Source organism: Streptomyces sp. CRN 30 (assembly GCF_034105845.1).
In genome coordinates this window covers 1-57,506 of record NZ_JAVRHI010000266.1, presented here as the reverse complement: position 1 = coordinate 57,506, position 57,506 = coordinate 1, and the positions used below count along the sequence as shown (strand labels likewise).

Annotated in this window: 48 protein-coding genes and 1 pseudogene (1 of these 49 running past the window's edge); 29 read left to right on the top strand and 20 right to left on the bottom strand. The window is 72.5% G+C overall.

Annotated features, from left to right (window positions below; translation table 11 throughout):
* The 3 genes in view from UW392_RS28405 to UW392_RS28395 are tightly spaced (at most 52 nt apart) and all read right to left on the bottom strand, a layout consistent with a single transcriptional unit that may run on beyond the window.
* A protein-coding gene (locus UW392_RS28405) for a tetratricopeptide repeat protein (RefSeq protein ID WP_320777978.1) crosses the window boundary here: on the bottom strand, positions 1-615 show its beginning. 2,304 nt of this gene lie to the left of the window's left edge; 615 of the gene's 2,919 nt are visible here — the first part of the coding sequence; its start codon is at positions 613-615; its stop codon lies beyond the left edge, outside the window.
* 52 nt (positions 616-667) lie between these two features.
* Entirely contained in the window at positions 668-1,831 is a 1,164-nt protein-coding gene (locus tag UW392_RS28400; protein WP_320777977.1) for a hypothetical protein, read from the bottom strand.
* 52 nt (positions 1,832-1,883) lie between these two features.
* The gene (locus UW392_RS28395; RefSeq protein ID WP_320777976.1) at positions 1,884-2,645 is read right to left on the bottom strand and encodes a hypothetical protein; all 762 of its coding nucleotides are present in this window, start codon (positions 2,643-2,645) and stop codon (positions 1,884-1,886) included.
* 443 nt (positions 2,646-3,088) lie between these two features.
* Between UW392_RS28395 and UW392_RS28390 the strand changes: the two genes are divergently transcribed.
* The 8 genes from UW392_RS28390 (at position 3,089) to UW392_RS28355 (ending at position 10,390) form a co-directional block, all read left to right on the top strand.
* Complete coding sequence (locus UW392_RS28390) at positions 3,089-5,947, top strand: Na+/H+ antiporter subunit A (RefSeq protein ID WP_320777975.1); 2,859 nt, start codon at positions 3,089-3,091, stop codon at positions 5,945-5,947.
* Complete coding sequence (locus tag UW392_RS28385; protein ID WP_320777974.1) at positions 5,944-6,384, top strand: Na(+)/H(+) antiporter subunit C; 441 nt, start codon at positions 5,944-5,946, stop codon at positions 6,382-6,384. Before UW392_RS28390 ends, UW392_RS28385 begins: the two co-directional genes overlap by 4 nt.
* Complete coding sequence (locus UW392_RS28380) at positions 6,381-7,913, top strand: Na+/H+ antiporter subunit D (protein WP_320777973.1); 1,533 nt, start codon at positions 6,381-6,383, stop codon at positions 7,911-7,913. The genes UW392_RS28385 and UW392_RS28380 overlap by 4 nt, the downstream gene beginning before the upstream one ends.
* Positions 7,910-8,524 carry a Na+/H+ antiporter subunit E gene (locus tag UW392_RS28375; RefSeq protein ID WP_320777972.1) on the top strand — a complete coding sequence of 205 codons (615 nt, stop codon included), beginning with the start codon at positions 7,910-7,912 and terminating at the stop codon, positions 8,522-8,524. The genes UW392_RS28380 and UW392_RS28375 overlap by 4 nt, the downstream gene beginning before the upstream one ends.
* Positions 8,521-8,787: a monovalent cation/H+ antiporter complex subunit F gene (locus UW392_RS28370; RefSeq protein WP_320777971.1), complete on the top strand. Its 267-nt coding sequence runs from the start codon at positions 8,521-8,523 to the stop codon at positions 8,785-8,787. The genes UW392_RS28375 and UW392_RS28370 overlap by 4 nt, the downstream gene beginning before the upstream one ends.
* Positions 8,784-9,194 (top strand): monovalent cation/H(+) antiporter subunit G, encoded by a 411-nt coding sequence (gene mnhG, locus UW392_RS28365; RefSeq protein ID WP_320777970.1) that lies wholly within the window; start codon positions 8,784-8,786, stop codon positions 9,192-9,194. Before UW392_RS28370 ends, mnhG begins: the two co-directional genes overlap by 4 nt.
* Before the next feature lie 561 nt (positions 9,195-9,755).
* Positions 9,756-10,013 (top strand): hypothetical protein, encoded by a 258-nt coding sequence (locus UW392_RS28360; protein ID WP_320777969.1) that lies wholly within the window; start codon positions 9,756-9,758, stop codon positions 10,011-10,013.
* A complete protein-coding gene (locus UW392_RS28355) occupies positions 10,010-10,390 on the top strand; it encodes a hypothetical protein (RefSeq protein ID WP_320777968.1) in 381 nt (126 codons plus the stop codon). Before UW392_RS28360 ends, UW392_RS28355 begins: the two co-directional genes overlap by 4 nt.
* A 261-nt stretch (positions 10,391-10,651) precedes the next feature.
* Here UW392_RS28355 and UW392_RS28350 read toward each other — a convergent pair whose 3' ends face one another.
* The 5 genes from UW392_RS28350 to UW392_RS28330 form a co-directional block, all read right to left on the bottom strand.
* Complete coding sequence (locus tag UW392_RS28350; protein ID WP_320777967.1) at positions 10,652-10,912, bottom strand: hypothetical protein; 261 nt, start codon at positions 10,910-10,912, stop codon at positions 10,652-10,654.
* A 325-nt stretch (positions 10,913-11,237) separates the two neighbouring features.
* Positions 11,238-11,618, bottom strand: coding sequence for an STAS domain-containing protein (locus UW392_RS28345; RefSeq protein ID WP_320777966.1), 381 nt, complete (start codon positions 11,616-11,618; stop codon positions 11,238-11,240).
* Between the two features lie 10 nt (positions 11,619-11,628).
* Positions 11,629-13,128, bottom strand: coding sequence for a GAF domain-containing SpoIIE family protein phosphatase (locus tag UW392_RS28340; RefSeq protein ID WP_320777965.1), 1,500 nt, complete (start codon positions 13,126-13,128; stop codon positions 11,629-11,631).
* A 133-nt stretch (positions 13,129-13,261) separates the two neighbouring features.
* The gene (locus tag UW392_RS28335) at positions 13,262-13,576 is read right to left on the bottom strand and encodes an STAS domain-containing protein (protein WP_320777964.1); all 315 of its coding nucleotides are present in this window, start codon (positions 13,574-13,576) and stop codon (positions 13,262-13,264) included.
* Positions 13,576-17,841 carry a SpoIIE family protein phosphatase gene (locus UW392_RS28330; protein WP_320777963.1) on the bottom strand — a complete coding sequence of 1,422 codons (4,266 nt, stop codon included), beginning with the start codon at positions 17,839-17,841 and terminating at the stop codon, positions 13,576-13,578. The genes UW392_RS28335 and UW392_RS28330 overlap by 1 nt, the downstream gene beginning before the upstream one ends.
* 428 nt (positions 17,842-18,269) lie before the next feature.
* On the opposite strand from UW392_RS28330, the gene UW392_RS28325 reads away from it, so the two are divergent.
* The 3 genes from UW392_RS28325 (at position 18,270) to UW392_RS28315 (ending at position 19,456) form a co-directional block, all read left to right on the top strand.
* On the top strand, positions 18,270-18,632 hold the full coding sequence (locus UW392_RS28325) for an STAS domain-containing protein (RefSeq protein ID WP_320777962.1): 363 nt from the start codon (positions 18,270-18,272) through the stop codon (positions 18,630-18,632).
* Positions 18,633-19,044: 412 nt separating this feature from the next.
* Entirely contained in the window at positions 19,045-19,224 is a 180-nt protein-coding gene (locus tag UW392_RS28320) for a hypothetical protein (RefSeq protein ID WP_320777961.1), read from the top strand.
* Positions 19,178-19,456, top strand: coding sequence for a hypothetical protein (locus UW392_RS28315; RefSeq protein ID WP_320777960.1), 279 nt, complete (start codon positions 19,178-19,180; stop codon positions 19,454-19,456). Before UW392_RS28320 ends, UW392_RS28315 begins: the two co-directional genes overlap by 47 nt.
* Positions 19,457-19,610: 154 nt before the next feature.
* Here the strand turns inward: UW392_RS28315 and wrbA are convergent, their stop codons facing one another.
* On the bottom strand, positions 19,611-20,216 hold the full coding sequence (gene wrbA / locus UW392_RS28310) for an NAD(P)H:quinone oxidoreductase (RefSeq protein ID WP_320777959.1): 606 nt from the start codon (positions 20,214-20,216) through the stop codon (positions 19,611-19,613).
* A gap of 233 nt (positions 20,217-20,449) precedes the next feature.
* Between wrbA and UW392_RS28305 the strand changes: the two genes are divergently transcribed.
* The 6 genes from UW392_RS28305 (at position 20,450) to UW392_RS28280 (ending at position 24,294) form a co-directional block, all read left to right on the top strand.
* Positions 20,450-20,851 carry a helix-turn-helix transcriptional regulator gene (locus tag UW392_RS28305; protein ID WP_320777958.1) on the top strand — a complete coding sequence of 134 codons (402 nt, stop codon included), beginning with the start codon at positions 20,450-20,452 and terminating at the stop codon, positions 20,849-20,851.
* A gap of 7 nt (positions 20,852-20,858) precedes the next feature.
* Positions 20,859-21,074, top strand: a complete 216-nt coding sequence (locus UW392_RS67070) for a TOBE domain-containing protein (RefSeq protein WP_414496709.1) — start codon at positions 20,859-20,861, stop codon at positions 21,072-21,074.
* A gap of 206 nt (positions 21,075-21,280) precedes the next feature.
* Positions 21,281-21,670 (top strand): cell division protein SepF, encoded by a 390-nt coding sequence (locus UW392_RS28295; RefSeq protein ID WP_320777956.1) that lies wholly within the window; start codon positions 21,281-21,283, stop codon positions 21,668-21,670.
* Between the two features lie 262 nt (positions 21,671-21,932).
* The gene (locus UW392_RS28290) at positions 21,933-23,180 is read left to right on the top strand and encodes an ATP-binding protein (protein ID WP_320777955.1); all 1,248 of its coding nucleotides are present in this window, start codon (positions 21,933-21,935) and stop codon (positions 23,178-23,180) included.
* Between the two features lie 107 nt (positions 23,181-23,287).
* Complete coding sequence (locus UW392_RS28285) at positions 23,288-23,686, top strand: nucleotide pyrophosphohydrolase (RefSeq protein ID WP_320777954.1); 399 nt, start codon at positions 23,288-23,290, stop codon at positions 23,684-23,686.
* Between the two features lie 137 nt (positions 23,687-23,823).
* The gene (locus tag UW392_RS28280) at positions 23,824-24,294 is read left to right on the top strand and encodes a DUF6099 family protein (protein ID WP_320777953.1); all 471 of its coding nucleotides are present in this window, start codon (positions 23,824-23,826) and stop codon (positions 24,292-24,294) included.
* A gap of 220 nt (positions 24,295-24,514) precedes the next feature.
* On the opposite strand, the gene UW392_RS28275 is transcribed toward UW392_RS28280, so the two are convergent.
* Entirely contained in the window at positions 24,515-25,390 is an 876-nt protein-coding gene (locus UW392_RS28275) for a PhzF family phenazine biosynthesis protein (protein WP_320777952.1), read from the bottom strand.
* Between the two features lie 145 nt (positions 25,391-25,535).
* Positions 25,536-25,793 carry a hypothetical protein gene (locus UW392_RS28270; RefSeq protein ID WP_320777984.1) on the bottom strand — a complete coding sequence of 86 codons (258 nt, stop codon included), beginning with the start codon at positions 25,791-25,793 and terminating at the stop codon, positions 25,536-25,538.
* Positions 25,794-26,034: 241 nt separating this feature from the next.
* On the opposite strand from UW392_RS28270, the gene UW392_RS28265 reads away from it, so the two are divergent.
* From UW392_RS28265 to argF, 5 genes are all read left to right on the top strand, one after another.
* Entirely contained in the window at positions 26,035-26,958 is a 924-nt protein-coding gene (locus UW392_RS28265; RefSeq protein WP_320777951.1) for an LLM class F420-dependent oxidoreductase, read from the top strand.
* Between the two features lie 236 nt (positions 26,959-27,194).
* Positions 27,195-28,703 carry a 3' terminal RNA ribose 2'-O-methyltransferase Hen1 gene (locus UW392_RS28260; protein WP_320777950.1) on the top strand — a complete coding sequence of 503 codons (1,509 nt, stop codon included), beginning with the start codon at positions 27,195-27,197 and terminating at the stop codon, positions 28,701-28,703.
* Positions 28,700-31,315, top strand: a complete 2,616-nt coding sequence (locus UW392_RS28255; RefSeq protein WP_320777949.1) for a polynucleotide kinase-phosphatase — start codon at positions 28,700-28,702, stop codon at positions 31,313-31,315. The genes UW392_RS28260 and UW392_RS28255 overlap by 4 nt, the downstream gene beginning before the upstream one ends.
* Before the next feature lie 113 nt (positions 31,316-31,428).
* Complete coding sequence (locus tag UW392_RS28250) at positions 31,429-32,655, top strand: arginine deiminase (protein WP_320777948.1); 1,227 nt, start codon at positions 31,429-31,431, stop codon at positions 32,653-32,655.
* Between the two features lie 116 nt (positions 32,656-32,771).
* Positions 32,772-33,782, top strand: coding sequence for an ornithine carbamoyltransferase (gene argF, locus UW392_RS28245; RefSeq protein ID WP_320777947.1), 1,011 nt, complete (start codon positions 32,772-32,774; stop codon positions 33,780-33,782).
* Here the strand turns inward: argF and UW392_RS28240 are convergent.
* A complete protein-coding gene (locus UW392_RS28240; RefSeq protein WP_320777946.1) occupies positions 33,779-34,255 on the bottom strand; it encodes an ATP-binding protein in 477 nt (158 codons plus the stop codon). The genes argF and UW392_RS28240 overlap by 4 nt on opposite strands.
* A gap of 310 nt (positions 34,256-34,565) precedes the next feature.
* Here UW392_RS28240 and UW392_RS28235 point away from each other — a divergent pair, with 310 nt between their 5' ends.
* Positions 34,566-35,393, top strand: a complete 828-nt coding sequence (locus tag UW392_RS28235; protein ID WP_320777945.1) for an enoyl-CoA hydratase family protein — start codon at positions 34,566-34,568, stop codon at positions 35,391-35,393.
* On the top strand, positions 35,390-37,690 hold the full coding sequence (locus tag UW392_RS28230) for a bifunctional salicylyl-CoA 5-hydroxylase/oxidoreductase (RefSeq protein ID WP_320777944.1): 2,301 nt from the start codon (positions 35,390-35,392) through the stop codon (positions 37,688-37,690). Before UW392_RS28235 ends, UW392_RS28230 begins: the two co-directional genes overlap by 4 nt.
* 34 nt (positions 37,691-37,724) lie before the next feature.
* Here the strand turns inward: UW392_RS28230 and UW392_RS28225 are convergent, their stop codons facing one another.
* A complete protein-coding gene (locus UW392_RS28225) occupies positions 37,725-38,546 on the bottom strand; it encodes a PaaX family transcriptional regulator C-terminal domain-containing protein (protein WP_320777943.1) in 822 nt (273 codons plus the stop codon).
* Between the two features lie 66 nt (positions 38,547-38,612).
* Positions 38,613-40,220: an AMP-binding protein gene (locus UW392_RS28220; RefSeq protein ID WP_320777942.1), complete on the bottom strand. Its 1,608-nt coding sequence runs from the start codon at positions 40,218-40,220 to the stop codon at positions 38,613-38,615.
* Between the two features lie 148 nt (positions 40,221-40,368).
* Between UW392_RS28220 and UW392_RS28215 the strand changes: the two genes are divergently transcribed.
* The gene (locus tag UW392_RS28215) at positions 40,369-41,490 is read left to right on the top strand and encodes an acyl-CoA dehydrogenase family protein (RefSeq protein WP_320777941.1); all 1,122 of its coding nucleotides are present in this window, start codon (positions 40,369-40,371) and stop codon (positions 41,488-41,490) included.
* Positions 41,490-41,921: a RidA family protein gene (locus UW392_RS28210; protein ID WP_320777940.1), complete on the top strand. Its 432-nt coding sequence runs from the start codon at positions 41,490-41,492 to the stop codon at positions 41,919-41,921. The genes UW392_RS28215 and UW392_RS28210 overlap by 1 nt, the downstream gene beginning before the upstream one ends.
* Positions 41,922-41,938: 17 nt before the next feature.
* Here UW392_RS28210 and UW392_RS28205 read toward each other — a convergent pair whose 3' ends face one another.
* Both UW392_RS28205 and UW392_RS28200 read right to left on the bottom strand, forming a co-directional pair.
* Positions 41,939-42,154, bottom strand: a complete 216-nt coding sequence (locus UW392_RS28205) for a DUF5999 family protein (protein ID WP_320777939.1) — start codon at positions 42,152-42,154, stop codon at positions 41,939-41,941.
* 218 nt (positions 42,155-42,372) lie between these two features.
* Positions 42,373-43,047, bottom strand: coding sequence for a hypothetical protein (locus UW392_RS28200; RefSeq protein WP_320777938.1), 675 nt, complete (start codon positions 43,045-43,047; stop codon positions 42,373-42,375).
* Between the two features lie 160 nt (positions 43,048-43,207).
* Here UW392_RS28200 and UW392_RS28195 point away from each other — a divergent pair, with 160 nt between their 5' ends.
* Positions 43,208-44,263: a methyltransferase gene (locus UW392_RS28195; RefSeq protein WP_320777937.1), complete on the top strand. Its 1,056-nt coding sequence runs from the start codon at positions 43,208-43,210 to the stop codon at positions 44,261-44,263.
* Between the two features lie 4 nt (positions 44,264-44,267).
* Here the strand turns inward: UW392_RS28195 and UW392_RS28190 are convergent, their stop codons facing one another.
* The gene (locus UW392_RS28190) at positions 44,268-45,548 is read right to left on the bottom strand and encodes a cytochrome P450 (RefSeq protein ID WP_320777936.1); all 1,281 of its coding nucleotides are present in this window, start codon (positions 45,546-45,548) and stop codon (positions 44,268-44,270) included.
* Between the two features lie 134 nt (positions 45,549-45,682).
* A complete protein-coding gene (locus tag UW392_RS28185) occupies positions 45,683-46,519 on the bottom strand; it encodes a sigma factor (protein WP_320777935.1) in 837 nt (278 codons plus the stop codon).
* A 28-nt stretch (positions 46,520-46,547) separates the two neighbouring features.
* Between UW392_RS28185 and UW392_RS28180 the strand changes: the two are divergent.
* Positions 46,548-46,840 (top strand): annotated as a pseudogene (locus UW392_RS28180) (hypothetical protein); the annotation flags it as partial.
* Positions 46,841-46,990: 150 nt separating this feature from the next.
* Here UW392_RS28180 and UW392_RS28175 read toward each other — a convergent pair.
* Together UW392_RS28175 and UW392_RS28170 are read right to left on the bottom strand one after the other, a co-directional pair.
* The gene (locus UW392_RS28175; protein WP_320777934.1) at positions 46,991-49,240 is read right to left on the bottom strand and encodes a UvrD-helicase domain-containing protein; all 2,250 of its coding nucleotides are present in this window, start codon (positions 49,238-49,240) and stop codon (positions 46,991-46,993) included.
* Entirely contained in the window at positions 49,237-56,307 is a 7,071-nt protein-coding gene (locus UW392_RS28170) for a DEAD/DEAH box helicase (protein ID WP_320777933.1), read from the bottom strand. Before UW392_RS28170 ends, UW392_RS28175 begins: the two co-directional genes overlap by 4 nt.
* A 260-nt stretch (positions 56,308-56,567) precedes the next feature.
* On the opposite strand from UW392_RS28170, the gene UW392_RS28165 reads away from it, so the two are divergent.
* A partial coding sequence (locus UW392_RS28165) for a beta family protein (protein WP_320777932.1) occupies positions 56,568-57,506 on the top strand: 939 nt, incomplete at its 3' end.

Below are 57,506 nucleotides of genomic sequence, written 5' to 3'. Positions count from 1 at the left end.
CTGCAGTAACGCCGCGCTGAACGACTTCTTCTCCTCCGGTGTCGTGGACGCGATCGCGCCCGGACGGGCCGCGAAGAGAACGAACTGTTCCCGCCCGTGTCGATGCGCACCGCGTGGCAGTGTCTCGTGCGGCAGAGAACTCGGGGCCCGAAGATCCGAGGACGCAGTGGCGCATGCGTCCACACACGCTATGGTCCGCTGTGTATGTGGGAAGAAACTGGTCCGGAGAACCTTGAGCAGGTCATCGAAATCGATGTTCTGCTTGTCTGTTGCCGAGGCGTCGGCGTAAAAGAGGCGACGTCCGTAGTCCTGGTCAACCACCCCGTGTCCGCTCCAGTGGAACCACAGCAGTGAACAAGTGGAGTGGGCCACCGTGGTCATCAGGACGCGCCTGACTTCTTCACGGTGAGCTTTGTGCACGTGACCGGGGAACTCCGTGGTCGACGTCCCCGCGGTGACGAACGCGTGGATGTTCTCCGCGGGTACGCCCCTGGAACGCAGCCACCAGGCCAACTCGCGTACTTCTGCTACGGGTCCGTCGAGCGCCCACGAGTCTCCTGCAGCATACGTCTCGACACCTACGAGTACGGCGATGGTGTCGTTGGGTGAATGCATGCGGGTTACTCCGGATGCGTAAGGCCGAGCACTGTCGATGTGGCTCCGGCAGTCATGATCGGAACGCCGCGATCGCATCCCATACGCTTTGATTCGTCCAGTACGCGCTGTGTGCCTGGGGGAATGGCTGTCCGTTGTCGACCGGTACGTCAGTCACCGCGTTCGGGAAGAGCGGCTCCCCGATGAAGCTCAGGAAATCGCGGGGGTCGTATATGTTCAGCCAGGCAGGGAAATGGGCGGGCACGGTGGCCGGCGGCTCCAGACTGGTCAGAGCGCCTATCTCGTAGAGGTAGGGGGACTGGGAGCCGACCGTGATGAGTCGAGTCACCTGGGGAAGAGGAGCCATCGCGAGGAGATCGAAGCTCGCGATGCCGCCGAGGCTGTGGGTCAGCAGGGTGACGTGATCCGCACGAGTACTGAGGACGGCGCGGCGGATGGCCGATCGGATACCCGCCCCTCTCGCCTGGTACCGCAGGATGTCTCCTGCCGCGGGTGTCATGGCGTCGGTGACCGGACCTCGTCTGCGAGTCAGGCGGTGGGTGAGGGCCCGCTTGGCCATTCCGGCGAACTGCCGGGTCACCCAGTCGCCCACTCCGCGTCCGTAGCCGTCGAGCTCGCTGGTGATGAGGCGTACCAGCCTGTCCCTGGCCGCCCCGTCCATGGTCGGCTCGTTCGGTTCGAGACCGCTCTGGGCGTGCGCCACGAGGGCACGGGCGATGGCCTGTCGATGGGCCAGGGGATCGGAGGGTGCGGTCTCCGCCGCCTCGGCGAACTCGGGAGAGGAACGCAGACTCTCCAGAGCCTGGTGGAACAGGTCCTCCAGATATTGTTCGGCCAAAAGGTCGCATAAATCCGGTGAAGGACGGAAATCGCGGATCTGCTCGATCAGTGCCCCGGTCGGGTCCCGTCCCGGCGGCGACTCGTTCCCCTCCCCGGTGTGCTGGGCCAGCAGGCGCAATTCGTACCACGGGTCCACGTAGAGGACTGACCACAATGCCAGTTCTCGGTCTCTCTGCTTCGGTGCGTCCGTGACGGTGCAGCCAGGAACGGACGCGCCGGTGCCGAGAGCGGCTCCCTCGCTGTCCCCCCAGAAGCAACCCAGTAACGAGGAGGAGTCGTGGATGCTCTCCAGTCCACGTCTGATGCGACGGACCGTATGCGCGTAGGCGGTTCCTCTTACCCCGGTGCCGTGGACGAATACCGTTGCCTGGCTCATATCGCCTCTTGCTATCGATGACGTTCTGCGGCAGGGCGAAGCTGTTTTCCCGTCAGGACCAGAGTATGAGTCTTCCTCTCGCGGTGATGCCTATGAAGAAAGAAACGGTGAGCCGGCGTCCTCCCGAGCTCGGTCGAACGACGTGGTAGTTCCTCGGATCGAACAGGACTGCATCACCTGCCGTCGGTGACACCACAACCCTCTGTGCCCCGGCCGTGATGGAGTTCTTCCTGTAACCGAAACGCTCGCGATGGTTCTCGTCCGAAGGCTGCCACCGGCGGCGCCAGATCCAGGTTTCTCCTCCTGCGGACGGCATCGACAGGAAGAGGTTGAAAGCGAGTTGGACTATGGGGCGGTCATCGAAGACATGCGCATCGAACTCGCGCGATATGTCATCCCAGTGGGTGAGCGTTCCCTCGTTGATCTCTCGTACGATTCCCCAGAAGAGCTCGCGTCCATGGGAACGTGCTGACTCCGCCGTGTCGGTCCATGACTGAGCGAGTTGTTCGACGCAGTATGCTCGTGTGGCGCCTATCGGGGATTCACGGGAGTGCTCGGTGGCTTCTTGCGCGTCGGGCCAGTACTTCTCGCCCACGGAGCCCGCTTCGTTGTACTCGTTGAGCACCGGACCCAGACGGAAAGCCGGTATGGGATAACGCTCCTCGCTGTAACGGCTGAGGTTGACGGTGCGGAACTCCTGACTGCTCACCATGCGCGGCGCATCGGACAGGAATCCGCGAATCACCACGGCTCCGGCCAGTCCACATGCAAGATCGAGCAGTAGGGTGCGGGTCAGCCGGTCCTCGACCCTCACGGTGAAACGCGAGTCAACTCCTGAGGCTGCAGTGAACTCTGTCTTCCCGTTCATCGATTCGCCCCCTCATCTTCCCGAGGTAACTGTAGGAGAAACGGCCTCCGTGCACGAGAGTGAAGTCTTCTTCCGCACCGCCTCAGGAGGCGCGACCAACGCAATGGTGTCCTGGTGTGCCGGAATTCTTTCGCCGGAGAGCGACAGGTTGTTGGCCGTGGTGCTCGTTGTCGGAGATCGCTCAGGCTGACGTCCGCAGCCGGGGTGGGTGGACCCGTCTTCCGGCAGCTCGGGCGCCCCGGGCCCGCCCATCGCGATGACGTCCCGTCAGGATTGGCCGCCCCGACACGGGGCACTCAAGATCGTTGACCGGCGTGCGGCCCTGCAGAGTGTGCGGGGCGGGCCGGTCGGATGTCGGCGGGCCGGGGATCTACGAAGGAGTTGGTGCGGTGCTGCTCGTGCTGGCCGCCCATGCGGGGGTCGCGGTGGCCATCCCGTGGTGGCAGCGGAGGCTCGGCCGTGCCGTGTGGGCCCTGGCGGCCGTGGTGCCCCTGGCGACGGTGGTCTGGGCGGCGACGCGGGCACCGCGGGTTATGGACGGCGGGGAGTACCGCACGTCCTTCTCGTGGGTCCCGTCCCTCGGGCTGGCGGTCGACCTGCGGCTCGACGCCCTCTCCCTGCTGATGCTGTGGATCGTCGGCGCGGTCGGGGTGCTGGTCCTCCTCTACTGCCGGTACTACGTCGAGCGGAACGCCGGCCGGCAGGCCGCGCTGCTGCTGGCCTTCGCCGGGGCGATGGTGGGGCTGGTCCTCGCCGACAACCTGTTCGTCCTGTACGTCTTCTGGGAACTGACGACGGTCGCGTCCTTCCTCCTGATCGCGGGCAGCGGGGAGACCGCGGAGAAGCGGCGCGCCGCCCGGCAGGCACTGCTGGTGAACGCGGTCGCCGGGCTGGCCATGCTGCTCGGCTTCATCGTGCTCGGGCAGGCGGCCGGCACGTACCGGATCTCGGAGATCCTCGCCGACCCGCCGCGGGGCGGCGCGCTGCCCGTCGCGGTGGTGCTCGTGCTGATCGGGGCGTTCGCCAAGTCCGCGCAGATGCCGCTGCACGGCTGGCTGCCCGCTGCGATGGCGGCCCCCACGCCGGTCAGCGCCTACCTGCACGCGGCCGCGATGGTCAAGGCCGGCGTCTACCTGGTCGCCCGCCTGGCGCCCGCCCTCGCCGAGGTGGCGCCCTGGCGGCCGATGGTGCTCGCGGTGGGGCTGACCACGATGGTGCTGGCCGCGTGGCGGGCGCTGCGCGCGACCGACCTCAAACTCCTGCTCGCCTACGGCACCGTCAGCGAGCTGGGCCTGCTCATCACCCTGCTGGGGGCCGGCACCCGGACCGCCGCGATCGCCGGGACGGCGATGCTGCTCGCGCACGCGGCGTTCAAGGCGGCGCTCTTCCTGTCCGTGGGCGTCATCGACCACAGCACGGGGACGCGGGACCTCCGCGAACTGTCGGGCCTGGGGCGCCGCATGCCCGCGTTGTGGGCCTTCACCACGCTCGCGGCCGCCTCGATGGCCGGTCTGCCCCCGTTCGTCGGGTTCCTCGGCAAGGAGGCCTACTTCGAGGCGTTCCTGCACGGCACCGAGCTTCCCGTCCACGGACCGCTGACGGCGGTGCTGTGGCTCGGCGCCGCGCTGACCGTGGCCTACGCCGCACGCTTCCTGCACGGGGCCTTCGGGGGACGTCCCGGCGGGGCGGTGGAGCGGGCCGAGCGCCCGGCGCCCGGGTTCGTCGCGCCGGTGGCGGTGCTGGCGGTCGCCGGTCTGGTCCTGGGCGCGGTCTACCCGGTCACCGCGGCGATCACGACCGCCTACGCCGACGTGTACCCGCCGGGGGCGCACGAGCCGTACAAGGTCTCCCTGTGGCACGGCTTCACGCCCGTGCTCGGCATGTCGGCGCTGTCCCTCGCCCTCGGCGTCGGCGTCCACCTGCTGGTGTGGCGGCGCGGCACCCGGTCCGTGCCGCGCCTGCCGGACGTGCAGCGGGTCTTCGACCGCGCCGTGTCCGCCCTGGACCGGTTCGCCGTGGCCGTGACCCGGCGCACGCAGGCCGGCTCGCTCCCGCTCTACCTGACGGTGCTGCTGACGACCGTGGTGCTGGTGCCCGGCACGGCGCTGGTCCTCGACATGCCCTCCCTGGGCTCCCCGGACCTGTGGTGGTCCCCCTACGAGCCCTTCCTGGCCGTGGTGGTGCTGGCGGCGGCCGTCGCCGTGGTCCGCGCCCGGCACCGGCTGACCGGCATACTGCTGAGCGGCGCCGTCGGCTACGCGGTGGCCGGGGTGTTCCTGGCGCGGGGCGCGCCGGACCTGGCGCTCACGCAGTTCCTCGTGGAGACCATGACGCTGGTCGTGGTGGCCCTGGTGCTGCGCCGGATGCCGGCCCGGCTGAGCCCCGGCCGGACGACCACGGCCCGGGCACGCTCGCTGCGGATCGTGGCGGCCTGCGCGGTCGGCGTCCTCGTCACCTGCTTCGCGCTGGCCGCGTCCGCCGCCCGGTCGACCGAGCCGCTGGCCGGGGAGTACACCGAGCGCACGCCCGAGACGGGGGCGTACAACATCGTCAACGCGATCGTGGTCGAGTTCCGCGCGCTCGACACGATGGGCGAGATCTCCGTGCTGATGGTGGCGGCGGTCGGCGTCGTCAGCCTGGTCCGGGTGGGCGGCCGCGGCCGGGACGAGGCCCCGGACGGCGAGACGGGCGACGCCTCCCCCACGGTGCACTGGGACGAGCCGGTACGGACCTGGCTGCCCGGCGCGGGGGAGCGGCCCGGCGGTGAGCGCTCGGTCCTGCTGGAGGTCGCCACCCGGCTGCTGTTCCCCTCGATCCTGGTGTTCTCCCTGTTCCTGCTGTTCTCCGGGCACTACACCCCCGGTGGCGGGTTCTCCGGCGGCCTGGTGGCCGGGCAGGCGTTCGTGCTGCGGTACCTGGTGGGCGGCCGCGCCGATCTCGGGACCGCCGTACGGGTCCCGGCGGGCGCGGTCGCGGGTGCGGGGCTGCTCCTCGCCGCGGTCGTGGCGCTGTCCCCGCTCGCCCTCGGCGGCGCACCGCTGGAGAGCGCGGTGGTGACGCTCCACCCGCCGGTGCTGGGCACGGTGAAGCTCGCCACCAGCCTGTTCTTCGACATCGGCGTCTACCTGCTCGTCGTCGGCGTCACCCTCAAGCTGCTGTCGGCGGTCGGCGTCACCCTCGGCCAGGGCCGGCCCACGGCGGACGGGACCACGACCACGACCGACGAGAGGGAAGGCGGTACGCGATGAACACGATCGACATGACCATGGCCCTCGTGGTGGGCGGCCTGTTCGCGGCCGGCTTCTACCTCATGCTGCAGCGGTCGCTGATGCGGATCGTCCTCGGCTTCATCCTGCTGGGACACGGGACCAACCTGCTCCTCCTGGTCGCCGGAGGCACACCGGGCCGGGCCCCCGTACTGGAGGGGGAGGGGACCGACGGGGGACGCATCGCCGACCCGCTGCCCCAGGCGATGGCGCTCACGGCGATCGTGATCACCTTCGGCCTGACCGCCTTCCTGGTCGCCCTGGCCTACCGGTCCTGGCGCCTGTCCGGCGACGACGAGGTGCGCGACGACGTGGAGGACGGACGCATCGGCACGGTCCGCGCGGACGACGAGGAGGAGCCCGCCACCCGCGGTGCGGAGCGCGGCGCGGACGGCGCGGCGACGGGAGGCGACCGATGACGGCGGTCCTGCCCGCTCTGCCCGTCCTGCTGCCGGCGGCCGGTGCCGGCCTGTCCCTGCTCGGCCTGGGGCGGAGAGCGGTACGCGTCCTGAGCACCGGCTTCCTCGCGGCCGTACTCGCCTGCGGCGTGACCCTCCTGGCGCTCGCCGACCGGCACGGACCGCAGGTCCTGCACGTCGGCGGCTGGCCGGCGCCGCTGGGCATCACGCTCGTGGCCGACCGGCTGTCGGCCCTGCTGCTGACCGTGTCGGCGCTGGTGGCGCTCGCGGTGTTCGTCTTCGCCATGGGCCAGGGCACGGCGGAGGAACGCCACCGCACGGTGGCCGTCTTCCACCCCGCCTACCTGGTGCTCGTCGCGGGCGTGAGCCTGGCGTTCCTCTCGGGCGACCTCTTCAACCTCTTCGTCGCCTTCGAGATGATGCTCGCCGCCTCCTACGTCCTGCTCACCCTGAACGCGGACGAGGCCCGTACCCGCGCGGGAATGACGTACACGATCGTCAGCCTGACCTCCTCCCTGCTGTTCCTCTCCCTGATCGCCCTGGTGTACGCGGCCACCGGCACCGTCACCCTGGCCCAGCTCGGCCCCCAGCTGGCGGAGCTGCCGGACGGCCTCCGCTCGGCGCTCGGCCTGCTGCTCCTGTCCGTGATCGGGATCAAGGCGGCCATCGTGCCGCTGCACTTCTGGCTGCCCGACAGCTATCCCACCGCACCCGCGCCGATCACGGCCGTGTTCGCCGCGCTGCTGACGAAGGTGGCCGTGTACGTGCTGCTCCGCACGCAGACGCTGCTCTTCCCGCGGAACGGTGTGTGGATCCTGCTGGCCTGCGCCGCGATCATCACCATGATCGTGGGCATCCTCGGGGCCCTCGCCCAGGACGACATCAACCGGCTGCTGTCCTTCACCCTCGTCAGCCACATCGGCTTCATGCTGTTCGGGCTCGCGCTCTTCGACAGCCGCGGACTGGCCGGCAGCATCCTCTACGTCGTCCACCACATCATCGTCCAGGCGGCTCTCTTCCTCGCCGCCGGCCTCGCCGTGCGCCGCGCGGGGACGGCCGCACTGCGCCACATGGCGAAACGGCCGGCCCCCGGCCCCCTGGTCGCCGTCCTGTTCGTACTCCCGGCGCTGAGCCTGGCCGGCATCCCGCCGTTCTCCGGCTTCGTGGCCAAGCTGGCCCTGCTGCGGGCCGGTGTCGCCGAGGGCTCGCCGGAGGCCTACGCCCTCGCCGCGGCCGCCCTGCTCACCAGCCTGCTGACGCTGTACGCCATGACCCGCGCGGGGATGGCGGTCTTCATGGCACGACCCCCCGCCCCCGAGAACATCCAGCCGCCGGGGGACCCGGGCAGCCACCGGGACCGGCCGCGCGGGGCCCGGCTCATGCTCGCCGCCGCGGCCGGCATGACGGCGGCCTCGGTCGCGGTCGCCGTGTGCGCGGGCCCGCTCGCCCGCCTCGGCGAACGGGCCGCAGACGACCTGCTGCACCCGCACGCCTACCGGTCCGCCGTGCTGGGGGAGGAGACCCGGTGATCCGACCCGTGCTCCGTCCGAAGCGGATCCGCAGGGGCCTGCGGCACCTGCCGATGGTCGCCTGGCTGTGGCTCCTGTGGGTCCTGCTGTGGGGATCCGCCGGCGCGCTGGTGATGATCGGCGGCCTGCTCGTCGCCGTCGCCGTGGTGCTGGCCTTCCCGCTGCCCGCCGTCCTGCCGGGCGCCGTACCGCGGCCCGTGCCGGCCGCGCGACTCCTCCTCCACCTGCTCACGGACCTCGTCAGGTCGGGCGTCATCGTCGCCCGGCAGGTGCTGCGGCACGGCGGCAGGACCACCGCGGCCGTCATCGAGATCCCCCTGCACGCCGACAGCGACCTGATGGTCACCGCCGTCGCCGAACTCACCTCCGTCTCCTCCGGCACGCTCGTGGTGGAGATCGACCGGCGCCGGTCACGCCTGTACGTGCACGCCCTGCCCATGGCGGACGGGCAGGACATCACCCGACGTCGCGAGGAGGTGCAGGCCCTGGAGCGCCGGATCGCGGAGGTCCTCGGCCGCCGCCTCGGTTCTGACGACGGCAGCGGACCGGACGGACCGGATGGGCCGGATGAGCCGGACGGACGGGACGGACCGGAAGGAAGGAAGCCATGAACATCGTCTTCGCTGTGACCCTCACCCTGATCGCGGCGGCCGGCCTGCTCACCCTGGTGCGCCTGCTGCGCGGCCCGCGCGCCCTCGACCGCATCCTGGCGCTCGACGTGCTCGTGACCCTGGCCATCGCCGCGACCGCCGTGAGCATGACGGTGCGCGACGACACCTCCGCCGTCCCGGTGCTCCTCGTCCTCGCCCTGCTGGCCTTCATCGGGTCGGTGACGGCGGCCCACCTCATCGAGGAGCGGGAAGGCATGCGATGACCGCCGTGCTCGACGTCGTCACCGCCGTCCTGTACCTCACCGGAGCCCTCTTCTGCCTGCTCGGCGCCCTGGGGCTGCTCCGCTTCCCGGACACCGTGAGCCGGCTCCACGCGGCGGCCAAGGCGCAGACCCTCGGCCTGCTGTTCATCCTCGTCGGGACGGCCGTGCAGATGGCACCGAGCTACGCCCCGGTCGTGCTGCTCGTCGCCCTCTTCCAGCTGCTCACCGCCCCGATCACCAGCCAGATCATCGGCCGCACCGCCTACCGCACCCACGGCGTCGAACGCCGCCTGCTGATCCGGGACGAACTCGCGGACCGGCTGGCGGGGGAGGGCGACTCCGGGGGCGGGGATGGCGACGGTGCCGGTCGTGACCGGCCCCCGCGCGGGGAGGATGCCGAACGTTGAGTCCGCTGCCGCGATTCCCCACGAACCCACGGCCGTCAGCCGACTGCCCGTCGGACGGGCGAGCCTCGGCCGACGGCTGATCCTCCAGTCCCCGCCTCACGGTGACGGGCGGATCAACGGGTCGACACTCGCCGTTCGTCTTGCCGCGGCGGGCATCCGGGACCGCAGCCGGACCGTGGCGCAGGAGATGCCTTCCCTCCCGTGCTCGGTGATCAGCCGGTCGTAGATCCGCTTGATGGTGTGCCGCTGCTTACGCGGGCACAACGAGGCCGGCCCGCAAGATGTCGTCGATTGCGTCTTGGAACGGCTTGAGCCGACCGGGCTTTCCTGGGCGGCATCGTCTTGCGGGGTTCGGGCCATGCCGAGGCCAGGGCCTCCCGCACCATCCGCCGGTGGACTCCGTACCCGCGTGCCGGAGCACGGACCGATACGCCCTCCGTCCCGGAGTCCCGTCGTACCTGGGCGTAACGGTCACTGATCGGAGCCTGCGGTCGCCACCTGGACGGGTACGTACCCGTACCCGTACCCGTAGCCTTTCAGGGTTCGATCGAGGAGGCATCCATGTCCGACGCCAACGTTCGTATCCCCGCCGAAGCTCGCGACAGGCTCGCCCGGATAGCTTCCTCCGAAGGCATGTCCCTCCGTGGCTATCTGTCCCATCTTGCCGAAACGCTGCTGACTCCCGAGGAGCGTGAGGCGCGGGCGGAGCAGGCCCGTAACGCCCTGCACGCGTGGAACGGCTACGACCCGAGCGCGGCCGAACAAGCTGATCTCGACTTCGAACTCGATCGTCGTCTGAGTGGGGCGGAAGCACGGTGACCGAAGAGCTTCACATCGTCCTGGACGACACGGCGGTGCTCGCGACCGGGCAAGGCAATGTACTGGCCTCGCGTCTCATCCACCGTGCGCACGCGGAGGCCGGCTGGTTCCTGTACGCCCCGGCCTGTGCCCTGGTGTCGGCGGACCGCATACGGCCGGGCACGGCGGAGCATCTCGCGGCGCTCCCCGGTGTCACCGTGCTCGACCTGGACCTGTCCGCGGCGCTCGCTGTGGCCCGTGACACCTCCTGGGCCCAGGCTCACACGCGGTACGCGGCCGAGCCCACGGCGGAACGACCGGGAGGGGCGGTGGTCGCCACGACCGCGCCCGAGGTCTGGAAGGGGCAGCCGGTGAGGGTTATCGACCTCACCCCCTGAGAGCGCTCCGCGCGCCTACGCGGGCAGCGCGGGGAACACGACCACCGAGCCGTCCTCGTCGCGGGCTGTCTCGACCGCCACGTCGGTCGCGCGGTTGTCGACCGTCACGCCGTCTGCTTTCGAGCCTGGCGGCGACCGGTTCGGTCACCATCGCCATCACCTGCTCGACGATCTGGTCGGCGGCCTCCTTGACGATCCGGCGCACCACCTCCCGCATGGCCGTGATCTGCGCCGCCCCGAGCAGGGCTGACAGGCCGCCGGTCACACCTCCGGCACTTGCTCCAAGTGTGAGGCTCTCACCTGGGCGAAGTGGTCCTGCAGTGCGTCCACCGCCGAGCCCTCGCTGGAGGAGAGCAGACGGTTCACCGCCGCCAGGGCCTCACCCGTGTGATCGTCGAAGGCGTTCGCGAGCTCGCGCATCGCGTCCGCCATCTCGCGGTAGTCGTCCTCGTCGACATTCGGCCGGTTGATTCCGATGAAGTCGAGAATCTCGTCCAGCCAGCCGGGCAGAACGTAGCCCATCCCCCGTCAGACCCCCGTACGGCACTGCTTGGCGCCAGATAGCCGTTCTGACCGATATCACTGTGCGCGAATGTGCACAGTAGTCGACCGGCCTGACAGTGGCACCGGTGGCAACAGTCGGATGGCTGACCGCCTCGAGTCCTCATGTCCCGATGAGGTGTCGGCGAGGGCGGGGTCCCGCGTTCCCCGTCACCGCCACCCGCGCCCGGGACGCTCTCACCGTCACCTGGCACGGCGAGCCGAGCCGGTTCCTGGGTCCGCTGGGGGCAGCCACCACACCCGGTCGAGCTTCACGGCTACGCCACGCCGGCCCGCTCGGGCGTCCTCAGCCAGCGCCCACCCCGGCGCCCGCGTCGCCGCCCAGGTCCGCCAGCGCCTCCTCCAGCGTCGTGTGCACCCGCAGCAGCGCGTCCACGCCGGTGAGGGAGAGCATGCGGGACAGGCGGCCGGGGACGGCGGCGAGGGTGAGGGAGCCGCCCGCCTCCTGGGCCGCGTGCCAGATGCCGATGAGCACGCTGAGGCCGGTGGAGTCGAAGTAGTCGACCTGGGCGAGGTCGAAGATCAGCCGTGGGGTGCCCTGCTCGATGAGCTGCAGTGCGTCCGCGCGCAGGACGGGCGCCGTGTGCAGGTCCACGTCCCCGACTACGGTGGCGACGGCGAGACCCGGACCGGGGTGCTGGACGCTGAGGCGAAGGGTGTCGGTCACGTCGGTGTCATCACTCCTGGCCGTGGTGCTCGGAACGTGCGGTGGTGCGGGCGGTGGCGCTCACACCGGTCTCCGGCGCGGCCTGGGCGCCGGGAACGGACAGGGCCAGCAGGGCGACGTCGTCGCCCGCCTGGTCGGGCAGTGAGGCCAGCAGCGCGATGGCGTCCTCCACCAGGGCCGTGGCGGTCGGGACACCGGTCCGCCGGTGCAGGAAGCCGGTCAGCCCCTCGTCACCGAGCATGGCGCCCTCGGCGGTGCGCGCCTCGATCAGCCCGTCGGTGTAGAGGAACAGGGCTTCGCCCCGGTTCAGGGTAAAGGTGGTCCGGGCGAAGCGGGCCTGCGGGAAGGCACCCACGAGCATGCCGCCCTCGGTCCGTACGGCCCGCGCCGACACCGTGCCGCTGTCGTCGGCCGCGAGGTGGTACGCCGGGGGGTGCCCGCCGGTGGCCAGGGTGATCGTGAAGCCGGCCGTCCCGCGCGGCGCCAGGACCCCGTACACGGTGGTGCAGAAGCGGCTGCCGGCGGTGACGTCGGTGAGCAGCTCCGTGTTGAGGGCGCTCAGGGCGGTCACCGGGTCGGGGTCGATGCGGGCGGCGGCGCGCAGGGTGTGGCGGGCCAGGGCGGTGACGGTCGCCGCCTCGGGGCCCTTGCCGCACACGTCGCCCATGAAGAACGCCCACCGCTCGCCGTCCAGGGGGAAGACGTCGTAGAAGTCGCCGCCCACCTCGTGCGCGGAGGCGGTGCGGTAGTGGCAGGCCAGCTCCAGGCCGGGCACGGCCGGGAGCGCCGGGGGCAGCAGGGTGCGCTGCAGGGTGGAGGCGAACGCGGCGACGGCGGCCCGGTCCTTCTCCGCCCGTTCCCGCGCCTCCCGCTCGGCCTCGGCGCGCGCCCGCTCCAGCGCCACCCGCCGGCTCTCCGCCTCGCGCCGCTCCCGCTCGGCACGGAGGGCGCGCAGCGCGGACAGCCGCGCGTCGAGCTGGTCCATCACGAGGGCGGCCAGGTCGACGAGCGGGGCGGCCTCGTCCTCGGTGACGGCACGCGGCCTCGTGTCGAGGACGTTGACGGTGCCCAGCCGGTGACCGTCGCCGGTGGTGATCGGCGCGGCGGCGTAGAAGCGCACCCCGGGTCCATCGGTGACCAGGGGGTTGTCTGCCGCGACAGGGTCCAGGAGGGTGTCCGGGACGACGACCAGCGTGTCGTCGCACCGGATGGCCGAGTCGCACAGCCCTGCGTCCCGGCCGAGTCCCTCAACGCCCTCCAGGCCGTGTACGGCCAGGAACCGGATGCGGTCGGTGTCGACGAGCGTGACCGAGGCCATGGGAACGTCGAGCAGCCGCGCGGCCAGCGCCGCCACCCGGTCGAACGCGCCGTCCTGCGGGGTGTCGAGGACGTCGTAACGGCGCACCGCCGCGATCCGGTCCCGCTCCGCCCGCTCGTCCGGCACGGGAACCGGCCCCTGCTGCGGGCACGGCCCGGCCGACGGGTCGACCGCCGCTGCGTGTCGGCTCAACGTATCCCCCTGCTCCCTCGCCCGTACCCGCACCGGACCGCCTCGGGCGGCAGACGCCGGAGCGGCCCGCGGGGAACGCGCGTCCGAGGGACGGAGCCCGCCGTCCGTGGCCCCGAACGGGTGGGCAGCCAGGTCATCGACCTGTTCCGGAGCCGCCGCGGCGCAGGCCGTGCACGGTGGCCAGGTCGGCGAGCCCGGAGATGGTCAGCACGGACTCCAGGATGGGCGTGGCGATGAGCTCCAGGCGGTCGGCGTGGGCGAAGAGCACGTTCAGTCCCGCGCTGTCGAGGTATTCCACCTCCGTCAGGTCCAGCACGAGGGGACCGGACAGGCCATCGAGGGCCTCGGTGAGACTGCCGATGTTGCTCATGTCTATCTCGCCGACGGCCGTCAGCAGCTGGGTGCCGTCCGGGCGCCGCCCGGGGGTCAGGGTGAGCTCGGTGGTCATCAGGCGATCCTCGTGTGCATGTCGACGGTGGTGCCGGACGGGCCGGGAACGATGGTGACCTGCTGCATCATGGCCCGCATCAAGGCCACACCACGGCCTCGGTGGGCGTTGAGCTCGGGCTGCGGGTTCTTCCACCGGCCGGTGTCGGCGACGATGAGGTGCAGGTTGTCGGCGAATGCCTCGGCGCGCAGCCGGACCGTCTCGCCGGGGGCGTGCCGATGGCCGTGCTCGATGGCGTTGGCACACGCCTCCCCGGCGGCGACGAGGATGTCCTGCACTTTGTTCGCCGGCAGGTCGCACTGGCCCAGCCAGCTCCGCAGGGCCTTGCGGACGGGCGCCAGCTGGGACGACTCGGCGGGGAAGGTCATGTCCAGCGGGGCCGGGTGGCGGTACAGCAGCAGGGCGACGTCGTCGTCGTACCCGCCGGCGGGCGCGAGCCGGCTCATCACGTACGTGGCGAGCTCGTCGACGGCCTCCATACGGCCCTGCTGCACGGCCTCACTGGCCTGGCTGATGCCCGCGTCGAGCGACCGCCGGCGGCGTTCGACGAGACCGTCGGTGTACAGCAGCAGCGTGGCGCGGGCCGGCAGCGTGCACTGTCCCTCCGGCCGCACCCGGCCGGGGCGTACGGCGAGGGGCAGCGACCGCCCGTCGTCCAACAGCTGGGTGCTGCCGTCGGGGTGGACCATGATGCCCGGCGGGTGCCCGGCACTGGAGTAGGTCAGGTCCCCCGTCTCGGGGTTGAGGACACCGCAGAAGACCGTGGTGCACATCGCGCCGGGGATGCCGGCGGCGAAGTGGTCCAGGGCCATCAGCGTCTGCGAGGGGCTAGCGTCCTGCAGCAGGAGGGCCCGGCAGGCACTGCGCAGCTGCCCCATCACGGTGGCCGCCTCCAGACCGCGGCCGACGCAGTCGCCGACGACGATGCCGATCCGGCCGTCGGGCAGGGACACCGTGTCGTACCAGTCGCCGCCGACCTCCAGGGGACGGGTGGCGGGCTCGTACCGCACGGCGAAGCCGTCGGGCAGCCGGGACGGGCCGAGTATGGCGCGCTGCAGCGCGATCGCGGTCTCCCGCTGCTGGTCGATCTGGTGCGCCCGGACCAGTCCCTGCGCGAGGTGACCGGCCAGCAGCGACAGCAGCAGCTGGTCCTCGTCGGTGAAGGGCCGGTGCTCGCCCAGGTCGATCCAGAGGACCAGCGGCCCGTCCGGGTGCTCCAGCAGCACCCCGGCGCCGGTGGCGTCGGCGACCGGGGTGAGGGAGGGCCGGTCGCGCAGGTCCGCGAGGGCCGCGCGCTGCCCGGCGGACAGGTCCTCCCAGCGGCCGTCGGCGTCGGTGGAGGTCAGCTTCGGTGTGTCGCCCCCGTCGAAGACGGCGGCGACGACCGAGCGGGCGTGCCACAGGCTCTTCAGCTCGCCCAGCGCCCCGGACAGCGCCCCCGACAGGCTGGTGGCCTGGGACAGGGACGTGCTGAGCGCGGCCCGCGCGGTCTCCCGCTGGACGGCGTAGTGCTCGGCGGTGACGTCGCGGAAGGTGCCCACGGTGACGCGACGGCCGGTGACGGGATCCTGGGCGTCGTTGAAGGTGGCCGTCACCCATACCCGGTGCCCGTCCTGGTGGGTGACCGGAATGGTGTACGAGCCCTTGGGCCGGTCGAGGAGCAGCGAGAAGGCCTCACCGACCTGCCGGTACGCCTCGGCGTCGCTCTCGGGGTCCGGCCACCAGGGGTGGACCGGCGCGTAGGGCAGGCCCTCCGGACCGTAGCCGAGGGTGTCGCTGAACGCCGCGTTGATCTCGATCACGGCGCCGTCCTCGTCGCAGACGAAGAACGCCTCCTGCAGGGAGTCGATCAGCGCGGTCCGCCAGCGGGCGTGGTGGGTGCGCAGCCGGGCCAGCTCGACGTTGGCGCGGACCCGGGCGAGGAGCTCGGCGGCGGCGAACGGCTTGACGAGGTAGTCGTCGGCCCCGGCCTGCAGGCCCTCGATGGAGGCCTCCTGCCCGGCGCGGGCCGACAGCAGCAGGACGGGCACGGAGGCGGTGCGCGGGTCGTTGCGCAGGGTCGTGACCAGCTGCAGCCCGTCCAGCCGCGGCATCATCACGTCGCTCACGACCATGTCAGGCGGGTCCCGGCGGACGGCCTGCAGGGCTTCCACGCCGTCGTTGACCGCGGTGACCTCGTAACCGGCGCCCGCGAGGATGCGGACGAGGTACTCGCGCATGTCGGTGTTGTCGTCGGCCACCAGCACCCTCGCCTGGACCGCCGGCCCGGGGGTCCGGAAGGCGGAGTCGAGGCCGGTGTCCGCCGGCCCGGAGGCGGGCGGGACGGAGGCGTCCGGGGTCGAGGTGCCCGGGGCGGAGGCGGGTGGGGTGGGGGCGGCCGGGCCGGCCGCCCCGGTGCCCGCGGCCGGCGCGTCGGCCGTGTGCTCGTCGGGCAGCCAGCGCAGGGCCTCCTGCACGTAGGGCTCGGCGGTGGAGGACGCGGTGGTGCCCGCCGCGGACACCACCGACTCGGCGGGCAGGTGGGCGTTGCCGAAGGGCAGCCGCACGGTGAAGGAGGTGCCCTCGTCCTCGACGCTGGCGGCGGTGATGGTGCCGCCGTGCAGGCCGACCAGCTCCCGCACCAGGGCCAGTCCTATCCCGCTGCCCTCGTTCGAGCGGGAGCGGGCGTGCTCGATGCGGTGGAACCGTTCGAACAGCCGGGGGATCTCCGCCTCGGGCACGCCGATGCCGGTGTCGGCCACGGTGACCACCGCGTGACCGTCCTCGGCGCCCACCGTGACCCGGATCTCCCCGTCGAAGGTGAACTTCAGCGCGTTGCTGAGGAGGTTGAGCATCACCTTCTCCCACATGCCGCGGTCGAGGTACACCGGCTCGTCCAGCGGCGGGCAGTCGACGTGGAAGGCGAGCCCGGCCCGGTCGATCGCGGAACGGAAGACGCTGGCCAGTTCGGCGGTGACGGCGGACAGGTCGACCGGCTCGTAGCCGGCCTGCATACGGCCCGCCTCGATGCGGGAGAAGTCCAGGAGCGTGTTGACCAGCTTGCCCAGCCGCAGGCCGTTGCGGTGGACGAGCTCCAGTTCCTGCCGCACCCGCGCGTCCGCTCCGGCGAGCTGGGTGCGCAGCTCCTCCACCGGTCCCATGATCAGGGTCAGCGGGGTACGGAACTCATGGCTGATGTTGGAGAAGAACGTGGTCTTGGCCCGGTCCAGCTCGGCCAGTTCCTCCGCCCGGCGCTGCTGCGCCTGGTAGGAGCGGGCGCTGCCGATGCCGGACGCGATGTGCCCGGCCGTCAGCTCGACGAAGCCGCGGTAGCCCTGGTCCAGCGCGCGGTAACGATTCAGCCCGGCCACCAGGAAGCCGTACGGGGCGCTGCCCTGCTGGAGCAGCGGCACCACGAGCGCCTGCGCGGGCGGCTCGGTCCAGTCGCCGTGCGGCAGCTCGCCGTAGGGGTCGGCGGTGAGCTGCACGACCGTCGCCTCGCCGCGCGCCAGGGCCGCCGCCGGCCACACCCCGTCGGGCACGTCGGCCGGTACGAGCGCCGGGGCGGCCGGGTGTCCGGCCGGCATGCCGGTCGTGCCGACCAGCCGGGCGGTGCCGCCGTCGGCGTCGTCGAAGAGGTAGGTCAGCGTGAAGGGCAGGTCCCGCCGGTTCCGGGCGAGCTGCCGGTCGGCGAAGGACAGCACCTCCTGCTCGGTACGGACCACGCTGGGGTCGGAGCCCAGGTCCCGCAGGGTGGCCATCCGGCGCTCGCCGATGACCCGCTCGGTCTCCTCGCTGACCACGCACAGCATGCCGACCACGGCGCCTGCGTCGTCCCACAGCGGGCTGTAGGAGAACGTGTGGTAGCTCTCCTCCGGGTAGCCGGACCGCTCCACGAACAGCAGCAGGCCCTCGTCCCACGTGGCCTCCTCGGTGCTGAGCACCGTGTCGATCCGGGGGCCGATGTCGCCCCAGATCTCCGCCCACACCTCGCTCGCCGGCCGGCCCAGCGCCCACGGGTACTTGCGGCCCAGCGTGTCGCGGCGGTAGGCGGCGTTGCAGAAGAAGGTCAGCTCGGGCCCGTACGCCATCCACATGGGGAACCGTGAGGAGAGCAGGATGCTCACGGCCGTCTGCAGACTCTGCGGCCACTCCTCCGGCGGGCCGAGCGGGGTGGCCGCCCAGTCCACCTCGGCAAGATCCCGGCCGACCTCCCGGTCCGCGTCGAACACGCCGCCCCCGACTGCCGCAGGCAGCTCGTGCTCAGCGTCGTCAGATCGTGCCACGCCACACCCTTCCGATCATGCCGGCCCAGCCCTCGGGCCCTCACCCGTGCCGATCACGCACGTCGGCAGCGCGGCAGGGGGGCGTCGGCAGGCCGTGGGGCGAGCCGAGTGCGTTCCTGCGGAGGACGGGGCTCCCCCGAGTCCCGGTGCTGCTCTATGCGAGCTGTTGCGACTTCGTAGGATAAGCCAATCACCGGGGAACCCTGCAGGCAGGGCATGAGGACAGGGTCGCACGGTGAGGCAGTCGTGCGGCACGCGAAACCGTGGTCCGGGGACCTCGCCCGGAGCCCACGTCCGGGGCCGTGGGACGGGGGCCGTGGGACAGGGGCGGCGGACCGAGATGGCGGGCGCGGTGCCCGGCATGTTCTGCTTCGTACTGGACCACACCAACAGCACACACGCCGCACACCCGCAGCACAGGAGACACGGTGACCGACATAGAGGGCACTCTGGCCATCACCCGACAGCACCACCCCGCGGGGCCCGTCGTGCTGCACGTGGCCGGGGAGCTGGACCACTACACCGCCCCCAGCCTCACCCAGGCCGTCGGAGAGGTCCCCTTCGGTCCGGACACGGACTTCGTCTTCGACCTGTCGGGCCTGGAGTACTGCGACTCCACGGGCCTGACCGTCATCATCACCGCGTTCCAGCGCGCCGAGTCCGCGGGCTCGTCCTTCTCGGTCGCGGGGCTGGGTCCCGCGATGGACAGGGTGTTCCGGGTGGTGGGGCTGGACCAGGTGTTCACGTTGTACGCGAGCACCGAGGACGCGGTCGACGCGCTGAAGGGGTGAGCGACCGCCCGGCTCGTCTTTCGAATGCGCTGTGCAGGAGTGGTCTCAGGAATCTGGCCCGACCCCTTGTGCGGCGGCGTCGAAGGTAGTCTCCCCGCGCGCGGGAGTGCGCTCTCCCGTTATGAGGATCAGCGGGACGGGGCGCAGAGCGACGCATGTCCGACGACTTCTTCGTCGACACGCAAGAACTGGCGAAATTGGCGCATGCGTTCGATACGCGAGCGTACGACTTGACCAGTGCGGTCAAGAGCTTCGGGGGCAAGACGGGGGCGGAGCAGATCAACGACGGATTCGGGTTCTTGACCGAGTCCGAAGAAGTCACGTCGGCCTCTACCGAACTGGCCGCGGAGACGGCTGGCTCGCTCGGAGCATCGGCTCGGGACTTCGGGGTGAGGGCGCCGAGGCCTTCCGTGTGCACTGGGAGAAGACGGGTGCGGTGGTCGACGAGACCGTGCCGCTCTTCGAGCAGGCGGCGAAGGGCCCGGAGGGGGCGGCCGACGATATCGAGGACATCAACGACGCGATCCAAGGTGGGCGAGCAGGTCATGGACGCGAGGCGCACGGTTCCGGCCCGTCCGGATCCGGAGCGTGAGGCGCGGACGCTGGACCTCGGGGCGGGCTGGCTGGCGACCGCGTCCGTGCCGGTGGTCGTGGGATGGCTACTGGCGCTCGGCTGCCTGGCCGCCCTGCTGCTGGTGCAGGATGACGGTGCCTGGCGGCTGTGGACGGTCGCGACCGGTGCGCTGGCTCCTGCCGTCGGCCACATCATGCGGGGGACGGCGAGTACGGACGACGGTGATGGTGACGGCGCCCGGACGAATTGAGACGACGCAACTGCCGGCGCTCATCGGCACGTACCTGTGAGTAGGCGCGCATGCTGATGGGACCGGGCGGCTCCGCCACTCGAGTACATGAGCCAGGTCGACCACCCTGTGTCGTCGGGACGTTGAACGAGGCCTTCCCACGGCACGGCGCGCCTCAGCCCTGCCGCAACCGCTCCGCGATGTCCGCCAGGTGGCGCCCCTGGTAGCGGGCCGCCTCCAGGGTGGGGGCGTCCGGGCCCTCTCCGCCGCCGCTGGGCCAGCTGGTGCCGTACGGGTTGCCGCCGGCCGCGTAGAGGAGCGGGTCGGTGTAGCCGGGCGGGACGATGACGCAGCCCCAGTGGTAGAAGACGTTGTTCAGGGACAGGAGCGTGGACTCCTGGCCGCCGTGGCGGTTCATGGCGGAGGTGAAGCTCGTCGCGGGCTTGCCGGCGAACACGCCCGCCTGCCAAAGACCGCCGGTGAGGTCGATGTACTGCTTGAGCTGCGAGCTCACGTTGCCGAACCGGGTCGGGGTGCCGAAGGCGTACGCGGTCGCCCACTCCAGGTCCTCCAGGGTGGCCTCGGGCACCTGGTCCTTGGTGGCGTCCACGTGTGCGCGCCAGGCCGGGTTGGCGTCGACGGCGGAGTCGGGCGCCAGTTCGGGCACCCGGCGGAGCCGGACCTCGGCGTCGCGGGCGGCGGCGCCGGCCGCGACGGCCTCGGCCAGCTGGTGGACGTTGCCGGTGGCGCTGTAGTAGATCACGGCGACGCGAACGCTCATGGGGTACTCCCAGCCTCGGTGACAGGTGGCGTGCGGCAAGTCGCACGCGGCCAGCGGCATGCGACCCCCCACTCTTGCCTGGAAGCGGCCGGTCCTGTCGTGTCACACGGCCGCACGGTCGCACCGCCTCCCCCGGAGGCAGCAACGTCCGACCGCCACCGCCACCGCCACCGCAATCGTCGGCGGCCCGGTCGATCCGGTGGGTCCGGGATCATCGTTCTATTCTTCCGCACATGCAGTCCTACACAATCGGCCAGGCGGCGCGCTTGCTGGGCGTCAGCCCGGACACCGCTCGACGCTGGGCGGACGCCGGGCGGATCGCGACCCACCGGGACGAGGGCGGGCGCCGCCTCATCGCGGGACGGGACCTCGCGGCCTTCTCCGTGGAGCTCGCGCAGGGCGGGTCCGGCGGTGCGGGCGAGGAGGAGCCGTACACCTCGGTCCGCAACGCGTTCCCCGGCATCGTCACGGCCATCAAGCTCGGCGACGTCGCCGCCCAGGTCGAGATCCAGGCCGGCCCGCACCGGCTGGTCTCCCTGCTGACCCGGGAGGCCGTCGAGGAGCTGGGTCTGGAGGTCGGCATGCAGGCCACCGCCCGCGTGAAGTCGACCAACGTGCACATCGACCGCACCTGAAGCGGCCATCGTCCCCGGAAGCGGTGTCCGTGCCGGCTCCCGTGCGCGGAAGCGACCCGGGGGGAACCCACGCAACACAGGGCCAGGTACGGTGAGGGAGATCACCTCGTCCGGCCGTCGGCCGCACGTGTTGATCTCCTGCGGCCGGGTACCGGACCTGATCGCGGAGATCATCCCGCACGCGGCGGCCGAACTGGACCTCACCGACGGCACCGCCGTGTGAACCATTGTCTGGGTGACCGATACGACCCTCGTGGCGCTGTGACCGGCCGGCCGACGGGCCGCTACCGGTTGCACGCACGCGGGGGTGGGTTCCGGCCGTTGTGCCGAATGGGGGCGTAGCGGTCCGTGTCGTTGTTCGGCCGAACGGGTGACCTTGCGTAAGAATTGGCTGGTGCAGACTTTCAGTGCGACCCAGGGGGAGGGCCGGTGAACAGCCACGATGTCACCGACGAACAGTGGGAAGGGCTCGCCCAGGTCGTGCCGCTGCGGGGCCGGGACGCATGGCCGTCCGCAGTCGGTCACCGCTCGATCCCTGACGCCGAGACCGAGTCGCGGCGCCGTTTCGTCGTCCTGCGGGTGAACGTGTTCGCCGACGCCCGCGACGTCGCCGAGACCCTGATGGCCGGGATACCGGTGCTGCTGGATCTCACGGGTGCCGAGGGCGAGGTCGCCAAACGGGTGCTGGACTTCAGTACGGGCGTCGTCTTCGGACTGGGCAGCGGGATGCATCGCGTCGACCGGAATGTGTTCCTGCTCACTCCGCCCGGCACCGAGGTGCGGGGGCTGATGGAGGGGGCCGGGGTTCCCGGTCTGTGACGGCTGTGACGGCTGTGACGGCTGTGGCGACCTGGTGTGACGGCATGACGATGTGACGGCGTGACAGTGCGCGGAAGCGGTGTGCGGGCAGGTGCGCGGCGTGGAGCGTGTCGGATGCGCCGGTGGATCGACGGGGCCTGACGCCCGGGGCCTTGGGGCGCCGGGCCACGCGCCTACCCGCCGCCCTGGGCCGTCCCTCGATCGTGCGAAGGGCATGAGGGTGGAACGGTTCGCCCGGCCGACCGGCACCTACCGTCCGCCCATGACCGCCTCGCCCGTCCCCTCCGTGCCGCCCGTCCCCTCCGTGCCGCCCGTCTCCTTCCCGTCCACGCCCCGTCCCCGTACGGAAACCGCACCCGACCCGGTGGCACCGGCCGGGGCGGCGCGTCCCGACCGGCCCGGCCTCACCGAGCTGCGGCTGTCCGCCTTCGCCGGGCACCGCGGCGCGGTCCTGCCATTGGGACCGCTGACCTTCCTCGCCGGACGCAGCGGCAGCGGCAAGTCCACCGCGCTGCGGGCCGTCGAGGCGCTGGCCCGGCTCGGCGGCGGGGCCGCGCTGCGCGAGGTGTTCCCGGAGCCGGCCGCGTGCGTGCCCGAACGGGCCCGGCCCGACGCCCAGCGGCGGCGCGGCTTCCGCATCGGCTGTACGGCCGACGGCCCGGAGGGTCCCGTACGGCTCGACGTGGCCGTCCAGGCCGAGCCCGACCTGCGCGTCGTCGGCGAGCGGCTGACCGGGGGCGGACGGATCCTGCTGGAGACGGCCCTGCGTGACCCCGGCCGCCCCGTCGTCCAGGCGGCCTGGCACACCGCGGGATCGTCGCCCGTCACCCGCGGTCCCCTCCCCGACGACCTGCTCGGTACGGCCCTGCTGCCGCTGCGCGTGGCGGGCCGGACCGACGGCCAGCGCCGGGTGCTCGCCGCGGCCGAGCAGATGGTGGTCGCCCTGCGGTCCGTCTTCCCGTGCGATCCGCGGCCTGGGACGATGCGCGCCCCGGTGCCGCTCCGCGCGGGCCGGCTGCTGCGTGGCTGCGACAACCTCGCCGAGGTGCTGTTGCGTACGCGCACGGAGTGCGCCCGGCGGCACGCGCGGCTCGTGGAGGCGGTGCACGCCGGGTGCGCGGGCCGGGTGGCGGACGTGTCGGCGGAGGTACTGGGCGACGGTACGGTACGGGCGCTGCTGGACCGGGGCGACGGCACGCGGACCCCGCTGGCGCTGCTCGGCGACGGCGAACTGCGGTACCTGGCGCTCGCCCTGGTGCTGATGACCGGGCCCGGGGTGCTGGAGGTGGACCCGGTGGGCGAGGTGCCCGCGGCCCTCCAGGGGCTGACCGTCCTGGCCGACGGTTTCGACCGCGCCCTGGACGCCCGGCAGACCGGCGAACTGGTCCGGCTGGCGGCCCGGGTGGGCGAGCGCGGGCACATCCGGCTGGTGGGGGCGGTGAGCGACGTCGCCGCGGCCGCCGAGGTGCGTGGGGTGCAGGGGGCGGCCGTGGTGGACCTGGACGGCTGACGGGCCGCCGGACGGGCCGTCTCCGGCCGGGTGGTACATCTGGACCCCGGACGGACCCCGTGACGGACCCCGTGACGGAACCTGTGATGAACCCTGTGGTGGAACCTGTGACTGAACTGGACCTGGCGGCCCTGCAGCGGCGGCTCGCGGACTTCGCGGCGGCCCGCGACTGGCAGCGGTACCACACCCCCAAGAACCTCGTCGCCGCGCTGAGCGTCGAGGCGTCCGAACTCGTCGAGATCTTCCAGTGGCTGACCCCGGAGGAGTCGGCGCGCGTGATGGACGACGGGGAGACGGCCCACCGCGTACGGGACGAAGTCGCCGACGTGCTGGCGTACTTGCTCCAGCTGTGCGAGGTGCTCGGCGTCGACGCGCTGGCGGCCCTGGACGCCAAGATCGACCGTAACGAGCGGAGGTTCCCGGCGGGCGCCCAGAGCGGAATGGTCAATTCCGGTGAGCGAACGGAAGGAGCCCCGCCTCCAGTTCGTCACTCTACGGAGTCATGAAGTTGTCCACGGTCAACTCGTTGTCCACAGATTTCGGTCTTCCCCTGGCTATTCGTCCCACCTGCCTTCACTCTGGGTAGTGGTAGCGGAGTTCGGACGGACGTGCGAAGAGTGCGTCGGACAGACGGGGACAGCGCATGGACGCGGTGCGGCTCATCGTGGCGAGCAGGCGTGCCCTGGCGGGAAGCGGAGAACAGCGCGACGTCATGACGGAGGCCTGGCAGGCCCAGGCCCTGGCCCAGGCGATAGGCAGCCGCCTGGCGGTGTCGGGACCTCCCGAACTGCGGGGCGAGGCCCTCGGACTGACCGAGTTGTCGGGCAGAGGATGCGGGGTCCTCGACACCCCGACGCTGACGGTCGACGACCTGCGCGCCGCCCAGCTCACCGAGTTGGGGGACGCCCGCCAGGCGCTGCTCTGCCTCGGCGGCCTCCTCGGCGAGGTCGGCATAGCGCTCGTCGGCACGGCCTGCGCGGCGGCCGACGAGGCGACCTACTGGCAGTGCATGGAGGCCATCGACGCGGCCGACGAGGCGCGGGACCGGGTGCTGGAGATGCTGCGCCGCCTGGCGGCCAGGGACCAGGCGCTGCCCGAGCGGGAGGCGGGGTGACGCAACAGGCCCTAGGGCGCTTCTGACGGATCTCCGCGGCGTCGCGACGCCCGGCACGCTCCCCCAAGCTCTTCGAGCAGGGGGACCCCCACTCACCGCACGGCACGAAGGGCCGGGTGGCTCCGCCACATGACCCTCCGCGCCGCACTCCCCCAGAGGGGGCACCCCAGCGCACGCACCGAACGCCGCTCCTCCTCCCACGGAATCCGTCAGAAGCGCCCTAGGCGGTGATCACGGTGGCCGTCCCGGAGACCGTGATGCCGCCCTCGGCCGGGACGGCCACGCGCAGCAGGCTGGGGTGTCCCACGTGCCGGCCCTGGTGGATCGTGAGGGTGCCGGGCACCGGCAGCAGTCCGGTGTCGCGGAGGTAGGCGCCGACGGACGCGGCCGCCGACCCCGTGGCCGGATCCTCGGTGATCGTGCCGACCGGGAAGAGGTTCCGTGCCTCGAACTCCTGCTCGCCGAGCGGCTTCAGCACGGTGACCGTGCCCATCCACCGCTGCTCGTCCATCAGCGTGCGCAGGACGTCCGGAGCGAAGGTGAACCCGTCGAAGGTGTCCTGGTCGGCGAGGACGAGGACCGGGTGGGTGTTGCCGGCGAAGGCCAGCCGGGGCGGGTGGACGGGATCGAAGTCGTCGTACGTGAGCCCGAGGATGTCCAGGAGCCGTGCGAGGACGTCCGTCCCGATCGGTTCCACCCGGGGCGGCACGCTCGTGAACGACGCGACCACCTCACCGCCGGTCCGGGTGAGGTCGATGCGTACGTCCCCGGCGGGCGTCTCGAACACGAAGGCGTCGGCCTCGGTCCGCCGGGCCAGCGCCACGGCCGTCGCCACGGTGGCGTGCCCGCAGAACGGGACCTCGGCGGTGGGCGAGAAGTACCGCATGCCCACGTGCCGGGGCCGGCCGTCGTCCGGGGGCCCTACGACGAACGCGGTCTCGGCGTATCCCACCTCCGCCGCGACGGCCTGCATCTCGGCGTCGGACATGCCGCGCGCGTCCAGGACGACGCCGGCGGGATTGCCCCCGGTGGGCTCGCCCCCGTCGGAGGTCGCGGGGAAGGCCGCCAGCCGGAGCACGGAACGAAGGTCAACCATGCTCATGACGCTACTCCCGGCGGGGCGCAGCCCTCAGCCCGGCCCGCGATACTGCCCCGCCCCACAGAAAACGCCCGGCTGCTCGGCCGGGCGCGGTGCCTGATGGCGGGGACGGGAACGGGAACGGGAAGGGGGCCGGACGTCCTCAATCGGTGCCGGTACCGGTGCCGTTCCCGTTCGCCAGGATGTCCGCCGATGTGCCTGCCGGCATCCTCGGCAGGGTGTCCGCCGGGGCGGGCCGGGTGGCGGAGGAGGTGGAGAGGTCCGCGCCGAGCTGGGTGAGGTCGGCGTTGAGGGCCGCCATCAGCTCCTCCATCTGCTGCAGCAGCCCTCTGGGCTGCGCGGTACCGGTCTGTTGCGGCACGGCTGCGGCTCCGGCTGTGGCTCCGGCTTCCTGGGACATCACGGCCTCCTGAGGCCCCCGGCCCCGGGAGCGGGGCCGGTCGGCGAACGTCCCGGCAGCGGCCGCCGGTGACGGGTGCCGGGCGGTCCGGCTCCGCCCACGCCAACGAGGACCGTTCGGCCGGGTCACTGGCCCCGGACTCGGCGAGGGCCCCGGTTGACGCGTTTTCACCCGACCGGGGTGGGGGTGACCTGGTGACACCGGTTACGTCGGTCCGTCCGCGAGCGTGCAGGATGGGGGCATGGATCTTCGCATCTTCACCGAACCCCAGCAGGGCGCCACCTACGAGACCCTCCTCACCGTCGCCAAGGCCACCGAGGACCTGGGCTTCGACGCCTTCTTCCGCTCGGACCACTACCTGCGCATGGGATCGGCGGACGGCCTGCCCGGCCCCACCGACGCGTGGATCACCCTCGCCGGACTCGCCCGTGAGACCAAGCGCATCCGGCTCGGCACGCTGATGACCGCCGGTACCTTCCGGCTGCCCGGCGTCCTCGCCATCCAGGTCGCGCAGGTGGACCAGATGTCCGGCGGCCGCGTGGAGCTGGGCCTGGGCGCGGGCTGGTTCGAGGAGGAGCACAAGGCGTACGGCATCCCGTTCCCGAAGGAGAAGTTCGGGCGCCTGGAGGAGCAGCTGGCCATCGTGACCGGCCTGTGGGCGACGGAGGTCGGCCAGACCTTCAGCCACGACGGCACCCACTACCAGCTGACCGACTCGCCCGCGCTGCCCAAGCCCGCGCAGGCCAAGGTGCCCGTGCTGATCGGCGGCCACGGTGCCAAGCGCACCCCGGCGCTCGCCGCGCGCTACGCGGACGAGTTCAACATCCCGTTCGCCTCGATCGAGGACAGCGAGCGGCAGTTCCAGCGGGTGCGCGCGGCCGCCGAGGAGGCCGGGCGCAAGGGTGACGACCTGGTGTACTCGAACGCGCTCGTCGCCTGCGTGGGCAAGGACGACGCCGAGGTGGCCCGCCGCGCCGCCGCGATCGGCCGCGAGGTCGACGAGCTGAAGGCCAACGGCCTGGCCGGCTCCCCGGCCGAGGTCGTCGACAAGATCGGCCAGTACGCCGGCATCGGCGCCCAGCGCATCTACTTCCAGATCCTCGACCTCGACGACCTGGACCACCTGGAGCTGATCTCCTCCCAGGTGCAGTCGCAGCTCCGGTAGGTCCGCCACCTGCTCCCAGCGCACCCGGCCACTCGGCCACTCGGCCACTCGGCCACCAGGCCGCGCGACCGCGTGACCGCGCGCGAATAAACAAAGGCGCCGGTCGGGCGGCCTGTGGGAGGGTGACCGGAGTCGTCCTGCCGCGCCCCCAGGATCACCTCCTGGGGGCGTTCGTGCGTACGGCGACCCCCCTGGACACGACTACCCCAAGAGCTCCCTCGGAAGAGGTCCTCCGGATGTTCCTGACGATCGGCACCACCGGCACCCCCGAACGCCCCGCGACCGAACTCGGTCACCTGCTGCACAAGCATCCCGACAACGCGCAGGCGTTCCCCACCTCCTACGGCACGGCGCACGTCCTCTACCCCGAGGCGAGCGACGAGCGCTGCACGGCGGCGCTGCTGCTGGAGGTCGATGCCGTGGCGCTGGTCCGGCGCGGCAAGGGCAAGGGGCGCGGCGGCGCCCCCGACGCCGCGCTCGCGCAGTACGTCAACGACCGCCCGTACGCGGCCTCCTCGCTGCTCGCCGTCGCGCTGAGCGGGGTCTTCTCCAGCGCGCTGAAGGGCACCTGCCGGGCCCGCCCCGAACTGCCGGGCGAGCCGCGTCCGTTGCGCGTGGAGATACCCGCGCTGCCCGCGCGTGGCGGCCCCGACCTGGTGCGCGGGCTGTTCGAACCGCTCGGCTGGGCCGTGACCGTCGACGCGGTGCCGCTGGACACCGAGTTCCCCGAGTGGGGCGACTCCCGTTACGTACGGCTGGTGCTGGAGTCGGAGGCGCTGACCCTGGCCGAGGCGCTGCGGCACCTGTACGTCCTGCTGCCGGTCCTCGACGACGCCAAGCACTACTGGGTGTCGGACGACGAGGTCGACAAGCTGCTGCGGGCCGGTGAGGGCTGGCTGCCCGCCCACCCGGAGCAGAAGCTGATCACCAGTCGTTACCTGTCGCGCCGCTGGTCGCTGACGCGCCGGGCGATGGAGCGGCTGGAGCTGGTCCGGCTGGCCGAGGCGGACGACAGCGAGGTCGAGGAGATCGACAACGCGGTGACGGAGAGAATCGACGACGCGGTAGCCGAGGAGAGCGGGACGGAGGCCGACGAGAAACCCACGCCGCTCGCCGTGCAGCGCCGGGAGGCGATCCTCGGGGCGTTGCGGGAGGCCGGCGCCGGGCGGGTGCTCGACCTCGGCTGCGGGCAGGGCCAGCTGGTGCGGGCCCTGCTGAAGGAACCGCGCTTCACCGAGATCGTCGGCGTCGACGTGTCGGTGCGCGCGCTGACCGTCGCCGCGCGCCGGCTGCGGATCGAGCGCATGGGGGAGCGGCAGTCCTCGCGGGTCAGCCTGTTCCAGGGCTCACTCACGTACACCGACAGCCGCCTCAAGGGGTACGACGCCGCGGTGCTCAGCGAGGTGATCGAGCACCTCGACGAGGAGCGGCTGCCCGCCCTCGAGTACGCGGTGTTCGGCTCGGCCCGCCCCCGTACCGTGCTCGTCACCACGCCGAACGTCGAGTACAACGTCCGCTGGGAGACCCTCCCGGCCGGGCACGTCCGCCACGGCGACCACCGCTTCGAGTGGACCCGCGAGGAGTTCCGGGCCTGGGCGGAGGCGGTCGCGACGCGGCACGGCTACGCGGTGGAGCTCCGGCCGGTCGGCCCCGACGACCCCGAGGTCGGACCGCCCACACAGATGGCCGTGTTCACCACCACGCGAGGCACCACCGGAACCGAGAAGGAGGCGACAGCGGCATGACGGAGACCGACATCCGTACCGAGGCGGTGCAGGGGCGCCTCCTGCCCGTCACCGACCTCTCCCTCGTCGTGCTCGTCGGCGCCTCCGGCTCCGGCAAGTCCACCTTCGCCCGCAGGCACTTCAAGCCCACCGAGGTCATCTCCTCCGACTTCTGCCGGGGGCTCGTCGCCGACGACGAGAACGACCAGAGCGCCAGCGGGGACGCCTTCGACGTCCTGCACTACATAGCGGGCAAGCGGCTCGCGGCCGGCCGCCGGACCGTCGTCGACGCGACCAGCGTGCAGCAGGGCGCCCGCAAGCAGCTGATCGACCTGGCCCGGCAGTACGACGTGCTGCCCATCGCGATCGTGCTCGACGTGCCCGAGGAGGTGTGCGCGGCTCGCAACGCCGGCCGCGCCGACCGGGCCGACATGCCGCGCCACGTCATCCAGCGGCACACGCGTGAGCTGCGCCGTTCGCTCAGGCACCTGGAGCGCGAGGGCTTCCGCAAGGTGCACGTGCTGCGCGGCGCGGAGGAGGTCGAGGCGGCGGGAGTCGTCACCGAGAAGCGCTTCAACGACCTCACCCACCTCACCGGCCCCTTCGACATCGTCGGCGACATCCACGGCTGCTCGGCCGAGCTGGAGACCCTGCTCGGCAAGCTCGGGTACGTCGACGGCGTGCACCCCGAGGGCCGTACGGCCGTCTTCGTCGGCGACCTCGTCGACCGGGGCCCCGACACCCCGGGCGTGCTGCGTCGTGTCATGTCCATGGTGGCTGCGGGCAGTGCCCTCTGCGTGCCCGGCAACCACGAGAACAAGCTGGGCCGCTGGCTGAAGGGCCGCAAGGTCCAGCTCACGCACGGTCTCGCCGAGACCGTCGAGCAGCTGGAGGGGGAGAGCGAGGAGTTCCGCGCGCGGGTGCGCGCGTTCGTGGATGGGCTGGTCAGCCACTACGTCCTCGACGGCGGCCGGCTGGTGGTGTGCCACGCGGGCCTGCCGGAGAAGTACCACGGCCGCACCTCGGGCCGGGTGCGCTCGCACGCGCTGTACGGCGACACGACCGGGGAGACGGACGAGTTCGGCCTGCCGGTGCGCTACCCGTGGGCGGAGGACTACCGGGGCCGCGCGGCCGTGGTCTACGGCCACACCCCCGTCCCCACGGCCACCTGGCTCAACAACACCATCTGCCTGGACACCGGGGCCGTGTTCGGCGGCAGGCTCACCGCGCTGCGCTGGCCGGAGCGCGAGCTCGTCGACGTACCGGCGGAGCGCGTCTGGTACGAGCCGGCCAGGCCGCTCGCGACGGAGGCACCCGGCGGCCACGAGGGACGCCCGCTGGACCTCGCCGACGTGCACGGCCGCCGGACGATCGAGACCCGGCACTCCGGGCGGATCGCGGTCCGGGAGGAGAACGCGGCGGCGGCCCTGGAGGTCATGAGCCGTTTCGCGGTGGACCCGCGGCTGCTGCCGTACCTCCCGCCGACCATGGCGCCGACCGCGACCTCGAAAGTGGACGGCTACCTGGAGCACCCGGCCGAGGCGTTCGAGCAGTACCGGCAGGACGGGGTCGAGCGGGTCGTGTGCGAGGAGAAGCACATGGGCTCGCGGGCGGTGGTACTGGTGTGCCGGGACGCGGAGGTGGCGCGCGAGCGCTTCGGTGTGTCGGGTGCGGCGGGTGTGGCGAACGGACCGACGGGTGCGCTGTACACCCGTACCGGCCGCCCCTTCTTCGACGACCCGACCGTCACGGAGGAGGTCCTCGGCCGGGTGCGGGAGGCGGCGACGGCCGCCGGGCTGTGGGACGGGCTCGGCACCGACTGGCTGCTGCTCGACGCCGAGCTGCTGCCGTGGTCGCTGAAGGCCGCCGGGCTGCTGCGCAGGCAGTACGCGGCGGTCGGCGCGGCCGCGGGCGCCGCGTTCCCGGGCGCGCTGGCCGCGCTGGAGGGCGCGGCGGCGCGCGGCGTGGACGTGGGCGGGCTGCTGGCGCGGCAGCGGGAGCGGGCGGCCGACGCGGCGGCGTTCACGACGGCGTACCGGCGGTACTGCTGGCCGACGGACGGGCTGGAGGGCGTGCGGCTCGCCCCCTTCCAGATCCTCGCGGTCCAGGGCCGCAGCCTGGCCGGACTGCCGCACGACGAGCAGCTGGCCCTGATCGACCGCATGGTCGAGCACGACGGGTCCGGTCTGCTGCGGACGACGCGACGGCTGTACGTCGACACCGCGGACGCGGAGTCGGTGCGGGCGGGCGTCGACTGGTGGCTGGAGATGACCGGCCGCGGCGGCGAGGGCATGGTGGTCAAGCCGGTCGGGGCGGTGGTGCGGTGGGGGTCCCCCCGCTCGAGCGAAGCCGAGAGCGGGGGAGGTAAGGGCCGTCTGGTCCAGCCCGGCATCAAGTGCCGCGGCCGGGAGTACCTGCGGATCATCTACGGCCCGGAGTACACCCGCCCGGACAACCTGGCCAGGCTGCGCGGCCGCTTCCTGAACCACAAGCGGTCGCTCGCCCTCAGGGAGTACGCCCTGGGCCTGGAGGCGCTCGACCGGCTGGCCGAGGGCGAGCCGCTGTGGCGGGTGCACGAGGCGGTGTTCGGGGTGCTGGCGCTGGAGTCGGAGCCGGTGGACCCGCGGCTGTAAGGCTCCGGGGCGGAGGGGGCGAGGGCCCCGGTGTGACGCACGAGACCCTCGCCCACCTGTGCCGATCAGGGCTGCCGAGGGGTGAAACGCGCCCGAACGGTCAGGATGGAGACATGGCATTCCACGTCGACTCCGAGGCCGGGCGGCTGCGCCGGGTCATCCTGCACCGGCCGGATCTGGAGCTGAAGCGGCTCACCCCCAGCAACAAGCACGCCCTGCTCTTCGACGACGTGCTGTGGGTGCGCCGGGCGCGTCTGGAGCACGACGGGTTCGCGGACGCCCTGCGCGACCGCGGGGTGATCGTCCACCTCTTCGGCGACCTGCTCACCGACGTCCTCAGGATCCCGGCGGCCAAGAAGCTGATCCTGGACAAGGTCTTCGACGAGAAGGAGTACGGTCCGCTCGCCACGGACCACCTCCGGGCGGCGTTCGAGGCGCTGCCCACGGGTGAGCTCGCCGAGGCCCTCGTCGGCGGGATGACCAAGCGGGAGTTCCTGGAGGCGCACGCCGAGCCGACCTCCGTGCGCTTCCACGTCATGGACCTCGACGACTTCCTGCTCGGGCCGCTGCCCAACCACCTCTTCACCCGCGACACCTCCGCCTGGATATACGACGGGGTCTCCATCAACGCCATGCGCTGGCCGGCGCGGCAGCGCGAGACCGTCCACTTCGAGGCGATCTACCGGCACCACCCGCTCTTCCGGGACGAGTCCTTCCACGTCTGGTCGGAGGGCCTGGCCGACTACCCGTCCACCATCGAGGGCGGGGACGTGCTGGTCATCGGCAACGGCGCCGTGCTCATCGGGATGAGCGAGCGCACCACGCCGCAGGCGGTCGAGATGCTCGCGCACAAGCTGTTCGCGGAGGGCTCGGCGCGCACCATCGTGGCGCTGGACATGCCGAAGCGGCGCGCGTTCATGCACCTGGACACGGTGATGACGATGATCGACGGGGACACGTTCACCCAGTACGCGGGGCTCGGCATGCTCCGCTCGTACACCATCGAGCCGGGCGCCGGGGACCAGGAGCTGAAGGTCACCGACCATCCGCCGGAGCACATGCACCGCGCGATCGCCGCCGCGCTCGGGCTCAACGAGATCCGGGTGCTGACCGCCACCCAGGACGTGCACGCGGCCGAGCGGGAGCAGTGGGACGACGGCTGCAACGTCCTCGCGGTGGAACCGGGCGTCGTGATCGCCTACGAGCGCAACTCCACCACCAACACCCATCTGCGCAAGCAGGGCATCGAGGTGATCGAGATCCCGGGGAGCGAGCTGGGCCGGGGCCGGGGCGGGCCGCGGTGCATGAGCTGTCCGGTGCAGCGGGACGCCGTGCACTGAGGAGATCCTGGGGGGCGACGGGTATTGCATAGAAATGTCGCTGATCGTATAGACTTCCAGTTCGCTGATCAGTTCCATTCCCCCTCCCGTCAACCCCGTCAACCAGGAGCGCCCCCATGGCGACAGTCCCGACCGCCCTCGCAGGCCGCCACTTCCTCAAGGAGCTCGACTTCACCGGGGAGGAGTTCCGCGGTCTGCTCGAGCTGGCCGCCGAGCTCAAGGCCGCCAAGAAGGCCGGGACCGAGACGCGGTACCTCAGTGGCCGGAACATCGCGCTGATCTTCGAGAAGACCTCCACCCGTACGCGCTGCGCCTTCGAGGTCGCCGCCGCCGACCAGGGTGCCTCGACGACCTACCTGGACCCGTCCGGCTCGCAGATCGGCCACAAGGAGTCCGTGAAGGACACCGCGCGGGTGCTCGGCCGGATGTTCGACGCCATCGAGTACCGCGGGGACAGCCAGGCGGGCATCGAGGAGCTGGCCGCCCACGCGGGCGTGCCCGTCTACAACGGCCTGACCGACGACTGGCACCCCACCCAGATGCTCGCCGACGTGCTTACCATGACCGAGCACTGCGCCAAGCCGCTGACGGAGACCGCCTTCGCCTACCTCGGTGACGCGCGCTTCAACATGGGCAACTCCTACCTGGTCACCGGCGCCCTCCTGGGCATGGACGTCCGGATCGTCGCCCCGGAGGCCTACTGGCCCGCCGAGGAGATCGTCGCCCACGCCCGCAAGCTCGCCGAGACCAGCGGCGCCCGCGTCACCTTGACCGAGGACGTCACCGAGGGGGTCGGGGGAGCGGACTTCGTCGCCACCGACGTCTGGGTCTCCATGGGGGAGCCCAAGGAGGTCTGGGCCGAGCGGATCGCCGCCCTGTCCCCGTACGCGGTGACCATGGACGTCCTGCGGGCCACCGGCAACCCGGACGTGAGGTTCCTGCACTGCCTGCCGGCCTTCCACGACCTCGGCACCAAGGTGGGCCGCGAGATCCACGCCACGTACGGCCTGGACTCCCTGGAGGTCACCGACGAGGTCTTCGAGTCGCCGCACTCCGTGGTCTTCGACGAGGCGGAGAACCGCCTGCACACGATCAAGGCGGTCATGGTGGCGACGCTGGGCCGCTAGCGGCCCGAGGGCGACCGGCCCGGCCGCTGCCGTACCGGCGTCACGGGCGCCACCGGCAGCCGGAACCACACCGCCTTGCCGGACGCGGTGGGCCGGTGGCCGCACGAGGAGCTGAGGGCGCGGATGAGCAGCAGCCCGCGCCCGTGCTCCTGCCAGGGATCGGGCTGCTCCACCACCGGCCGTACGAGGTCGCCGGGCGGGTCCGGGTCCGGGTCGTGCACCTCGACCCGGCAGCCGGTCGGCAGCAGCTCCACGACCAGTTCGATCGGTGTCCGGCCCGTCGTGTGCTCGACGGCGTTGGCGACCAGCTCGGCGGTGAGCAGCTCCGCCGTGTCGCAGTCGGCGGTGTGCTCCTGCTCGGCCAGCGCCCTGCGGACCAGCGCACGGGCGACCGGCACGGCCGCGGCGGTGTGCGGCAGCGCGACGCGCCAGGAGGCGGGAGTGGAGGGTTCGTGCACAACGGGTCCGTTCATGAGCAGGCTGTCCTGCTTTCAACTTCAGGAATGGTACGGCGCCCGCCTGCGGGCACGTCCGGCGGGCGCCGTACGGGACCTCCGGCCGCCCCATGGCCCCGTTGCCGGGCGGCCTACCCGTACCGACGCGCGGCCGGGCCCGGGAGCGCCCGCCGTTACGGGGCTGTCGCGGACGCGTGACCGTGTCACGGGCCCCTGTGACGTCCCGCCCGCGCTTGTAGCGCACTCGTGACGACGGTCATGGACGGGTGATAACTTCATGGGGTAGGCACCCGCCCGCGCCCGGCCCGTGCCGGAGGAGGCCGCCCCCATGAGTCCCTTCACCGGCTCCGCCGCCCGCACCTCCGACTGGCGCCACCTGAGGTGCGCCGTCGACGACGGCGTCGCCACGGTCACCCTCGCCCGCCCCGAGAAGCTCAACGCGCTCACCTTCGGCGCCTACGCCGACCTGCGCGACCTGCTCGCCGAACTGTCCCGCGAGAAGTCCGTGCGCGCCCTGGTGCTGGCGGGGGAGGGCCGCGGCTTCTGCTCCGGCGGCGACGTCGACGAGATCATCGGCGCCACCCTCGGCATGGACACCGGCCGCATCCTCGACTTCAACCGGATGACCGGCCAGGTCGTCCGGGCGTTGCGGGAGTGCCCGTTCCCGGTGGTCGCCGCCGTGCACGGCGCGGCCGCGGGCGCCGGCGCGGTCCTGGCGCTGGCCGCCGACTTCCGCGTCGCCGACCCCAGTGCCCGCTTCGTCTTCCTCTTCACCCGGGTCGGCCTGTCCGGCGGCGACATGGGCGCCGCCTACCTGCTGCCCCGGGTCGTCGGCCTCGGCCACGCGACCCGGCTGCTGATGCTCGGCGAACCGGTGCGCGCCGCGGAGGCCGAGCGCATCGGGCTGATCAGCCTGCTGACGGACGAGGCCGGCGCCGACGAGGCCGCCCAGGCGCTGGCCCGCCGGCTCGCCGAGGGCCCGGCACTGGCGTACGCCCAGACGAAGGCCCTGCTCACCGCCGAGCTGGACATGCCGCTCGCCGCCGCCGTGGAACTGGACGCCGCGACCCAGGCGCTGCTCATGCACGGCGAGGACTACGCCGAGTTCCACGCCGCCTTCACCGAGCGGCGGCCGCCGAAGTGGCGCGGGCGGTGACCGGTGCGCCCCCGCCCGGACGCCGGCCCCTCCGGGTCGCCGTCATCGGCGGCGGCCCCGGCGGCCTCTACGCCGCCGCCCTGCTGAAACGGTTCGACCCGGCCCGGCGGGTCACCGTCTGGGAGCGCAACGCCCCGGACGACACCTTCGGCTTCGGGGTCGTGCTGTCCGACGAGACGCTGGGCGGCATCGAGCACGCCGACCCGGTCGTGTACGCGGCCCTGAGCGACGCGTTCGTGCGCTGGGACGACATCGACGTCGTGCACCGGGGCGTGCGCCACACCTGCGGCGGCCACGGCTTCGCCGCGCTCGGCCGGCGCAGGCTGCTGGAGATCCTGCACGAGCGGTGCCGCACGCTCGGTGTGGAGCTGCGGTTCCGCACCGAGGCACCGCACCCGGACCGGCTCGCGGCGACGCACGACCTCGTCGTCGCGGCGGACGGCGTGCACAGCACCACCCGCGTGACGTACGCCCACGCGTTCCGCCCGGCCGTCGAGGAGCACCGCTGCCGTTACATCTGGCTCGCCGCCGACTTCGCCCTCGACGCCTTCCGCTTCGACATCGCCGAGACGGAACACGGCGTGATGCAACTGCACGGCTACCCCTACGCGGCCGACGCCTCCACCGTCATCGTCGAGATGCGCGAAGAGGTGTGGCGGGCGGCCGGCTTCGCGGACACGGGCGAGCGGGAATCGGTCGAGCGCTGCGCGAAAGTCTTCGCGGACACCCTCGGCGGACGGCCGCTGACCTCGAACAACTCCACCTGGACCGCCTTCCGCACGGTCGTCACCGCGCGCTGGTCCCACGGCAACGTCGTCCTGCTCGGCGACGCCGCCCACACCGCCCACTTCTCCATCGGCTCCGGCACCAAGCTCGCCGTCGAGGACGCCCTCACCCTCGCCGCCCGCCTGGCGGAACACCCCACGGTCGGCGGGGCGCTCACCGCGTACGAGGAGGAACGGCGGCCCGTCGTCGCCTCCACCCAGCGCGCGGCCCGGGCCAGCCTGGAGTGGTTCGAGACGCTGTCGTCCCGCCTCGACGCGCCCCCGCGCCGGTTCGCCTTCGACCTCCTCACCCGCAGCCGCCGCGTCACCCACGCGGGCCTGCGGCTGCGCGACGCCCGCTTCACCGCCGCCGTGGAGCGCGAGTCCGGCTGCCCGCCCGGCACCCCGCCGATGTTCACACCCTTCCGGCTGCGCGGACTGACCCTGCGCAACCGCGTCGTCGTCTCGCCCATGGACATGTACGCGGCCGTGGACGGCGTCCCCGGCGACTTCCACCTCGTCCATCTGGGCGCGCGGGCCCTCGGCGGCGCCGGACTGGTCATGACCGAGATGGTGTGCGTGAGCCCGCGGGGGCGGATCACCCCGGGCTGCACCGGACTCTGGACGTCCCGGCAGGCCGAGGCATGGCGCCGCGTCGTGGCGTTCGCGCACCGGCACGCGCCGGGCACCGCCCTCGGCGTCCAGCTCGGGCACTGTGGCCGCAAGGGCGCCACCAAGCTGATGTGGGAGGGCATGGACGAGCCCCTGGACGAGGGCGGCTGGCCGCTCGTGGCCGCGTCCCCGCTGCCGTACACCCCGCGCAGCCAGGTGCCCCGCGAGCTCACCCGCGCCGAGCTGACCGACCTCCGCGAGGAGTTCACGGCGGCCGCGTGGCGCGCCGCGCGCTGCGGCTTCGACCTCCTCGAACTGCACTGCGCGCACGGGTACCTGCTCTCCGGCTTCCTCTCCCCGCTCACCAACCGGCGCACCGACCGCTACGGCGGCTCCCTGGAGCGCAGGCTCCGCTTCCCGCTGGAGGTGTTCGACGCGGTGCGTTCGGTGTGGCCGGAGGAACGGCCCATGACCGTCCGCATCTCCGCCACCGACTGGGCGGACGGCGGCACGACCGCCGAGGACGCCGTGGAGACCGCCCGCGCCTTCGCCGCGCACGGCGCCGACGCCGTCGACGTCTCCACCGGGCAGGTCGTCGCGGACGAGCGCCCCGCGTACGGCCGCTCGTACCAGACGCCGTTCGCGGACCGCATCCGGCACGAGGCCGGCGTCCCGGTGATCGCCGTCGGCGCCATCTCCTCCTGGGACGACGTCAACTCGCTGATCCTCGCCGGGCGCGCGGACCTGTGCGCACTCGCCCGCCCGCACCTCTACGACCCGAACTGGACCCTGCACGCGGCGGCCGAACAGGAGTACACGGGCGAGGGAGTGGTCTGGCCCGCGCCCTACCGGGCCGGCAGCCGCCGCCCCCGGGCCGGGCGCGCCGACGCCTCCCGGCCCCGCCCGACGCTCGGCGACTGAGGGTGCGCGCGGGGCCGCCCGCCCGCCACCACCGCTACCGGCCCACTCCGGCGAAGACGGCGCCCGCGTCCCGCAGCCGTTCGTGCAGTGCCCGGAAGACGGCCGCCGAGCGGGTCCCGGGCCAGTCGGCGGGCAGCAGCGCGGCGGGCAGCCCGGGATCCGCGTACGGCAGGTGGCGCCACGAGTCCAGCGCCCGCAGGTAGTCCCCGTACGCCTCGTCCGGCGGGGTGTCCTCGCGCGCCTCCCACGCGTGCAGCACGCGCGCGTGCCGGTCGAGGAACGCCTCGTGCTCCTTGGCGATCGCGGCCAGGTCCCACCAGCGCGCCACCGCCTCGGCGGTCGCCGCGAAGCCCAGGTGCTCGCCCCGGAACAGGTCCACGTACGGGTCGAGTGCCAGCCGCCGCAGGCTGCGCCGGGTCTCCTCGTACAGGCGCGCCGGAGCGATCCAGACCCCGGGGGCCGCGGTGCCGAAGCCGAGGGCGGCCAGCCGGGAGCGGAGCACGTGCCGCTTCTGCCGCTCCGACTCCGGTACCGAGAACACGGCCAGCACCCAGCCGTCGTCCTGGCCCGGGGGCGTCGTCGCGTACACGCGCCGGTCACCGTCCTCGAGCAGCTGCCGCGCCTCGGGCGACAGTCCGTACCCGGCCGCCCCGGTCGCCGTGCGGGCCGGCACCAGCAGTCCGCGCCGCTTCAGCCGTGACACCGACGACCGTACGGAGGGCGCGTCGACACCCACCGCGGCGAGGAGTCTGATCAGCTCGGACACGGGGACCGGACCGGATACGGAGCGGCCGTACGCGCCGTAGAAGGTCACGATGAGGGAACGCGGGGCGTGCTGCTCGGACACGTTGATCATCTTAGGCATTCAACAACATGGTCGATCTTGCTGATCATCATCACCGCGCAGCCGTCCGGCCGCCCGTCATGCCCCCTCGTCACCCGTCCGCAGCCGGTACCGCTGGAGCTTGCCGGTCGCGGTGCGCGGCAGCGCGTCCAGGAACACGATCGCGCGCGGGCACTTGTACGGCGCCAGCTCCGCCCGGACGCGGGCGCGCAGCTCCTCGGCGTCCCGGGGCGCGCCGGGCCGGGCGACGACGTACGCCACGACCGCCTGCCCGCGCTCCTCGTCGGGGTGTCCCACGACCGCCGCCTCCACCACGTCCGGATGGCGCAGCAGGGCCTCCTCGACCTCCGGGCCCGCGATGTTGTACCCGGCCGAGACGATCATGTCGTCCGCGCGCGCGACATGGCGGAAGCGGCCGTCGGGCGCGCGGACACAGGTGTCCCCGGTGAGGTTCCAGCCGCCGCGCACGTACTCCGACTGCCGGGGATCGGCGAGGTAGCGGCAACCCACCGGCCCCCGCACGGCCAGCAGTCCGGGCGTGCCGTCGGGCACGGGGAGACCCTCCTCGTCCTGCACGCGCGCGTGCCACCCCGGTACGGGCACCCCCAGCGTGCCGGGCCGGACGTCCTCACCGGCCGCCGCGAGGAAGATGTGCAGCAGCTCGGTCGCACCGATGCCGTTCACGATCCGCAGCCCGGTGCGCTCGTACCAGGCCCGCCAGGTGGCCGCGGGCAGGTGCTCGCCCGCGGAGACGCAGTGCCGCAGGGACGAGAGGTCGTACCCGCGGCCCTGCCGCAACTCCGTGAGCATCGCGCGGTACGCCGTCGGCGCGGTGAACAGCACCGACACCCGGTGCTCCGCGACCGCGGGCAGCAACTGCCGGGCGCCCGCCCGCTCCAGCAGCAGCGCACTGGCGCCGGCCCGCATCGGGAAGACGACGAGCCCGCCGAGCCCGAACGTGAAACCGAGCGGGGGACTGCCGGTGAACACGTCGTCGGCGCGCGGCCGCAGCACGCGCCGCGAGAAGGTGTCCGCGACCGCCAGCACATCCCGGTGGAAGTGCACACAGCCCTTGGGGCGTCCGGTCGTGCCGGACGTGAACGCGATGAGCGCGGCGTCGTCGGCCGCGGTGTCCACGGCCTCGTACGGCCCGTCGGGCGCCGGGAGGCGGAACAGGTCGCCGGGCGCGTCACCGCCGTACGTCGTGATGCGCAGACCGGGCACCCGGGCCCCGGCGAGGTCGCGGACGGACCGCGCGTCGCACAGCGCGTGGCCGACCCGGGCGATCCGGCACATGGTGGCGAGCTCCCGCGGCCGCGCCTGCGCCAGCACGGTGACGGCGATCCCGCCGGCCTTCAGCACCGCCAGCCAGCAGGCCGCGAGCCACGGGGTGGTGGGCCCGCGCAGCAGCACGCGGTTGCCCGGGACGACCCCGAGCGTGCCGGTGAGCACGTGCGCGACACGGTCGACACGGGCGCGCAGCTCCCCGTACGTCCACGTCCCGGCGGAGGGGGCACGGAACACCGGGCGCCCGGGATCGCCCCCGTCACCGGCGAGCAGCTCGGCCGCGCAGTTGAGCCGGGGCGGGTAGCGCGGTACGGGCGGACCGAGGAGGAGCTCGGGCCACTGCTCGCGGGGCGGAAGGTGGTCCCGGACGAAGGTGTCCTCGTGGGCCGAGGTCTCCATGGCGGTCGGCCCCCTTCGCGGTGGTGGCTCGCTCAAGGGAGCGTAGCGAGTCGGTGACGGCAGTCAACACTTCGCGATACGGTCGAGGTCGCGGCAGAAGTACGGCGGCCGGGCGACCGGACGCGCGGGACGACGGGAGGCGACCGGGATGACGGCGTTCGCGCTCACCGCGCGGCAGCTCGCCCGCCGCACCGAGCTCCGTACCCTCGCCGCCGAGCGCCTGCGGCCCCTCGCGGAGAAGGGCGAGCCGGGCCGCGTCAACCGCCCGCTCGTCGCCGAACTGGGCCGGCTCGGGCTGCTGCGCGGCCTGTTCACCGCCGGCGCGCTCGACCTCTGCCTGACGCGGGAGGCCCTCGCGTACGCCTGCACCGAGGCGGAGACGGCCTTCGCCCTGCAGGGACTGGGCGCCCACCCGGTCCACGCGTACGGCACCGACGCCCAGCGCGCCCGCTGGCTGCCCGAGGTGACCGCGGGCGAGGCGGTCGCCGCGTTCGCGCTGAGCGAGCCGGGAGCGGGCTCGGACGCGGCGGCCCTGACGCTGCGTGCGGACCGGGACGGCACCGGCCGCTGGCGGCTCACCGGGGAGAAGTGCTGGATCTCCAACGCCCCCGAGGCCGACTTCTGCACCGTCTTCGCCCGCACGACCCCCGGCGCGGGCGCCCGCGGCGTCACCGCCTTCCTGGTCCCCGCCGACCGCCCCGGCCTCACCGGGACCCCGCTCGACATGCTCTCCCCGCACCCCGTCGGCACCCTCGCCCTCGACGCCGTACCGGTGACGGCGGACGACGTCCTCGGCACGCCCGACCGAGGCTTCCGGGTCGCCATGACCACCCTCGGCCTCTTCCGGCCGAGCGTGGGCGCCTTCGCGGTCGGCATGGCCCAGGCGGCCCTGGACGCGACGGTCGGGCACACCTCCCGGCGGGACGCGTTCGGCGGCAAGCTGAAGGACCTCCAGACGGTGGCCCACCAGGTCGCCGAGATGGCCGTACGGACCGAGGCGGCACGGCTGATGGTGTACGCGGCGGCCGCGGCGCACGACGAGGGGGCACCGGACGCACCGGACGTCCCGATGCGCGCGGCGATGGCCAAACTGCTCGCCACCGAGACGGCGCAGTACGTCGTCGACGCGGCCGTCCAGCTCCACGGCGCCCGCGCCCTGCGCCGCGGCCACCTCCTGGAGCACCTCTACCGGGAGGTGCGGGCGCCCCGGATCTACGAGGGGGCGAGCGAGGTGCAGCGGGGCATCATCGCCAAGGAGTTGTACCGCTGATGGCCACCGGGGAGCGGAGCACTCCGGACGCGCGCCCGCCGGAGCGCGTCAACCCCGTCGCGCTGTCCCCGGCCACCGGCTTCTCGCACGCGGTGGTCGCCACGGGGACCCGGGTCGTCTTCCTGGCGGGGCAGACCGCGCTCGACGCCGGCGGCAGGATCGTCGGGGACACGCTGCCCGAGCAGTTCGAGCGGGCGCTCGCCAACCTGCTGACGGCGCTTCGGGCGGCAGGCGGCGACCCCGGCGATCTGGCCCGGGTCACGGTGTACGCCACGGACGTCGCCGAGTACCGCGCGTGCACGGCCCGGCTGGGGCGCATCTGGAGGGAGCTGGCGGGCCGGCGGTACCCCGCGATGGCGGTGGTCGGGGTGGTACGCCTCTGGGACGAACGCGCGCTGGTCGAACTCGACGGCTTCGCGGTGCTGCCCTAGGGAGTTTCCCGACAGGCCTAGGCGGCGGTGGCGAGCTCCCCGGCGGGCTGTCCGGCGGTCCCGCGCCGCGGGGCGACCACGGTGCCGTCGGGCAGGATCTCACCGGTGTCGTCGAAGACGATCGCACCGTTGCACAGCAGGTTCCAGCCCTGCTCGGGGTGGAAGGCGACGATGCGCGCGGAGTCGCTGTCCGGACGGTCGGCCGAGGGGCACAGGGGCTGGTGCGAACACATGGCGCGCCTCCACATCGGTGGAACGATCGGCGGGCGGCCGATCCGCCCCACCTGGTGCCGTGCTGCTGTGTTGTGCTGCTGCGGTGCTGTACTGAAGACTCTGCGCCCGCCCGGAACCCACCGCCAAGCGCTGTCGAGGAAACGTGACAGCACCCGGACGCGCTGTGACACGACACCGACATACCGCGGACGCGGCGCCGCACCGGTGAACCGGCGCCTCACCCGGTCCCGGTGACCGTGGCGCCGACAGTCCTTCCCGGCAGGAACGCGCGGACGGTGAGCAGGATGCCCACATCGAGGACGACCTCCGCGGCGTTGCCGAGGACGGGCACCTGCGCGGCGGCTCCGGACACCACCACCATCACCGCGGCGGTGACGGCCAGCCACGGGAAGCCCGCACGCCGCCACAGCACGATCCCGGCCACGAGCACCACCAGCCCGGTGACGATGGCGGGCAGCGGCCCCACGGGTGACGCCGCGGCGTTGGCGTACCGCACCGTCCCCTGCCAGCGCTCGGCCTCCAGGGACAGCTCCAGCACGTCATGGAGGACGCCCGCCGCGATCAGTACGCCCGTGAGCGCCGCCGTCACGGCACGCACCCGCCCCCGTAGTGCCCACCGGATGCCGGCGTGCTCCGCCGCGGCCAGCGACCAGACCACCAGCAAGGGCGTCAGGAACGCGTGCAGCACGAAGCGGGGCACGCTGAGCGCCTCCAGGACCGTCCCCGTGCCGAGGGTGCTCCCGAGGGCGATCACGGTGTTGTCCCAGACCAGGGCCGCGCAGATCAGCGCGGGTATGACGGTCGACCGGCCGGGTGCGACGCGCCAGTACCGCACGGCGGCCACGGCGAGGACGAGTTGACCGGTCGCGAGCGCGGCAAACAGCAATGACACCGCTGCGTACTCCTTACGTAGTCGTCGAACTATCTCAATGATCAAGATTGCTGTTCATCAAGGTATCGGACTCGTCGGGGCGGCGTTTCCCCGGCACGGCACGCTCGTTGGGCGAAGTGCGTCACCCGATCAGCGGCAGCCAGGAAGGCAAGGGCATCGCATGGAACAGGTATCGGACCCTCTGCAGGTCGCGCGGCTCGCCGCGAGCGGCTGCTTCTCAAGGGCGCTCGCGGTGGCCGCCAGGCTCGGCCTCGCCGACCTCATGGACGGCGGGCACGTCCCGTACCGGAACCTCGCCGCGCGCACGGGTGCGGACCCGGACGTCCTGCTGCGGCTGCTGCAGGTGCTGGCCGCCGGCGGCGTCGTCGAGCGGGACGGGGACGGCGCCTTCGCGCTGGCCGAGGCGTTCGCGGCACTGCGCAGCGACCACCCGCGGTCACTGCGCAACCTGTGCATCCTCATGGCCGAGACCTACGACGACGCCTTCGGCGCGCTGGCGCACACCGTCCGCACCGGGGAGTCAGGGTTCGAGCGAGTGTTCGGCGCACCGCTCTACGCGTACCTGGAGCGTGTGCCGGAGACGGGGCGGATCTTCGACGGCGCGATGTCCGAGCTGGCCCGGCCGGTGGCCGCCGCGCTCGCGGAGCGCCACGACTTCTCCGCGGCGCGGACGGTGGTGGACGTCGGCGGCGGCGACGGCACGACGCTCGCCGGGATCCTCGACGCGCACCCCCACCTGACGGGCGTGTGCGTGGACCGCGCGAGCGTGTGCGCGCGGGCCGGGGAGGCGTTGCGCGCGTCCGCCGGTGACGGAATCGCCCGGCGCGTCACCTTCCGGCCCGCGGACATCTTCGAGGAGGTGCCCGACGGCGGTGACCGGTACCTGCTGAAGAACGTCCTGCACGACTGGTCGCCGGAGGACTGCGTCCGCATCCTGACCGCCGTCGGCCGGGCGATGCACCGGACCGCCGAAGCGCGCGAGCCCGGCCGCCCCGAGCCCCGGCTGCTCGTGCTGGAGCCGCTGCTGGACCAGGAGTCCGACGGCGCCCATGTGCTCTTCCAGATGGTGATGTGCGGGAAGGACACCGGCGGTTACGGGGAGCAGGAGCTGCGTCTGCTCCTGCGGCGATCGGGGTTGACTCCCGTGCTCGTCGAGCGGATCTTCGGCGAACACCGTCTGTTCGAGTGCGTGCTGGACGGGGACCGGCACACCTGACGGGTCACGCCCCGGCTGTATCGGCTGTATCGGCTGTACGGTCCCCTTCTGACCCGAAGACGACGGGCAGCTCGTGAAGGCCGTTGACGATCCCGCTCGTCTTCCAGCGCAGTTCGTCCTCTTGGACGGCGAGCCGCAGTCCGGGCAGCCGCCGCAGCGCCGTCTCCAGGGCCACCTCCAGATCGAGCCGCGCCAGGTGCGCGCCGAGACAGTGGTGCGTGCCGTGCCCGAAGGCGAGGGGCGGGGGACCGGCCCGGTCGAGGACGAGGTCGTCGGCGCCGGGGAAGGCCGCCGCGTCCCGGTCGGCGGCGGCCAGCGCGGCCAGCACGGGCTCCCCGGCACGGACCAGGACCCCGCCCAGCTGGATGTCCTCGACGGCGTAGCGGGCGGTCGTGAAGTCGATGAGCTGGACGTAGCGCAGGAGCTCCCTGGCGGCGCCGGGGATGAGCTCCGGCCGCTCACCCAGCCGTGCCAGCTGCTCGGGGCGAATGACCAGGTGGTGGAGGGACACGGCGATCTGCCCGGCGACGGTGGAGAAGCCGGCGACGAGGAGGTCGCCGACCACGGCCAGGAGCTCGTCCTCGGTGATCCGGCCGTCCTCGTCGCGGGCGCGCAGCAGAACACCGATCAGATCGTCACCGTCGTCGTCGCCGTCACCGGCGGGCTCGGCCCGGCGCAGTTCGACCAGCCCCGCGATGCGGGCGGTGAACTCCCCGACGAACTCCTCACCGCCATCACCGCCATCACCGGCGTCACCGTCGGCCCGAAGGTCGAACAGGTTGGCCTCCACCCAGTCCCAGAACCGGCCGTACCCGCGCGGTACACCGAGCAGCTCGCAGTGCAGCGCCGTCGGAAAGGGAACGGCGAACTGTTCGACCAGGTCGGCCGGCGACCCCGACTCCACCAGCCGGTCGAGCACCTCGTCGGCGACCTGCCGGGCCCGGGCCCGCAGCCGCTCGATCCGGCGCGCCGTGAACTCCCTGCTCAGCACGGAACGCAGCCTTGTGTGCCCGGGCGGGTCCAACGACATCAGCCCACCGTGATTCGCGGCGGCCACCGGCTCCAGCCTCGGATAGTCCCGTCCCAGGGACGCGGCGAGACTGAACCGAGGATCTGACAGCACGGCCCGCACATCGGCGTACCGGGTGGCCAGCCACGCTTCCTCCCCGTACGGCATTCGCACCCGCGCAAGCGGCCGCTCGCGCAGTTCCGCGTAACGGGGATCCAGTTCCAGCCCGGCACCCGGCTCGAAGGGGTAGGCGAGCGGCTCCTGCTGCCTTTGCATGGGCGTGTCACCTCTCTCGCACGGTGTCCTGTCCCAGCGTCACCGTCCGCTCCACGTACGGCCAGACTCCGAGCCAGTGGCTCCGAGGCATTGAGGGGGCGCGTGCGGGGCGTTGACGCCCCGGACAGGACCTGTCAGGACCTATCCGTCCCGCCTCCACGGCGCAGCTTCTCCGGATTTCGGACCACCCAGATCCGGGTGACGCGGCCGTCGGTGACCTCGAACGAGGCGACGGTCAGGACGGTGCCGGCACGCCGGGCCACCAGGCCCGGCACACCGTTGACCGACCGCTCCACGAGGTCGAGCCCCGGAGCCCGGTCGGCGATGGCCACCATGTACTGGGCGATGCGCGCACCGCCTTCGATCGGGCGCAGGACGGTACCGACCACGCCGCCGCCGTCGGCGGTCATCACGGCGGCCGGGTCGAGGAGGCCGACGAGGGCCGCGATGTCCTTGGTCTGCCACGCCTCCTTGACTCGCCGCACCGTGTCGGCCTGCCCGGCCGCCGTCGCGGGCGTCCCTGCCACATGCACCCGCCGCCGGGCGGAGGCCGCGAGCTGCTTGCAGGCCGCCGGAGTCCGGCCGAGGACGTCGGCGATCACGGCGAAGGGGTACCGGAAGACGTCGTGCAGGACGAACGCCACCCGCTCGGCGGGGTCGGAGCCGTGCCCCTGCTCCCGCTCCGCGCGCTCGGGCAGCGGATCGGGCAGCCACGCGCCGACATAGCGCTCTCGCCGGGTTCGCGCCGAGCCGAGCACGTCCAGGCAGATACGGCCGGTGACCGTCGTCAGCCAGGCGCCGGGCGACACGATCTCGTCCCGCCGGTTCCTTGGCAGCGCGTACCAGCGTGCGTAGGCCTCCTGCACGGCGTCCTCGGACTCGGCCAGCGATCCGAGCAATCGATAGGCCACGTTGACCAGTTGACGCCGCTCACCGGCTGTCCCGTCGGCGTCCGTCCCAGCCGTCGCCATGACCCCCCGGCCGCCCCTCGCCTTACCTCTGCACGACGTCGGATCCCGCGTGATGTACGGGAGTCAATGCTTCACCTGCTCGCCGCGGTGCTGGCCTGGAAACCGGGCGGCGGCTCTCCCCGTCCCGTCGGGCGCGCGTCCGGCTTCCTCGTCCTCGCCTCGGTCCAGGTCGTGGTCGGTATCGCGCACATACCGTCGGTCCATCTCCCCCTGGGCGTCCTGATGCTCGGCCTGAGCCTGCTGGCGCTGGCGCGACGATCGGGAGTCCCCAGACGCGCCGCCACCTCCCTTCCCGCCTCGCGTCCGAGCAGGTGGGAATGAAGGTGACGGCGCTGTCTCCGAGTCTGAGGAGCCTTGGATGTCCCGGGAGGTCCCGATCTGCGCCCCCACCGAGTTCAGCCGCTCCGCCAGGTCCTCGTACCCCCGGATGATCACGTACACGTTGTGGAGCACGGACGTGCCCGCGACGCCCTAGGGGAGGAGGGGGCCCAGGAACGGACTAGGCGTGCCGTGCCAGAACACGTCGAGGCTGTCGCGTGCCCGGGTCGCCGCCACGAACAGCAGCGACCGCGCGCGCTGGAGTTCCCTGCGGTGACGGACGGGGTCGGCCGACCGTGCTTGGCCGACCTGCTCGCGGGGAACCAGGCCGTCACTGACACCAGCGATGATCATCCGTTGGTACTCGAGGCCCTTGAAGCGGAACATGGTCCCGACGTGGATACCGCCCTCGCCCCGGGCGCCGTCGGCGCCGATCTCCAGTGCCATGACGCCGTGCTCCGCGAGCGTCTGCTGCACTTCCCTCGCCATCTGGTTGGTGGGTACGCAGACGGCGATCTGCTCGTGTGCGATCCGTTCGTCCGGACGGGAGTCCCAGGCGAGGACGTGCGCGGCGATCGCTTCCCGTTCCGCCACCCAGTCGGCGCACGGGTGCAGGCCGGGTGCGCCACCGCTGAGCACCGAACGGTACCCGGCGAGCGTCTCCGCGCTCCCGTCGAGGTCGTCGTACGCATCCTGGCCCAGCACCTCCAGCGCGGACCGCAGGATCTGCCGGGTCGTGCGGTAGCTGAGGCTGAGCTTCGCGGACCGGCCGCGGATGTTGATGCCGAGACTGCCGAGCGTCACCTGGTTCTTGTAGATGCGCTGATGGGTGTCACCGACCAGGAACAGGTCGTCCGTGTCGCGGGCCGCCATGGAACGCAGCATCTTCCAGTGCGCGGGCCGCAGGTCCTGCGCCTCGTCGACCACGATGTGCCGGTACCGGTACCGCAGCCAGGCGGCCGAGCCGTCCTGGAGATGGATGTTGTCCAGGCCGCCGGCTTCCTCGCGCTGGCGGTCGATGGCCTGGATACGCTGCTCACGCCCTGTCTCCAGGCGCGCGGCGCGTTCGGCCACCTGGTCCCAGGTCTGGCGTCCGAGCCGGTCCAGGCGCTGCGTGAACCGTTCGGCGAGCTGCCAGACGGCAGCCCGTTCCGCCCGGCCGATGTTTCTGCCGCGCCCGGCCCGGCGGGCCCTGAAGTAGTCGGTGCGGGTGCCGACCGCCTGCCCGAGGATCACTTGCGTCCACTCGTCGTGCAGGAACTCGGCGTCCCAGTCGGTCTCGCCGAGTTCGTCGAGCAGGGCCCGCCACTCCCGGACGGCCTGGCTGTCGTCGATGGTCTGCTTGCGGCTGCCGGGCTCGGCCTCCCGTACGACGCGCAGGGCGAGCTGGTCGACGTGGCTCACGTCCACCCGGGACAGGAGCTGTTCTCCGCCCAGTTCCAGGAGACGGGAGCGGAGGTCCGCGGCGAGGTTCTTGTTGTAGGTGGTCAGCAGGACCGGCTTGTTGTGACCGGGCGGCAGTTGTGCCACGAGGTGACGCACCCTGTGCAGCGCGACGATGGTCTTGCCGGTGCCCGGGCCGCCGCCGACCCGTGCGGGACCGGAGTAACGGCGCTCGACGAGCTTGGACTGGGCGGGGTGAAGGAACACCTTCCACCGCCCGAAGTCCCCGGCGTTCAGCACCTCGCTGAGCGCGTCGTCGGACGTGGTGACCGTGGCCGGACGTTCGGCGGCCGCCCGGAAGTCCTCGGTGTCGACGGGTTCCGGCGCGGCCAGGGGAGCGGTGACCTCGTCCCGTACCACCTCGAAGGGCTTGCCGTCGTAGAGGGCCAGCAGCACCTCACCGGTGAGCTGCGGCGCGTACTCGGTCAGGCCGAGGAGCTGCTCCTCGGTGGTGAGCGTACGGACTACCGGCACCAGCGGCTCGGCCACACCGAGTTCGGTGAGCTGCGCGTCGCTCCACTCGGCGAACAGCGGCTGAGGCGCGGCAGGACGCTCGTCGGCGGCCGGAACAGTGGCAGGCTGCGTCGGCTGCTGCGGCGGAAGACGCCGCATGATGCTGTCCTCGACCACCTGGAGGTCGACGTACTCGATGCCGCCGGTGACGGTGTTGATCCCGTACGCCAGCCGGTCGTACACCTCCTTGCGGTGCTTGACCGAGACGATCAGCCAGTCGTCCTCTGCCAGCCGCAGGAGCAGCGCGCGGTAGTCGTCGTTGATCCGGGCGGACCAGATCCTGCTGTCACCCCTGAGCTGCTTGAGCTTCAGGCCCGGGGTGCGCGGGTTGTCCTTGAACTTGTGCTGGAAGTCGAACAGGGCGCCTTTGACCGTGCGCGGCAGCCGGAGGATCTCCTTGTCCGCCTTGTCGAGCAGGCGCAGCGTCACGCCCCCGGTTCTGGTCATGCCGAATCCCCGTTCCCGTTCTCGTCGTTCAGGTCGTTCGCGTGCTCGTGGTTCGCGTGCTCGTCGTCCTTCACGAAGCCGCCGGCGCCGAGTCGTCCGGCGATCTCCTCCGCGGTCCATGCTCCCGTGGGCCGCACGTCCCAGCGGGCGGCGGCGAAGGCGCGGTCACGGTCCTGCGCCTCTAGGTCCGGTTCCGCGTCCGTGCCCCGTGGTGCCAGGACGACGCCGAGCCGGGCGTCGGGCCAGGCCAGTTCGGCCTGCCAGCCGTGCTCGTCCAGCTCGTAGCCGTCCGCGGGGGCAGGTACGCCCATCTCGGCCAGCGCGGTCGCCAGTTCGGCGAGGCCCGCCTCGTCGGGGTCCACGTACTCCAGGACCGCGTCCCAGGCGCTGTCCCGCTTCGGCCGCTCCTGATCCGGCCGTTCCTGGCCCGGTTCCCGCTCCGGTGTCCTCGCCGCCGGTACAGCGGGCAGTCCGGCCGCCGCCACCGGTTGCGCGCCATCCGTCTCTTCGCGGGGCTCACCGCCGCCCGCCGCCGTGATTCTGGTGGAGGTCAGCCATCCCGGTCCGCCGGTCACGGTGAGCACGTCGGCGGTGAAGCCGTCCAGCAGCGTGGTCGTGAGCTGCGCGCTGTCGCCCCCGCCGTGCTCCAGGAACTGCATCACGTTGCTCCAGTACAGCCACGCCTGCCAGCGCCGTCTGTGCGTCTTCTCGTCGGCGACGGCGTGGGCGCTGTCGTCCAGGACGGTCAGCCCGGTCCAGGCCGGCGGCCGGTGCCGCACATCGGCGACGAGGACCACCCGGCAGCCGGACCCGTCCGTCGCCGTGACCACGCGCAGCGGCCCGCGCGGCGTGGCCAGGGCCTCGCCCCGCAGCGCGGCCTCGACCGCCGGGCCGACCGCGTCCGCCCCGACCGGGAGGTCCCGCAGTCCGGGAGTGCCGAGGAGCCCGGCCACGGCGGCCTCGGCGCGGTGGTGCCACCGCCGCGCGTCGGGGGCGCGGAGGTAGGCGAGCAGCAGCTCGGCCGGGTTGACCCACACCGTCTCCGACAGCTCACCGGGCAGCCCGCCCCGCGTTCGGGCGTAGTAGGAGCGTGCCCGATCCTGTGCCTTCCGGTCGTACGGGATCCATACCGGGTCGGCGTGTACGGGCCCCGCGTAGCCGGTGTCGCGGACCTGGCGCTGCCACTCCCGCACGTCGTGGTACGTCAGCTGGAACACGCGGAGTCCGTCCGCCCGCAGCCGGGCGCGCTTCGTCGCGTCACCGGCGAGACGGTTGTGCTCCGGACCGGCGTGGTACCGGTAGCCGTCCAGGTAGACGGCGAGCCGTGGGCCCGGCGCGTCGAGCCGTTCGAAGAGGACGTCGGGGCGGGTCCCGTCGAGCACCCGCTGCTGGGAGACCCGCCAGCTCACGGTCGTCCCGTCACCGCTCGTCAGGCGCAGGTCCAGGGCCCGGGTGCCCGCCGGGGTGGTGTACGCGTCCGCCGCCGCGCGGGACTCGGGCTGCCTGGCCCACTCCTCCAGCGTGTCGACGAACATGACCTCCAGGTCACTCTCCGCCTGCCGCTCCAGCGGGATGTGCCGTGTCGTGGCGACCGGCGAGGTCCGCCACCGCTCGCCGTCGGTGCCGAGCAGTTCGTCCAGCATGGACCGCACCTCGCGGCGGGAGACCCGGTCGTAGTCCGACGGGGGCACCCGGCGCAGCAGGCACCGGTGGCAGCCGTCCAGCTCCTTCTCCTGGCACGGGCAGCGTTCGATGACCTCGCGCGCCTTGAGCAGCACCTCGCGGAAGCCGTCCGCGGAGGCCAGCCGGTGCAGATAGCCGGTGCCGCCGGGCAGACGGTCGTAGACGACGAGGAAGCGTCGCGGGAAGTCGGCGCCGAGCTGCTCGGGGCTGTCCGGCATGCGGGCGGTGGCGATCTCGATGTGGTCGGGGTCGCCGCCGTACCGTGCCGCGATGCCGGCGAACAGGGCCGCGGTGAAGGACGCGAGGCGTTCCCTGGCCCGGGTCACGGAGGCGGGCAGCAGGATGCGTACGGCCTCGGTGGTCAGCTCGTGCGCCAGCAGCAGCGGTACGTCGCGGCCCGCGCCCTGTCCCGCGCCCTGGGTGCGGCGGCGGGGGCACCACAGCAGATGGTGCTTGCTGCCGGGAGCGGCGGCGGCCCCGGACTCGGTCAGCGCGTGCTGCGACGGGTCGACGACCGGCCGTCCGTCCGCCGTCGCGCCGCCGCAGCTCGTGCAGACGTAGAACGGGTTGACGCGTACGTCCTCGCCGGCCAGCGGCACCGTGGAGCTGCCGTCCTGCCGGTCGAGCCCGAGGTTGAGCGTTCTGACGACGGCCCGGCGGGAGAAGTCCACGCCGAACGTCGCCGTCTCGTGCCGCCAGGAACCGGCCGCCAGGTGGTCGGGGTCGATGTCGACGGTGGTGAGGACGGAATACTGCCTGCGGGCCCGTTCGTCACGGTCGTCGCGGACCCGCGCGTCGTCCCGTTTGTCGCGGGCGATGACCCGGCGGGGCTGGAGCACGTACTGCACGCAGCCCGCGTCCGCGATCTCCCGCCCCTCGCAGCGCGGGCAGGGGGAGGTGTCCTTCTCCGGGTCGTGTGTGCGCACGTACCCGCAGGACGGGCAGAGGCGCCACACGGACCAGGCACGGCGTTCGGGGCTGCCGACGTCGAGGGCGCGCACCACGTGCTGGTAGCCGTTGACGTAGAAGGTGTTGCCGGGGGCGAGTTCGGTGAGGGCCGTCTTGCGGGAGCGCTCGTAGTCGCGGGTCTCGCTGCGGTACACGCGCGGCGTTCCCGCGTCGGCCGTCCGGTCCTTGGGCGTGCCGGTCTCGCTGGGGTCGTCATGGTCCGAGGGAAGCTCGGACCAGTACAGCGTGGCCTCCAGCCGGGTGGTGGTGTCGGCCAGGCTGTAGTTCGGCAGCAGGCCCAGCTCGACGAGTGTGCCGTGCGCGCTGCTGCGGCTCAGGTCGCGCAGCAGGTCACCGGTGGAGCGGCGCTCGGCGAGCAGCTCCCGTCGCTCGCGCTGCTCCCGGTCCCGGGCGTCGTCCGGCCGCTCCCGCTCCTGATCGCCGTCCGTGGTGCGGGCCAGTGAGTCGACGGCGCTGTCGATGGCGGCGATCCTGCGCCGCAGCTCCTCCCGGCGTCCCGTCCAGTCCTCCTCCGCCTCCTGGAGGGCTCGCACGATGCCGCCGGTCGCGTACGTCCGCAGTTCGTCGGCGGCGTGCGCCGACACCCCGGTGTCGTCACCTTCCGGCGTGCCGGAACCGCTGCCGGCGAACAGCGTCAGGAAGTCCTCGACCAGCGTCGCGCCGTGGGTCTGCGCGGCGTCCGCGAGGTCCTGGCACCAGCCCGTCGTGCCGAAGAGCGCGGACGTGAGCCGGGGCACCGGCTGCACCCGCTCCCCGTCCGCGGTGGTGAGCCCGCCCCGCGCCGCGCGGTCCAGCAGCCACGCGGTGTACTGACGGCGCAGGATCTCGACCGCCGACAGGTAGCAACCCGGCGGCACGATGTCCCCGGCGATCATCTCGCGCGGCTGGTCCAGGTAGTACAGGTCCCGGGCCCGGCGCCCGCCGAAGGCGACGATCAGCGCGTTACCGGTCTTGCGCCCGGCGCGTCCCGCCTGCTGCACGTAGTTCGCCGGGCCCTTGGGCAGCGAACCGATGAGGACGGCCGACAGGTCACCGATGTCGATGCCGAGTTCCAGGGTCGGCGTGCAGGACAGGACGTTCGGGTCGGTGTAGTGCGTCCCGGCGCGGAAGGTGCGTTCCACCTGCTCGCGTTGCGCACGGGTCAGCATGCCGGTGTGCTCGGCCGTCACGACGCGGAAGGTACCGCCGGTGAGGTACAGCCGCCGGTAGTAGTCGTTTCTGTAGTCGCGTTCCTGCCGGGCGCCGAAGCCCGCGCCCGTGGGGCTGCCCGCGAGGCCGTCGCCGCCGTGCAGGGCCGAGTACATCAGGGAAGGGGCGGGCTGGGGCGGCGTCAGGAAGCCCTTGCACCGGTAGCGCGGGCACGGGTGGCCGTACCACCGGGTGCGCCGCTCCGGCGGCACGACCATCTGCCAGCCGCAGTCCTCGCACGCCACGAACGCCTTGTTCACGATCGAGTCGTCCAGCAGCCGTACGTGGATGTGGCCGGGCTGGAGGCCGTACACGCGCGTGGTGCGGTCCTTGGTCGTGCGGACGCCGAGCACGTGCTCCTCCGCGAGCGCGGGCAGCAGCCGGCGCAGGTACTCGGTGGCCCCGGCGGCGTCGAGGCCCAGGCAGCGGCGGGTCCAGTCCTGGTACCAGGCCAGCCGCCCGGTGGCCACGTCGAACTCGGTCCGGTCCTTCTGCCCGTCCAGCAGAAAGCGCGGCGGGGCGACGCCCTCGGGGAAGGCGGGCATGCCGTCGGGCCGCCGCCCGCTGATGAGGAACCGGTCGCCGCCCGCCTCCCGCATCCACTGCTCCAGCCACCGGTGCCGCACCGCGCCACGCAGCCGGAGCCGCTCCAGCAGCCCCCGCACATAGGCGAGATAGCGCTCGGGCGTCGGCAGCCCGCCCGACAGCGCGAGCTGTCCCGGCAGGGCGAGATGGATGTCGCGGGCGAGAGCGGTGATCCGCTCGGGTTCCTCGACGACCACCTCGGCGGCGGCCGTCCGGGTCAGTTCCAGGGTGCGCCCGAGCCGCGACCGCAGCCCGAACTCCATGATCGTCGCGAAGGCCAGCCGCTCGCCGATCAGCCGCCAGGTGCGGGCGTCCCCGGTGCCCCGGCCCGACAGCACCCGGTCGACGCCCGGCTCGTCGTGCAGGTCGGGCGGTACGACGGCGGCCAGCGCCTCGGGGTCGTCCACCGAGTCGAGGACGTTGCCGATCAGGTCGTTGAGGGAGGTCGGCGCACCGGCCTCGTCCAGGTTGTGCGCCAGCAGCGATCTCAGCGAGAACTTGTACGACGCGTTCGCGACGTATCCGGCGCGGTGCGCGGCGTCCTGCGTGGAGTCGTTGAACAGGAGGGTCTTGCGTTCCTCCGGTACGAGGGCGATGTCCCCGCCCGTGAACAGCTGGGTGACCGTGGCGGAGGCGAGCGCCGCCTGCGCCGTACCCAGGAACCGGATGCTGTTGTCGGTGTTGCACGCCGGGCAGCGGTCGTCCCGGGCCGCCTTGTCGGCGGTCTTCTTGTCCAGCAGCGCCAGCGCGAACCAAGCGTCCACCAGGTCCCCGTCGTCGCCCGCGGTGGGCAGCCGGTAGGTGCCCTGCGACCCGTCGAGCACGACGACCGAGAGCGGGTCGGTGCCGCTGCCCGCGGGCAGCCGCCCGGCCTGCGCGTCGAGCGCCTGCCGCCGTTCCGGGTCGGTGGCCGCGATGAAGTAGCGGAGGCGGCGCTTGTCACGCCCGACACCGGCCCGCCAGATCTTGTCCTGCGCCATGACGAGCTTCTGCGGATCGGCCTCCGGCGACAGGGCCGCCCAGCCGGACCGGCCGCAGGCACGGCAGTACACGGCGGGCAGGTGCACCTGCGCCGGCCGGACCGCGGTGTCGGCGCCCGCCAGGGGCTGTGCCCGGTGGGCACCGGCCGCGGACGGGCCGCCCGAGGAAGCGGTCCCGTCCTCGTCCTCCGTCGGGGGCGCCGCGGCCAGGGCGGTCCGCCGGGCGGCGGCGCGGTCGTCCTCGTACCAGCGGAACTCCGGCGCCTGGCCGACCCCGCGCAGCACACGCGTCACCGGCCGCACCCACAGGTGCGCCTCCACGTGCAGCAGCGGCCGCGGGCGCCGTGGGTCGGAGTCGGGGTCCCGGGCGGCCGACAGCAGGGCCACGAAACGGGACAGGGCCTGGAGCACGAGCTGCGGGTTCTCCCGGGCGGTGCGGGCCCACCGGTAGCCGAAGCGCCGCCCGAGCCGGTCCCGCAGCTTCCACTCGTCCATCGGTTCGCCGTCGAGCAGGTCGAGCACGCCCTGCGTGAAGTCGTGCCGCTTCAGCATCCGGCCGATGCGGAACGCGTCGAGTCCCGGCCGCCCGAGCAGGAGCGTGGCGAGCCCGTCCAGGTCGAGCGCGTCCGGTTTGGCCTCGACACCCGCGCCCCCCGACGCCGCGATGACGTCCTGCGGGCCGGGCGGCTCGGGCAGCGTGTAGTCCACCTCGCCCGTGAACTGCTCGGCGGACATCCGCTCCTCGCCGATCACCGTCTCCACGGGGAACGGCATGCCGAACACCTGCTCGGCGACGTCGCGTATGCCCCCGGCCGCCGTACCCACCCGGTCCTCCCGGTCGGCCCGGCCCGCGCCGAGCGTCGCGGACGTCGCGACGGGACAGATCGTGCCCAGCGGCCGGCCGGGCAGCGCGGCCCCGACCGCCGCCGCGAGGCGGCGCAGCAGCATGGCCACGTCGGTGCCCTGGGCGCCGTCGTACGTGTGGAACTCGTCCAGCACCACGTACGCGACCTCGGCGCCCTCCCACAGCGCCCGGTCCTCGCCGCGTTGCAGCAGCAGGTCCAGCATCTTGTAGTTGGTGACGAGCACGTCCGGCGGCGACTGCCGCATCTCCTCGCGCCGGGTCAGCACCCGCCGGAAGTCGGTGTCCGGCCGGTCGCCGATGTACAGCCCCGCCGAGACCTGTGCGAGATCGGGTCCGGCCAGATAGTCACTGATACGCCCCGCCTGGTCGGTGGCGAGCGCGTTCATCGGATACAGCAGCACGGCCTTCACCCCGCGCCGCCCGAGCGCCTTCTGCCGCCGGCAGTGGTCGAGGACGGGCACCAGGAACGACTCCGTCTTGCCCGAGCCCGTACCGGTCGTCACCAGCGTCGGCTCGGCCGCCCTCCCGCCCAGCGTGCTGAGCCGCTGCCACGCCTTGGCCTGGTGCCGCCACGGCGTGAACCCGGGCCGCCACTCCACATACCGCTCCCACCCGCTGTCCGCCTTGTGGAACGGCGTCCTGATCCGCAGGTACGGCCCCCGGAAGATCCCCGACTCCGGGTCCCCCAGGAAGCGTTCGAGCGCCCGCCGGGTGTCGTCGTCCGCCAGCGCGTACGTCGTCGTCAGGTACTGCGTCAGACTGCCACGCAGCTGCGCGGCGGCCAGAGTTGGCTTCACGACGACGCTCCCCTTCGCCCGTGCGCACGGGGCGCCGTGACGACGGCGGTGATCCCGTGCGATGTGAAACAAACCGTATATCCCAGGTCGGACACCGCGTGAGGGGACGGCGACTCGGGGCAGCCGACAAAACGACCGACTCCGGTCACCAGGGACCGTCCTCGGTCGTTACGTGGCTGATTAGCGCAATTTCCTGCACTTGTTATTGGTTTCACCCTGAAGCAAAGTGCCGCGCACGGACAGCGCCGAGGGGGAACGCCATGTCCGTACCGCTGTATGTCCCCGTCCTGCCCGCGAGCAGACATGCCACGAGGGCCTACGACGTACTGCTGCCGGAGATACGGGCCGGGGTGGCGCCGCTGTGGACACTGCACCCGCACCCCGGCTTGCGGCCCAAGGATGCGATTCGCCGGATCGGCCTCGACACCGGATACGTCGCCGGCGTCCAGAAACAAGGGCACGCCTGGTTGGACGCGCCTTACGCCGACGCCGACGAAGCCGCGCTGCTGCCGGGGGCCCTCGCTCCCGAGTGGTGGGAACACCGCAACCTGTGCCCGGTCACGGGCCCCGGAAGGCCCGACGCCCAACAGTCCCTGGCTCTCGCCGTGGCCCGCCTGCTCGGGAAGGGCATCGGGATGAGGGTGCCGCTGCCCGGCGAGTGGCACGACCGGATCGCCGAGGAGGTCATGTCCTTGCTGGGACGCCTTGCCACCGGAACGCGCGTCGACCTGTTCCTCGACCTCATGACGGTTTCGCCTCGCCGTCCGGACGCGGCGAAGGAGGCGTTACGAGCCCTGGACATGCTGGTCCCGCTCGCTTCCTGGCGCACGGTCGCGGTCCTCTCCGGCGGTTTTCCCGAGTCACCCGAAGGTCTCCGGCGAGGCGTTCCGCACGAGGAGCCACGGCCGGACTGGGACACATGGCACGAGATCAGCCACAGCGAGCCCTCCTACCTGTCGCAACTGCGATACGGGGACTATGCGACCCACCCCGTCTCCTACGTGTCCGATCCCGCGCCCGGAAGACCCGGCGCCTGGGGGCTGTTGCGGTACACGACAGCGCGTTCGTACCACTTGGTGAAGGTACGCCACGGCAAAAGCTACGACGCGCAGAACCGCTCCGCGGCCCGGCTCATCACAGGACTCTCGGACTTCAGGGGGTCCGGGGCGAGCGCGGGGGAGCGCTGGCTGTGTCGGCGG

Excerpts from the sequence above, each read along its gene's own strand:
- UW392_RS28400 (WP_320777977.1), bottom strand. The coding sequence starts at position 1,831 with ATGAGCCAGGCAACGGTATTCGTCCACGGCACCGGGGTAAGAGGAACC.
- UW392_RS28225 (WP_320777943.1), bottom strand. The coding sequence starts at position 38,546 with ATGATCAACGTGTCCGAGCAGCACGCCCCGCGTTCCCTCATCGTGACC.
- UW392_RS28370 (WP_320777971.1), top strand. The coding sequence starts at position 8,521 with ATGAACATCGTCTTCGCTGTGACCCTCACCCTGATCGCGGCGGCCGGC.
- UW392_RS28255 (WP_320777949.1), top strand. The coding sequence starts at position 28,700 with ATGACGGAGACCGACATCCGTACCGAGGCGGTGCAGGGGCGCCTCCTG.
- UW392_RS28305 (WP_320777958.1), top strand. The coding sequence starts at position 20,450 with ATGCAGTCCTACACAATCGGCCAGGCGGCGCGCTTGCTGGGCGTCAGC.
- UW392_RS28385 (WP_320777974.1), top strand. The coding sequence starts at position 5,944 with ATGAACACGATCGACATGACCATGGCCCTCGTGGTGGGCGGCCTGTTC.
- UW392_RS28220 (WP_320777942.1), bottom strand. The coding sequence starts at position 40,220 with ATGGAGACCTCGGCCCACGAGGACACCTTCGTCCGGGACCACCTTCCG.
- UW392_RS28250 (WP_320777948.1), top strand. The coding sequence starts at position 31,429 with ATGGCATTCCACGTCGACTCCGAGGCCGGGCGGCTGCGCCGGGTCATC.
- UW392_RS28360 (WP_320777969.1), top strand. The coding sequence starts at position 9,756 with ATGTCCGACGCCAACGTTCGTATCCCCGCCGAAGCTCGCGACAGGCTC.
- UW392_RS28315 (WP_320777960.1), top strand. The coding sequence starts at position 19,178 with ATGGACGCGAGGCGCACGGTTCCGGCCCGTCCGGATCCGGAGCGTGAG.
- UW392_RS28205 (WP_320777939.1), bottom strand. The coding sequence starts at position 42,154 with ATGTGTTCGCACCAGCCCCTGTGCCCCTCGGCCGACCGTCCGGACAGC.
- UW392_RS28240 (WP_320777946.1), bottom strand. The coding sequence starts at position 34,255 with ATGAACGGACCCGTTGTGCACGAACCCTCCACTCCCGCCTCCTGGCGC.
- UW392_RS28380 (WP_320777973.1), top strand. The coding sequence starts at position 6,381 with ATGACGGCGGTCCTGCCCGCTCTGCCCGTCCTGCTGCCGGCGGCCGGT.
- UW392_RS28195 (WP_320777937.1), top strand. The coding sequence starts at position 43,208 with ATGGAACAGGTATCGGACCCTCTGCAGGTCGCGCGGCTCGCCGCGAGC.
- UW392_RS28185 (WP_320777935.1), bottom strand. The coding sequence starts at position 46,519 with ATGGCGACGGCTGGGACGGACGCCGACGGGACAGCCGGTGAGCGGCGT.
- wrbA (WP_320777959.1), bottom strand. The coding sequence starts at position 20,216 with ATGAGCGTTCGCGTCGCCGTGATCTACTACAGCGCCACCGGCAACGTC.
- UW392_RS28280 (WP_320777953.1), top strand. The coding sequence starts at position 23,824 with ATGGACGCGGTGCGGCTCATCGTGGCGAGCAGGCGTGCCCTGGCGGGA.
- UW392_RS28260 (WP_320777950.1), top strand. The coding sequence starts at position 27,195 with ATGTTCCTGACGATCGGCACCACCGGCACCCCCGAACGCCCCGCGACC.
- UW392_RS28175 (WP_320777934.1), bottom strand. The coding sequence starts at position 49,240 with ATGACCAGAACCGGGGGCGTGACGCTGCGCCTGCTCGACAAGGCGGAC.
- UW392_RS28275 (WP_320777952.1), bottom strand. The coding sequence starts at position 25,390 with ATGGTTGACCTTCGTTCCGTGCTCCGGCTGGCGGCCTTCCCCGCGACC.
- UW392_RS28210 (WP_320777940.1), top strand. The coding sequence starts at position 41,490 with ATGGCCACCGGGGAGCGGAGCACTCCGGACGCGCGCCCGCCGGAGCGC.
- UW392_RS28215 (WP_320777941.1), top strand. The coding sequence starts at position 40,369 with ATGACGGCGTTCGCGCTCACCGCGCGGCAGCTCGCCCGCCGCACCGAG.
- UW392_RS28265 (WP_320777951.1), top strand. The coding sequence starts at position 26,035 with ATGGATCTTCGCATCTTCACCGAACCCCAGCAGGGCGCCACCTACGAG.
- UW392_RS28290 (WP_320777955.1), top strand. The coding sequence starts at position 21,933 with ATGACCGCCTCGCCCGTCCCCTCCGTGCCGCCCGTCCCCTCCGTGCCG.
- mnhG (WP_320777970.1), top strand. The coding sequence starts at position 8,784 with ATGACCGCCGTGCTCGACGTCGTCACCGCCGTCCTGTACCTCACCGGA.
- UW392_RS28190 (WP_320777936.1), bottom strand. The coding sequence starts at position 45,548 with ATGCAAAGGCAGCAGGAGCCGCTCGCCTACCCCTTCGAGCCGGGTGCC.
- UW392_RS28235 (WP_320777945.1), top strand. The coding sequence starts at position 34,566 with ATGAGTCCCTTCACCGGCTCCGCCGCCCGCACCTCCGACTGGCGCCAC.
- UW392_RS28350 (WP_320777967.1), bottom strand. The coding sequence starts at position 10,912 with ATGGGCTACGTTCTGCCCGGCTGGCTGGACGAGATTCTCGACTTCATC.
- UW392_RS28335 (WP_320777964.1), bottom strand. The coding sequence starts at position 13,576 with ATGACCACCGAGCTCACCCTGACCCCCGGGCGGCGCCCGGACGGCACC.
- UW392_RS28270 (WP_320777984.1), bottom strand. The coding sequence starts at position 25,793 with ATGTCCCAGGAAGCCGGAGCCACAGCCGGAGCCGCAGCCGTGCCGCAA.
- argF (WP_320777947.1), top strand. The coding sequence starts at position 32,772 with ATGGCGACAGTCCCGACCGCCCTCGCAGGCCGCCACTTCCTCAAGGAG.